The following is a 57671-nucleotide window of genomic DNA, read 5'->3' as shown; positions in this document are numbered from 1 at the left end:
TCCTGGATCCCAGTGGGCTTTGTTGCATCGCTACTTATGAAAGGCTAACTATAGTTAGGATTATAAGCAACCTATTGAAAATCTTGTTTTTTTGCAATCAATCTGATCAAATTTAAGAATAGTAATTTGTTATTTATATTAATAAATTTAATTCTATTGAAAATAGCTAAAGCATTGAAATTCTTGAATTTTAGCCAGATTAGTGAGTGGTAGTGAAATTTCTTTTACTCAAATTTAGGTATTCACTGACCGTTCTTGTTATAAATACCAGAATAATAAGCTACTGATATTCCCTATCTTTTTTATCTTTAATCCATCATAGCTAGCGATGCAACAAAGCCATCCCAGTGTCAAGCACTGGGATGACAAGGTATAAACCTTATCGTCATACCGCCACGAACCGTCATACCGCGATTCATTCGCGGTATCTCTAGATCCCGCTAACACGTAGCGGGATGACGATTGTCGTTTAGCCATAAACATTAAGAAATCTACCAAATAAAAAAAAAGGCAAAAGAAGCCCCGTGGTAGTTGGCTATTTACCATGTACTAAAATATCGGCGTTTTTTTTGACCTTACCCAGAAAAAGTGGAGAGAAAGTTTGGAATGTTTTTCACAAAGAGAATGATGAATCAAAATGCTCAGGAATGCAATAGTTAATAGTGACGTTGTTTGTTATAAAAAATTTCTATATATTCAAATATAGCAGTTTTGATATGCTGTTTAGAGTGCCGAGAGGTGTCTATTGGTAACTCCCTTTTTAGAGAACTGAAGAAGCTTTCCACAACAGAATTGTCGTAACAACGACCTTTATGACTCATCTATGTTTTTTATGGATAAGAGATATTGATAACCTTGCAAAGTATATTGTGAACCTTGATCACTATGTAATAGTAGATTTTTGGCAGGTTTACGCTTGTTAACGGCCATTAATAAAGGGTCCATAACCTATTGTTTATTTATTGAACTGCTCATTAACTACCATGCGTGAATATAGATCGATTATTGTTGCCAAATATAGCCATCCTTCTTTGGTTTTTATATAAATAATCCCATACTTTATTTGGTTGATCGACAATAAAGTTTTGGTCTAATATATTGGGAGCTACTGTCCGTTTGTTGTTTCTTAATTTTAAATTTTCTTCTCAATATAGCCTGAATACCATTTTTCTGCATAATACTTTGCACTGTTTTTAAGTTGCAACTTTTACCCAAAGCCTTTAATTCAGCATGAATTTTAGGAGCTCCATATCTACATTTAGAAGCTTGATATATTTTTTGAATATCTGCTAATAACTCTTTATTTGCTGATTCTCTACTGCTTATTTTCCTTGTAGTCCACTTATAGTAGCCACTAGCAGAAAACCCTACATAATTCCTGCACTTTATAGTGTTTACTATGCTCTTTTATGAAAAAATATTTTACTCTTTTTGACTGGCCAGGGCTTTTTTTAAAATGTCTCTTTCTCTTGTTACTTTTGCTAACTCTTTCTGTAAATCAAATCTCTCTTTGTCATAAGGTGCTACATCTGGAAATGCATTTGCCGCTGACTTTTTTTCGTTATATTTCTTCATCCATTTTCCTAATACACTATCCCTTATTCCTAGATCTCTTGCTACTTTTGCAACTGGTTGACCTACCTTTCTTTGTTCATTTGCCAGCTTAACAGCTTCCAATTTGAATTCTGCCGTATATTCTCTTGCCATTTCTAATCCTCCAAAATTTTATTTTACTCGAAAAAACTCCTTTCTTTCTCTCCACTTTTTCTGGGTAAGGTCAAGAAGCCTATTGTCTAATTATGTACCTAAATTTTATTACGGCACTTTCACTACTACTTTAACGAGTGAGCTACCTTTCTATAAAAGACCTATCGACTGTTGCAATTATAGGCGTAAACAAGAATGATAAAAGAGTACGAGATTGAGTAACTATGTACACTTCTGCTGGCATACCAGGGTATAGGTATACGTTTTTAAACTGAGCAAGCTCTGGTTTTGGTATCACTACACGTACTGAATAATAACGCCCTAGCCTTGGATCATCAAGGGCATCGGGAGAAATATTGCTTACTATACCATTAATTAAACTTAAACGACGTGCACTGTAAGCACTTAAACGAACTTTAACCTTTAGCCCTTCTAGCCCATCAATAGAGACTATATTGCTATCTTTCTTTTGTGCTGACAGTATCTCTTCTATGTTTCTGGTCTGAATTTTAGCATCTATTATTAGGTCATCATCCGATGGCACTACGCTCATGATCGGAACTCCAGATTGTATAACACCACCTTCAGTATGGTATCTTATATCTGTGACTATCCCATCTTGAGGCGATTTAATTATTGTACGTGCTAATGAATCTTCAGCAACCATCAGTCTCTCTTTCAAGTCTGCAATAGACGTACTAACTTCCTTAAGTTCAGCGTTTGCTCTTTCTTGAGAATCATTTCTCACGTTTATAATTTCTAATTCGTTCTCTCCAATTTTTTGCTGCACTTGAGATATTGCAGAACGGTAATGTCCAACTCTGCCTTCAATTTCAGCAAACTGCTTTTCTAAAGCTAAAATGTGTGGTTTGCTTATATGGCCACTATCAAGTAATTGTCTTTTTGTTTCCAACTCCTCAGTTATCAAGTCATATTGCTTATGAGCTGCATTTAGTTGAAAGTTTAGCCCCGCTAATTCATCATTTAACTGCTTTATACGTTGTTGCAGTATGTCTGTTTTTCCCAATATGCTCTTTCTCTGAGAGTTGAACAACTTTACTTGATTCTTTATCGCTTTATTTACAAGTTCATCGTGAGATAATTTTTTAACCTCATCAGGAAACTCGAGCGTGTCCAAATCTACTCTGATTGCAAGAAGCCTTGCTTCTGTTGCTAAAAATGATAAGAGCTTCTCTTTGATGATACTTAAATTCGCCTTCTCGTTAACATCACTCAACAAAACTAGAGGCTCATCTTTTTTAACTGCTTGACCCTCTTTTACTAAAATTTTGCTTATTATTCCTCCGCCCAAGTGTTGAACTATTTTTCTATTTGAAGATACAATAACTTCTCCACTTGCATGCACCGCACCGTCAATTGGAGCTATAGCCGACCAAATACCACCTATCCCAAAAAAGATGAGTATTACTACCAGACCAAAAAATAGTGGTCCCCATGTTACTTTCAGGACTTCATTTACGTTATTACTTTCGCGTTTTAAAATAAAATTTATCACTGCATCAATCAATGCAAACGTCTTATCCAAAAATTTTGGGTACTTCTTCTTTTTATTTTTTACTCCTTGCATATTTATATTATCACCATGGCCAATCAAGCCTGTCAAAGAAAATCCAGCGCTAAGCTTTTTTAACTTACTTATCATAATACTACTGTGAATTTGTGTTAACTCAAGATAACACACAAAAACAAAGAATCTATAATTTAAGCATTCCATTTAGACTGTAGAGCACCAGAATAAACTATTTAGTAACAATTCCTGCATCAACTATGTTTTTAAAATTTTTTGACGTTTAACTTTATTATAACTTTTTCTTTACTTTGTGAATATCTGAGTTACTTATATTATGTAAGAAATCTATTGCCAACTAGTCAATATTCTGTTAGGAATTAAGATAATATAAAGTTATTATGCTTAAATTGGAAAGCAGAAAGTTCCTGATTACTGGCGCATCAGGCGGAATAGGGCAAGCAATTGTAAAAATTATGCACAAAGCCGGAGCAACTTTATGTATTTCTGGCACAAAAAAAGAAGTGCTCGAAGAAGTTGCTAAACAATATGAAAAAAATATGCACGTACTCCCTTGTGATTTATCAAATGCTGAGGAAGTAAATCAACTAGTAAACAGAGCAAGTGAGTTGATGGAAGGCTTTGACGGGCTTGTATGCAACGCGGGCATTACGCAAGACAGTTTATTATTGAGAATGACAGATGAAGCATGGCAAAAAGTAATTGATATTAACTTGAGCTCTATATTTAAGCTGAGTAGAGAAGCATGCAGGAAACTAATTAAGAATAATTGGGGAAGAATTATAAATATTTCCTCAATAATAGGGCTAACAGGAAACGCCGGGCAAGCAAATTATGCAGCGTCTAAAGCTGGAATAATAGCCATGAGCAAATCTATAGCAAAAGAAGTTGCAAGTCGTAATATAACAGTAAATTGTATTGCTCCTGGGTTTATAGATACTAAAATGACTGAAGTTTTAAATGAAGGACAAAAGGGAAAAATATTAGATAATATTCCAATGAAAAGAATGGGAACAGGGGAAGAAATAGCAGCAGGGGTCTTGTTTTTAGCAAGTGATGAAGCAAAATATATAACAGGGCATGTGCTCAATATTAATGGTGGGTTATTTATGTAGCAACACTTATGTATGGACAAATTATAATTTTTACTTTAAAATAGAAAATGTGTAGGTTTAGGTTTACGTTAATTTATTACTTAGAGGCAAAAAAATGAGCTCTGTAATAGGATTTTTTGGTGTCTTGTGTGTAGTATTGCTTTCCTCTTTCTCAGGTTACGCAGCTATCACTGGTCCTGATATGGATGATACAACACAAGTAATATGTAATATTATTGGTTATGTTTGGGGGATAGGCGGTCCACTTATGACGGTAGTAATAATTGGTGCAGCTTTGCTTGCAATATTTGGCAGGATGCCGTGGCCAGCCCTCTTTGCTCTAGGCGTGTTTTGTGCTGTATTTTTTGGCGCTAAGACGATTATAATAAAAGTTATGCCCAATGTAAGCGATGAAGCAAAAGCTATGTTGGAAAAGTGTGGAAAGAAATAACCCATAAAAGTACAGAAATGCTGTATCCGTTCAGGAGAGTGGTTTAAGAAACAATAGATAGGAGATTTTGGAAAGGATTGAGACCCCTTTGTTTCCAAATTAAGTATAATGAAATTATCCGCTCAAGGAATGTATTTCCCCGCTTTGATTGTGTAAAATATGAGTTTTTGCGATAAACGACATAATGCCGAATTTGCCGTTCAGCGTGGTTATTTGTCAGCGGAATATTTTCTGGGTCATCTAAAAATTTCCACATCATTCTTTCAGATCTTAGAACATTTTTTGCAACTCGAGAGGCTCCAATTGCTTCAGGTAAACGAGATATCTCCTTCAAGTAATACTTTGTACGTTTTCTTAATTTTCTGGCACGTCTGACAAACCTCAAAACATCTATCTCACTTTTTAGTAAAGCTTTTTTTAGTGCAAATAATTCAGTGGCCACGTTTCTCAAGTAACAACCCAGAACTTTAACTTCAATATTCCAACTATGTGCTAATCTTTCAAAATCTCTTGATAAATGTGCCCAACAGATTTGCCTGTTTTTATCGGCAAAATAATTGTATGCTGCATACCTGTCAGTTATTACCAAGCTATTGCGATTGCAGAATTTACTATTTTGTAAAACTTTCATTCCTCTTGACTCTGTAAATTTTACAAAACTTGCCGTATTGCTTGCAAACATCCAACACCAAGCGAGTTTACCTTTGTTATAATGGCTCGTTTCATCAATATGTAGAACTTTACTCCTACTTATCTCTTGTTCGATCTGCTCATACATTTTTTTGCATTTTGAAGCAACTCTATGTTCACTACTTGATATGCTACCGACGCTTATGTTCAAATTGAAGATATCATTTACGACACTCGCTATTTCGCGTTTTGAATTTTTGTAGAATCCGCTGAACGCTGCAATTATTGACTTAACCCTTGGACCAAATGTATTTGGCGTAACACCTTCCGGTAACTTGCTACTTCTTCTCTTTCCGCATCTCCGACAACGGCCATGTTCTAACTGATATTCCACTACATAAGGCTTGATTTCTGGAAGATCAACTTTCTGATGAATATATGGTTTTTCACATATTGCAATTTCTCCTCCGCATTCGCAAGTATTAGGCAACTCTATCTTTACTACTTTATCTGCATCCATGTTGGCGCGAAAACTTCCTTTATGACCAACCTGACCGCCAATATTCCTTTCGCTTTTCGGCTTATTCTTTTTTATTTTATACAACTCTTTGGAACTTGGTATTGATGAATTTTTTGAGCTTAAACCGAGTCTTTCTCTTAACTCAGCATTTTCTATCTTTAAAGCCTTATTTTCTGCTTTTAAACTTTCATTCTCTTTTTCCAATCTTTCTATTTTTGCTTCTAACCTTTCTATTTTTTGCTGTAAATTTTTGCAAAGTTCTAAAAGGTTTACCATATTATTTCACTTTTGCTCTATGATTATCTTTTTAGATCACCTTGTCTACCTTATTCTGCCACTCCGCTTAACGGATACGAAATGCTTTTTTGTTATCCATTAAATCGCTTCATATCTTCAACTTGCAACAAATAAGGGCTATCTTTTGGTAAAGTTTTAACAGCTAGCTCAGCATATTTTGTAAATTGCTTTAAATCACCTTCAATACAAGCCTTTTTTGTCAAGGCAAAATAATGCATTGCCGTATCAGCTTCACATTTATATGCAATGCTTAAATACTTCCAGACAAAAGCGTTATTTGGTTCTATATTCAAAATCTGCCCCAGGTAAAAAATCGCCTTTTTTGCATCACCGTGTAATAATAAAGTATGAGATAATGCAAGTTTCACTAAATAACTGTTTTTCTCAGATAAATACCTAAGCGATTCCTCATACATTTTTATTGCTTCACTTAAATTTCCGGCCTTGTATAGCATTTCTGCTTTTAATTCATATAGGTATGGGTCATTGCGTGACTCTTGAATCAATGAATTAACTTTAGCAATAGCCTCTTCTATCTTTCCTTGCCTATAGCAAACTATAGCATTTACATACTCAGAATTATTTTCATATTTATTAGATAACACATGAATAGGAGCAAAGAAAGAGTCTAGCTTGGCAACCACACGCTCAAACTTTAGTAACTTATCCGCAAAAATTGGTTTTACGTTGTTTTTAACCTTATAATTTTGTACAGCAAATATACGTTTCTCACTAAGTGGGTGAGTGCGGAAATATTCCTCGGTGTTCTCATGCTCAATACTTTTAAAATAATCAAAAATCTCTTTCATACCTGAATTATCATAGCCAGATTCATCAAGATACCTTAAAGCATAGCTATCTGCTACACTTTCTTGCTCTTGAGAATAGTTAAAAAATAGCCTTGAACTAAACGCTACACCACTAAGCAAAATTGCACCAGCAACCTGAGGGTTAATGATAATACTAGAAACTAATCCTACCATATAACTAATCATTGCTATCGATTGAAAATAACCCATAGCACTACTCATTTGCAATATATGACCAGCAGATATGTGAGCAATCTCATGTGCTAATATACCAAGCAGGACATAAGGTTTAGCCGAATATTGTAAAAGTCCTAAATGAATGAAAATACTGTTATTGTTAATTACAAAAGCATTAATCGAATTGTCATTAATTATAAAAACTTTTATTTGCTCATGATCAATATCCGCAGCAGAAAATAAAGGTTGCGCTAGCTCTTTCACTATTGCTTCCACTTCACTATCTCTAATAATGTTAATAGAGTAAGCATTATTATAATATGCAAAAAAGAACAATAAGGTCAAAAACTTAGCAACTCTAAACATGAAAATTCTGTGCTTGTATAATTTATAGAAATTCTATATTTTAACACTTAAATTATACAAATTTATAAACGCTAGTTTAAATTTTTAACGTAACTGATAAGTTTGTCGATGGTAGTTAACTTAATTTTATGTTGTTCAGCAAATTTAAGTAACTGAGGTAAGCGCATCATAGAGCCATCATCATTCACTAATTCACAAATAACTGCTGAATGATCAAACCCTACTAACTTCGCCATTTCAACACTCGCTTCAGTATGACCAGCACGTTGTGCCACCCCACCTTTATGTGCAATTACAGGAAAAACATGACCTGGAGTTATGATGTCATCCTGAGTACCATCCTTGTTGATAGCAGCATGTATAGTTTTCGTTCTATCCTCTGCTGAAACACCGGTTGTAATGCCATAACGCGCATCAATTGATGTAGTAAATGCGGTATGATTTTCACCAATATTTTTCTTTTCCATGAAATTAAGGCCCAACCTTTTCATGTGAAATTTAGTCATTGCTAAGCAAACAACCCCTGTACCGTACCTAACCATAAAAGCCATATGTTCCGGCTTTATTTTCTCAGCTAAGACAATCAAATCGCCTTCATTTTCTCTATTTTCATCATCAACTAAAATGAATAATTTACCGGAACGAGCATCCTCTAATACATCTTCCACAGAAGAAATACCTGGTAGACTCATTGAAGCATAAGTGGCCTGTACCATAATAATTTACTTAAATTCAATCTTAACTATTTTATACAATTTCTCTCCATTTGGCACTGTCACTTCCACATATTCGCCGACTTTTTTGCCGATTAAGGCACTCCCAAGTGGTGAACTAGTAGATATTAACTGCTTTGAAACATCAGCTTCATATTCGCCTACAACCTTATAAACATATTCCACTTCACCGTTATTATCACTTAACATGCTTAATGTCACAGTTGCACCAAACATTACTGAATCACCAGACAAATTTTTTACTTCTATTACTTCCGCATGTGAGAGCTTACTTTCTATCTCCATTATACGGCCTTCAATAAAACCTAACCTTTCCCGTGCTGCATGATACTCTGCGTTTTCAGACAAATCACCTTGATCACGAGCATCAGAAATAGCCTGTATCACAGAAGGTTTTTCTTCCTTTAATTTTTCAAGTTCGGCTTGCATATTCTCAAAACCTTCACTCGTTATAGGAAATTTATTAATAATGGATGAAGCCATAATCACCACCTAAACGCAATTAAATTGAGTAACGAAATTACTCACAATGTTAAAAATATCACCTTTTATATCATCACTCATGTCATTTGACAACTTTTTTAAAACCCCAGGATGCACAGTATGAAAATAATTAATAAGATCATGTTCAAATTTATTAATGTAACTTATTTGTATTTTACTTAACTGATTATATAGGTTAGAAAAAATATACATCAGCACTACTTGTTCTTCTATTGACATAGGTAAATGTTGTTTTTGCTTTAATAACTCGACAAGATATTTACCCTTATTCAAGGATAATTGAACACTAGCATCAAGATCAGAACCAAATTTTGCGAAATCTTCTAATTCTCTATACTGAGCTAAGCTTAGCTTTATAGAACCAGCAACTTTCTTCACAGACTTTAGTTGTGCAGCAGAACCAACCCGTGAAACTGACAAACCTATATTTACTGCAGGTCGAAATCCTTTATAAAATAATTCAGACTCAAGAAAGATCTGCCCATCGGTAATTGAAATAACATTTGTTGGCACATATGCAGATACATCACCAGCTTGAGTTTCGACAATTGGCAAAGCAGTTAAAGAACCCTGCCCTTTTTTATCAGACATTTTAGCAGCTCTTTCAAGCAAGCGAGAATGTACATAGAATATATCTCCAGGGTAAGCTTCACGACCAGGAGGACGTCTGAGCAATAAAGACATCTGCCTATATGCCACAGCATGCTTAGATAAATCATCATATATAATCAAACAATGCATTCCATTGTCACGGAAAAATTCCCCAATAGTGCAACCAGCATAAGGTGCTAAAAATTGCATAGGCGCGCAGTCAGATGCACTAGCCACAACTACAGTTGTATACTCTAATGCTCCGCTTTCTTTCAGCTTATTTACCACTTTTGCTACTGTTGAAATTTTTTGCCCAATAGCAACATAAACACAGTAAACTTTTTGATTTTCGTTTACCTCATCGTTAATCTTCTTCTGATTGATAATAGTATCAAGCGCAATAGTAGTTTTACCAATTTGTCTATCACCAATAATTAATTCACGCTGCCCTCTACCTATTGGAATTAGCAAATCTATAATTTTAATTCCTGTTTGCAGTGGCTCATGCACAGACTTACGATCAATAATGCCTGGCGCTTTAGATTCTATATCCATTCTGTTTTTGGCTCTAATTTCCCCACCGTCGTCCATAGGATGGCCCAACGCATTTACAACTCTCCCTAACAATTCATGCCCTACAGGCACCTGCACAACATCACCACTACATTTTACAACGTCCCCTTCTTTCACATCACGGTCATTACCAAGCACAACTATTCCAGCCGTATCATGATCTAAATCGAGAACTATTCCTTCTACACCACTTGCAAAAAATACCTTTTCACCGAATTTTGCTTTTTCCAGCCCATAAACCAATGCGATACCATCTGTTACTGAAATTACTTCACCTATATTTTCCCGCTTTATAGGATTATCAAACGTCTCAACCTTTTCTCTTATTATACTTGCTATCTCAGAAACATTCATACTGTTCTTCATACAAAATTCCTTACTTTTAATATTTCCATTTTACTTAAGTCAACTAACCTATCCAAGTAACTTTTTAGCGAAGCATCGATCAAATTAAAACCATACCTAACTACGAAGCCACCTAGTATAGAAGGGTCAACCACATTGCTTACTTTTATTATTTTACCAAGAAAGCTCAAAGATTCAGTAATTATTTTTATATCAGATTCCTTTAAAGTTTCTGCTGACTTTATAGTAATTTCGAATTCATTTTCATTTTCTCTTGCAAGACTTAAGAATTTTTCTAATATAAGGATCAATAAACTAGAGCGTTTATTTGCAAATATAACCATAATAAATTTTACTAAATTCTCACTCAAGTGCTCATTTATAGAAAGCGTCACTTCTTTTTTGTGTGCAAAAGAAATCATAGGATGAGATAGGTACACAAAAACATCACGTTGATCCTTAAAAAAAGCCAACAAAAATTCTACTTCTTTCCTTATAATACCTAACCTGCTTCCTGAGACATGAAATAGCACTCTAGCGTAAGATGAAACTAAATTATTGTATTGGGTCTTTTTCATATTAAATCCAGTAAATCTAAATTAATTCAGCTACAAATCTTTCATTCTTCAATCCAAGCATTTTTTATATAAACAGGTCTTCTCTTTAAGGAAAGAAAATATAAATCATATCTGACTGAATAATCTAAAAAACTAAGGTTTTTACTTAAGAAATACTTAGAAGAATTTATAATAGACTGACATTGAAGATGAGATATCGGTATTTCTTTTCCAAGTAAACTTGTTTTAACTTCTATAAAAATCAGCTCCTTTTTTTTAGATACAATCAAGTCAATTTCACCGAACTTACAACGGTAACGGCGTTTTATAACATTATACCATTTCAGTTTTAAATATACTAAAACTAATAACTCGCCAAAGTAACCTACAAAGTAGCGTAACCTACTTACCACAAGAAGAACAATTATGATAACAATTAACTTTGTGTAACTACTTTGCCTCCTTCTTTATTTTTACTATAAACCTTACCTCTTGCTGCAATATCCCTATCAACCAGTTCTATCACTGCCATTGAAGCGCAATCACCCTTTCGAGTGCTAAATTTTATTATTCTAGAATACCCACCTTTACGATCTTGATAACGGCTGGCTAAGACGTTTAATAACTTATCAACTGCTAACTTACTATTATGAAGGCGTGAAAGCAAAAGTCTTCTACCATGTAAAGTATTCTTATTCTTAGCAATTGTAATAAACTTTTCGACATATGGACGAAGTTCCTTAGCTTTTGGTAAAGTAGTCACAATCTGCTCATGGTTAATTAATGAGATAGATAGATTCTTTAACGTCGATAATCTATGTTCAGTACAACGAGATAGTTTACGTTTTTTTATTCCATGTTTCATATATCACCTAATCTTCATCAGTATGTTGTTTAGCCAACTCATCTATATCCTTAGGTGGCCAGTTTAGCACATTCATACCCAAAGACAAGCCAAAATTAGTCAAAACTGCCTTAATCTCATTCAAAGACTTTCTGCCAAAATTAGCAGTTCTTAACATTTCACCTTCTGTCTTTTGCACAAGATCACCTATATAAGTGATGTTTTCGTTTTTCAGACAGTTATGAGACCTGACAGATAATTCCATTTCATCTACCTTACGCAATAAGACAGGGTCATAACCCAAATCTTTAGCACCACTAGACGAAGAAACCTGCGATTTTTTATAACTTACATCAGAACTAATAAAGGGCTGAAGTTGCTCCTGTAATATTCTTGCAGCAGAGTCAACAGCTTGACTCGGAGAAATTGTACCATCAGTTTCAATTGACAATATCAGCTTATCCTTATCAGTCACTTGGCCAACACGACTGTTCTCTACCCTGTACGAAACCCTGTTGACAGGGCTATACAAAGCATTAACTGGAATAAAACCAATTAAATCCTGTTCACTCATAAGCTTCAAAAGTTCGTTTTCTTTATACTTAATTACAGGAAGATAACCTTTTCCGCTAGCCACATATATGGTCATGTTAAGCTCTACATTTTGCCCCAGCGTACATATTAATAAATCCTTATTCACAATAGAGCATTGATCATCAGTTTCTATCATCCCAGCTAATACCTGGCAAGGCCCTTTAGCGTTTAAATTTAAGCATTTATTAGAAGCACCATTTAATTTACACCTCAACATACCCATATTTAATACTATATCAGTTACGTCTTCTCTCACCCCTTGAATTGAAGTGAACTCATGAGTTACACCTTCAATTTTTATTCCATAAACAGCACTACCTTTAAGAGAAGATAACATTACACGTCTTAATGCATTACCTAATGTTAAAGCAAAACCACTTTCCAACGGTTCTAGCACTATATCACTTTTTTCACTTGAATCATCTGATATTACCTTAACTGAACTAGGTTTAATCAATTTATCTAAATTGCTACAGAGAGAAACATCATTATTATAATACATAAAACAACCTTTTCAAATATCCTATACTCTTCTTTTTTTTCTTAACCTGCACCCATTATGAGGAATTGCGGTTTTATCTGCAATTGAAGTCACAGTCAACCCACAGCTCTGAAGTGCTTTAACCGCAGCTTCGGTACCAAAGCCAGGACCGCGAATTATTACAGAGACAACCTTCATACCAAATCTCTCCATTGCGTTCTTCGCAGCAGACTCCGCAGCCTTACCTGCAGCATAAGGTGTGGATTTTCTCGAACCTGAAAAACCACATGCACCCACAGAAGTTTGACATAGCGTATTACCATGAACATCAGTTACATTTACAAAAGTATTATTAAAAGTTGCACGAATATGGACAACACCAGTAATAAACTCCTTCTTACTCTTACTAACCGTTTTGACTTTTTTCATTAAAACTCACAATAATAATAAATTTTATTTTTTCCCAGCAATAGGCAACCGAGATCTACCTTTACGAGTCTTAGCATTAGTATGAGTCCTTTGCCCTCTCACAGGTAAACCTTTTCTATGTCTCACCCCTCTATAGCATCCCATTTCCACTAAAGATTTTATGTTCATAGCCACTTCTTTTCTGAGCTCACCTTCTATAACATAATTTTGTCTAATGAAACCGCTGATCTTTTCTATATCTTCATCTCGTAATTCTGAAACACGTTTGCGCTTATCAACTTCGCAAGCGTGACAAATTACATTCGCAGTAGCAATACCTATACCATATATATAAGTTAATGCAAAAGGAACACATTTCCTCACTGGAATATTTATGCCTGCAATACGTGCCACTGGTACCTCGATACTTTATTAATAACAACTCTTAATTTATACCATAAAACAACTCAGAGTCAAACCAAATTACAAGAAATTTTACTTTCAATCTCTTGCGTTACCTCATCAACACTCAAATTAGCGTCAATTGTTAATAATTTGCCTTTATAATACTCGCGTAAACCTTTCATTTGAAGGTGATATTCACTTATTCTCTTATTAATTGCAGACATATCAGCATCATCAATTCTTTTCTCTAACCTCGTACTTTTACATTTAGCACAAGTAGTACTCTTAAAAGAAGATACACTATATATGCTTTTACAGTCCAAACACGCGAGACGATTTTTTAACCTATCGATTGCAATATTATCGTCAAGCTGCAGCTCAACTACAATGTCAACATCCCTATTATATTTTTCTTGCAAAACTTGAGTCAAAAAATGAGCCTGGTTTAAATTTCTCGGAAAACCATCTAATAAGCAATTATCATCCACTAATGCAATCTGGTCACGTAATAATCCACATATAATTTCATCTTGAATTAAATTACCAGATTCCACGGTACCCTTTATTTTTTTACCTAACTCACTACTGCTAGATATAATATTCCTTAATAAATCCCCTACTGAAATTAATTTTAAATTATATTTTGCTATTAACAAGCTTGACTGAGTACCTTTACCAGAACCTGGAGGACCAAAAATCGTAATGATCATCTTACTTTCCTCGTTTTAGACTCATATTTCTTTATCCAGTTGTCGTACCTATTTGAAAAAATATAAGATTGTATTTGCATAACAGTATCAGTAATAACGTTCACTATAATCAGTAAGCTCGTCCCACCAAAAATAAATGGTATATCATAATAATATCTCATAACTTCAGGTACAGTACATATGACTACCAAATACGCAGAGCCAATGAATGTCAACTTAAAAACTATATCTTGAAGGTAATCAGAAGTATGTTTCCCAGGCCTTCTACCAGGTATAAAACCACCATTTTTTTTAAGAAAATCTGCGTTTTCCTCTGGATTAAATATAAAATTGGTATAGAAAAAATTAAAAAATACTATCAGCACCAAATAGGCTACAATATATACTACTTTATTTGCCATAAAGTAATTCAAAATAAAATCAGAAAAAGCGTGCCCCTTATAGAAATTTGCAATTGAAATAGGTGTCAATAAAATTGCATTAGCAAAAATGGTTGGTACTACACCAGATAAATTAATCTTCAATGGAATATAAGTAAAATCGTCATTATGTAATCTTTTAAATTGCTTTTTAGGATGTTGAACAATAACCTTTCTATAAGAAGACTCTACAAAAATGACTAAGAGTAGCAGCAAAAAAAACAATACCAAAACAAAAAGGATAATAAATAACGATACGCTACCGTTTTTATTTAACGTTAACAAAGATGACAAAGCGCTGTGTAACTCTGATATTATACCCGTGAAAATGATTAATGAGATACCATTGCCTATACCGCTAGCGCTGATTCGTTCACCAAGCCATATTAAAAGCATAGTTCCACCTAAAAGGCTGAAAACACCTATTGTACGAAACATAACACTAGGTTCGATTACAACCAATACCCCTTCCCTATTCATCCCTTCCAACCCAACCAAAATTGGAATTGATTGAAATACACAAATTACTATGGTCAGATAGCGTATATAAGAATTCATCTTTCTACGGCCTGACTCTCCATCATTCTTAACTTCCTTCATTCCTTTAATCGCAGAAGAAAGTAACTGAATAATGATAGAAGCCATTATATATGGCATAACGTTCAATGCTAGAATTGTCATTCTAGCCAATGCACCACCAGAAAATAAATTAAATACTCCAAAAACGCCTGAGCCATCTTTGGGAAATATATCATTAATTACATCAAGATTAATTCCAGGAATAGGCACATAAGTACCCAAGCGATAGCAAATTAAAGCTATTAGCGTAAAAAATATACGCTTTAATAAATCGCCTTTATATAACAACGTAGGATCCAAGCTATTAAATGCTGATTTATTGCCCATGACTTACGATAGTATTTCCACACTACCACCAACTGAAGCTACAGATTTTTTTGCAGCTTCTGACGCAAAATCAACATGAAACACAAATTTTTCGCTCAACTTACCTTTATTAAGAAGTTTAATTTTATCCTTAATAGACTTTATAAAACCTAATTTATACAGCCTCTCCTTATCTATAACAGAGTCTTTCACTATTTTTTTAGCTTCCATTAAGCGCTGTATATCGCCAACATTAATTATAGAGTATATGCTCCTACGTATAGGCTTAAAACCTCTTTTAGGCAAACGAGTATATATAGACTGTTGTCCACCCTCAAAACCATTTATAGAAACTCCACTTCTAGCCTTCTGCCCTTTATGCCCTCTACCGGATGTTTTACCTTTACCACAACCGATACCTCTACCCAGCAACTTAGGCTTCTTTTTCTTAGATAATTTAGTAAATATAGAGTTTAATTTTACAGCATTATTCATACTTTACCTGTTTCCAACTATCTCGCTAATCTTTTTGCCTCTTTTGCTTGCTACCTGACGAGGAGATAACATACTATCAAAAGCCTTAAACACCGCACATATAACGTTATGAGGATTATTTGATCTAGTGGATTTAGCTACCACATCCTTTATACCTAACACCTCAAAAACTGATCTAATCGCTCCACCAGCAATAATACCTGTTCCGGCTCTTGCGGTTCTTAAAACTATCTCACCAGAACAAAATTTAGCTTTAATATCATGATGCAAAGTTCTACCTTCACGCAAGTACACTCTAATCATTGATTTCTTTGCAGCATTTACAGCTTTGACTCTTGCTTCAGCAACTTCTGCGTGCTTACCTATTCCACACCCTACCCTACCCTTCTCATCGCCAACAACAACCAAAATTGAAAATGAAAATCTTCTACCACCTTTGGTAACCGTTGTCACTCTTCGTACCGAAACTAAAAGCTCTGATAAATCATTATTATTTTGTAAATTCTTTATAGCCATATTCAAAACCTTCTAAAATTCAAATCCAGAACTTCTTAAAGCCTCAGCAAATTGAGAAACTAATCCTGTGTATTTATACGCTCCACGATCAAACGTAAGCTGCTGCTCTAATTTCATGCCAGACAGACGCTCAACCATTAAAGAAGAAACCTGTTTTATAGTTTCAGCGTTGACTTTCCCTTTACATACATCCTTAATTTTAGCATCCAAAGTAGAAGCTGAAGTGAGAGTTATTCCTTTTACATCATTAATCAACTGGACATAAAAATGCCTATTAGATTTAAATATGGATATGCGTAAACGTTCAGCGCTCTTGTCAAGCTTCGCTCTATTACGTAACTTCCTTTTTTCAGAATTACTTAAAAAATTATACGATCTTTTCATTTTTATTACTTCTTTTTACTTACAACCTTACGCAGCATAAATTTGCCTTTTATTACAACACCCTTACCCTTATAAGGATCATATTTTCTAATTTTGCATATATCAGACGCCACCATATAGACCTTCTGCTTATCCATACCACTAACTACTAAGTGAGTTGGCTTTATGCACTTAATCTCAACATCTTTAGGCACTTTATATTTAACATTATGGCTATAACCAAGATATAAAGTCAAATACTTACCATCACACTCTGCCTTATATCCCACACCGTTAATCTCAAGATTAACAGAAAAACCATCAACCATGCCGTTAATGATATTATTAATATTACTCCTATAAGTGCCCCACATAGGCTTTATTTTATCATAATTATCTTTATCTCGATCAACAGAAAGCAATAGCTGATTATCAATAATCTGACACACAACATCCCTGATCAAGCTAACTTCCTTTTCAGCCTTAGCACTCTTTATTAACATACTACCATTATTGTATTCAACTGAAACACCAGCAGGAATATTGATAGGAGCAGCACCTATACGAGACATGAATTTCTCCTATTATTTAAAACACACGACACAAAACTTCTCCACCAACCTTTAACTTATGTGCATTATAATCAGTCATCACTCCTTTGGGTGTCGATATAATAAAAATACCAAGACCATTATATGCTTTAGAAATGTCCTTATACTTAGAATAACGACGACAACCAGGCTTTGACACCCTAACTATGTCACTAATTACAGGTGACTTCTCATAATACTTCAATTTTACAATGAAAGAAGGTAAATTATCTACAACTTGCTTTTCATAATCAAGGATATACCCTTCCTCTTTTAAAATCTCCAATATAGAAGAATTCATCTTAGAAAACAGTACCCTTGTTGCCCTATGCATTGCCAATTGAGCATTACGTATCCTTGTTAAAAAATCACCAATACTATCAGATAACGCCACAATATACTCCTTATATTATATTTACCAACTAGACTTTGTAACTCCTGGAATTTGCCCAAAAGAACATAAATCACGCAAAACAATTCTACATAAACCAAATTTTCTATATACTCCTCTTGGTCTCCCAGTTAAAGCACACCTATTTCTAATTTTGGTTTTAGAAGAATTTCTAGGCAATTTTTTAATTAATTTATTTTGAGCTGTAAACCTTTCTACAATAGACAAATTCTTATTATTTATTATAGATTTCAATTTTTCTCTTTTTTCTTTATATTGATCGCACAACTTTATTCTGCGAAGATTTCTTTCTATCATAGATTTTTTTGCCATATATTTCTCCTCTCAATTAATCAAAAAAAGGAAATTTAAGAGCCAGTAATAATTCCTTTGCTTCCTTATCACTAACTGCACTTGTTATAATATTAATATCCATACCTCTAATTTTACTTATTTTATCATAGTCTATTTCTAAAAACGAGATATGTTCCTTTATACCAAAGGAAAAATTACCATTACCGTCAAATTGCTTCACACTAAATCCTCTAAAATCTTTTTCCCTTGGCAAAGCAATATATATCAATCTTTCTAAAAACACATACATTTTATCTCTACGCAAAGTTACTTTGCAACCTACTGTAGCACCTTTTCTGATCTTGAAGCCAGAAATAGATTTTTTTGCAAAAGTTGATAAAGGCTTCTGCCCAGCAATCAAATATAGGCTATCAAGTGGTTCATTTATTGCTTTACTATCTGTAGCAGCATCTCCAACGCCCATATTGATACACACCTTGACAAGTTTAGGCACTTGCATTATATTGCCGTAATTAAACTTATCCTTCAAGGACTTTACTATGCTATCTTTATACAATTCTTTAAACATATCAACCTAATCTATCACTTCTCCAGAAACTTTTGCAAAACGCACTTTTCTACCGTCTATAACCTTAAACCCCACTCTAGTTGGAGTTTTATATTTAGGGTCCAATGTTGCAACGTTGGATATATCAATAGCTAACTCTTTATTTAATATACCACCACTACTACCAGCTTTTGGTTTAGTATGTCTCTTATGCACATTCACTCCAGAAACAATTACTTTCTTTTTAGCATCACGTGCTATAACTTTGATTACCTTACCAATTTTTCCCTTATCTTTACCAGTTAAAACTATAACGTCGTCACCACTTTTTATTTTAGCACTCATTATAAAACCTCAACAGCTAATGACATTATCTTCATAAAAGAACCAGATGATAACTTTTTTACCGGACCAAACACCCGAGTGCCAAGTGGTTCACCTTGATCGTTAATCAAAACTACAGCATTGCTAGAAAAACGAATTACAGAACCATCAGATTTTCTAATAGGGCTTTTCACCCTCACCACAACTGCTCTATATACTTTTCCCTTCTCAACTTTCCCTCTTGGAGTAATAGATTTAGTAGATACAATAACTGTGTCACCTATAGATGCAGACTTTCTACCACCCAATAAACCAATACAAAGCACTGCACGCGCGCCAGAATTATCAGCTACTTCCAACAATGTATTTTTTTGAATCATATAAATATCCTATTCAATGTGAGCTATTAACAATAACCCATTTTTTAGTAGTAGAAATAGGCTTGTGTTCTTGTATTAAAACCTTGTCCCCTTCTTTACAACTATTATTCTCATCATGTGCTGTATACTTCTTGTATTTTCTTATAACCTTTTTATACAGCTCATCCTTATACACTTGTAATACCGAAACCTTTACAGTCTTATCACACTTAGCCTTAGTTACAGTACCACAAAAAACCTTTTTAGGCATTCTTTTCCTCTCTTCTTCTTTTATTTAATGTAGTTAAAATACGAGCTATGCTCTTTCTTATTAAGCTAAAACGCGAAATATTGTTGCACTGGCCCAGCTTCTTTTGAAAAACCAAATTAACAAACTCTTTTCTCAAATTCACAAGAATTTCATGCAATTCTTGCGAGGACCTCGATTCAATGTCAGCTATATCCATTGCAACTCCATTTAATTATGATTAGATACAAATTTACACTTCATAGGAAGCTTAGCAGTTGCCTTTTCAAGCGCCAATCTTGCTAAATGCATGGGAACATCACTGCTAATTTCAAACAACATTCTACCGGGCTTAGCTTTAAATACCCAAAACTCAACACTACCTTTCCCTTTACCCATACGCACATCCGCCGGCTTTTTACTAACAGGGGTATCAGGAAAAATTCTTATCCACACTTTACCAGAGCGTTTTAATGTTCTAGATATTACACGCCTTGCAGTTTCAATATGCTTAGATTGAATCCTACCTGCCTCCATAGCCTTTAGACCATAATCTCCAAAAGATAATGTGCTACCACCTTTCGTGTTACCCTTAATTCGTCCTTTAAATACTTTTTTATATTTACTTTTTTTAGGAATAAACATTTCAATATACCTAATTAGTTACCAATATAAACCCAGACCTTAACTCCTATGATGCCATATATAGTTTTTGCTTCAGCAAAAGCATAATCTATATTAGCACGTAAAGTATGCAAAGGCAAACGGCCTTCTTTATACCACTCAGTACGAGCTATCTCAGCTCCGCCAAGGCGCCCAGAACAACTTACTTTAATACCTCTAGCACCCATCCTCAAACAACTTTGAATAGCTTTTTTCATCGCTCTTCTAAATGAACCCCTTTTTTCTAACTGCTGTGCAATGCTGTTTGATATTAAAACTGCATCTATTTCAGACCTTTTAACCCCTACTACATTCACTTCCACATTATTTTTTACTTTTTCAGCTATCTTTTGCTTTATCTTCTCAATATCCGAGCCTTTCTTACCTATTATCACTCCAGGTCTAGAAGAATGTATTATTACAGATACCAAATCGATCGTACGCTCTATAATTACTTTAGAAACACCAGCATGCTTAAAAGATTCATTTATATAACTGCGAATAGATAAATCTTGATGCAACCCTTGTTTATAACCCTTCTCAGCATACCAAATAGATGACCAAGTATTAATTATTTTTAACCTAAATCCTTTAGGATTAACGTTTCCCATATTTTTGCACTTTCCTTATTAATTTTCTATTTTTATGAATCATATAATTTCCCCCAATTTTACAGTTATATTACTATAACGTTTACTAACTCTATTAGCTCTACCCATAGCTTTTGGACATACCCTACGCAAAGTAAGAGACTTACCTATTAAAATTTCTTTTATATATAAATTATCGATGTCCAATCCATAATTTTGAGCATTAGCAATCGCAGAATTTAATACCTTCCTTATAAGACCTGCAGCTTTCTTTTCACAAAATCTTAATTGCACAGTGGCAAAAGAAACTTTTTTATTACGTACTAAACCAGCAACCAAATTCAATTTACGAGGAGTTGATTTTAAAACCCTAGAACCAGCTTTAACTATTACATCTCTGTTTTTCATATCAATTACCTTCTTGTCGCCTTTTTATCACCACTATGCCCAGTAAATTTACGAGTGGGTGAAAACTCACCAAACTTATGACCTATCATATTCTGATCATTAACATTCACAGGAATGTAATCCTTACCATTATAAACAGCAAACTTTAAACCTAAACAATTAGGAAGAATTACAGAAGCCCTGGAATGAACTTTTATAGCCATGTTAACAAACCCCTTGTTTAAAGCATTATTCACCGACTTTAATATAGAAGGATGACAAAAAGGAGGTTTCCATGCAGATCTACTCATAAACTAACCTTTCAATTGTTTTATATACTTATCACTAGATTTATTTCTCCTTCGAGTTTTCTTTCCTTTTGTTGCAACACCCCAAGGAGTAACAGGATGACGACCACCAGAGGTTTTTCCTTCCCCGCCTCCATGAGGATGGTCAACCGGATTCATTGCAACTCCACGTACAGTAGGTCTAATCCCAAGCCACCTACTTCTCCCAGCTTTACCCAACTTTCTATTCTTATGGTCAGGGTTAGATACTACACCAATAGTAGCCTTGCAAGAAGATAAAATCAACCTAATTTGACCAGACCTGAGTCGTAATAAAACATATTGGCCATCACGACCAACGATTTGTGCATAACAACCAGCAGCTCTAGCAATCGCAGCACCATTACCTGGCTTCAGCTCAACATTATGAACGAAAGAACCAACAGGTATATGCTTGAGTAGTAAACAATTCCCTGGCAAAATATCAGCATCATTCCCAGCTGTAACAACATCACCTGGCTTCATACCTTGAGGAGCTAATATATAAGACTTAATATCATCTTCCTTATATGATATTAACGCCAAAAACCCACTTCTATTTGGGTCATACTCTATTTTTTCAACTATACCTTGACCACTTCTATTACGCTTAAAATCTATCACTCTATACTTCTTTTTGTGACCACCACCCCTATGACGAGTTGTAATTCTACCATGATTATTTCTTCCACCACTGGACTTTTTACCGAATGTAAGAGACTTTTCTGGCTCATCTTTTGATAAACCAACTTTACTTACTAACACAGTCCCACGAGAAGACGGAGTAACAGGATTAAAAAATTTCATACCCATACTAAACGCTCATTATATCTAATTTTTGACCATCCATCAAAGAAAAATAAACTTTCTTTTTCTGTTTTTCACAACCAATCACACCCCTAAAACGCCTATATTTAGGCTTAATTCTAACAACATTTATAGAAGAAATTTTAACATCAAATAGAGACTCTATTGCCAACTTTATTTGACGCTTATTTACATTTACAAAAACATACAAAGAATATTTATTAAACTTCTCCCTCAAAAAAGAGGCCTTTTCTGTAATTATAGGAGATTTTATTATATTATTATATTTGATCATAACAATCTACCTTCAAGATGCTTTAAAGTATCCTTTGTCAACATCACGCATTCGTGATTCAATATATCAAAAACATTTAACCCAATAGGTTTGATTAAGTCTACATAGTGCAAGTTTTTAGCCGCACGCAACAAATCATCTCCATAATCACCAACTATCAAAAAGGAAGAAAATTTAAAATTTTTAATACATTTACACATTTCAGACGTTTTCTTCACATCAATATTTAAATTATCCAGAATAATTACTTGATTATTTAAATACTTTAGAGATAAAGCAATTTTTAAACCAAATTTGCGTACCTTCTTATTAAGAGAATAAGTATGACTCCTCACAACAGGGCCGAAAATAATCCCACCACCTCTAAATTGAGGAGATCGCAAGCTCCCTTGTCTTGCCCTACCGGTACGTTTTTGACCATAAGGTTTAGCTGTTGTACCAGAGACATCACTAATACCTTTTGTTTTATGAGTACCAGCTCTTCTCTTCGCTAATTGCCATCTCACTATATCATGCAAAATACTCAATTTTTGCTTAGCAGAAAATATCAAAGGATTGAGCTGAGCAGTACCTACATTATCATTAGATAGATTAACTAAATTACATTCCATAACTAACTTACCAAATTACTAGCATCATCATTTACATCTAACAGTAAACCTACCGGAAAAGGAACATCTTTATGTAAAGATTTTTTAACTGCATCTCTTACAAAAACATAGGAATTTTTAAACCCAGGAACATTATTACCCTTCACAGCAATTATACTATTTTCATGATCAATGGATAATATCTTCATATTTTGTGCAGTTATCCTGCTGTTACCTAAATGACCAGCCATTTTCTTTCCTTTGAATACTCTACCAGGATCCTGACATTGGCCAGTGGAACCTTGTGATCTGTGAGCAATAGAAACACCATGAGATGCCCTAAGCCCACTGAAATTATGCCGCTTCATCACACCAGCAAATCCTTTACCTATAGAATAACCCGTAATATCAAGATATTGACCAACCACAAAATGATTGATTCCCACTTTTTTACCACATTCTATTCCCGACAGGTCATTTAATCTACTTTCGTATAACTTACATTTATTATTTATACCCTTTTTCTTTAAATATTCCAACTGAGGTTTTGCTATATTTTTAAAATCTCCTGTGCCTAAAATGACTGAATTATAGCCACATTTATCTTGTCCTTTTATATCAATAATATAAGTTTCGCTGAGATGCAATAAAGTTACAGCCATGCGACTATTGTCAGAATACATAGCAGTATGACCAATATTCATCATTAGTAAACCAATTCTCCTCAGCGAATTTATTCTCTTCATTTCCTTCTCCTAAACCTTAACTTCCTTGACTTTTAAATCCACTTCTACGCCAGCAGAAAAAGATAAACCTGTAAGCATCTGCATCATAGTAGGAGTAAGATCATGTAAAACAATCAAACGCCTAGAAGTTCTCATTTCAAACTGTTCACGAGATTTTTTATCAACGTGAGGAGATCTATTAACAATAAATTTAGAATCTTTCCTTGGCAACGCAATCGGACCAGATAATTTTGCACCGGACCGCTTTAATTCATCAACAAATTTTCGAACACACTCCTCCAATAAAGAACAATCGAAAGCCTTAATGTTAATATATATATCTTGCTTCATCTTAGTTACTACACTCACTCCAAAATTTCAGAAACAACACCAGAACCAACAGTTCTACCACCTTCTCTTATCGCAAAACGCAATCCCTTATCCATCGCTATCGGTACTTGCAATTCTACTTCTATACTCACATTATCTCCTGGCATTACCATCTCCTTCCCATCTAGCAATTTTACGCTCCCAGTTACATCTGTTGTCCTTAAATAAAACTGTGGCTGGTAATTCGCAAAAAATGGTGTATGCCTTCCTCCTTCCTCTTTCTTTAATATATAAACCTCCGCCTTAAACTTTCTATGCGGTGTTATCGTCCCCGGTTTCGCTAATACTTGCCCTCTCTCCACTTCTTCTCTTTTTGTTCCTCTTAACAATATTCCTACATTGAGCCCTGCACTTCCCTTATCCAGCAACCTCTTAAACATCTCAACACCTGTGCATATCGTCTTTTGCGTCGCTTTCAGACCTATTATCTCTATCTCTTCTCCCGTCTTTATCTCTCCCTTCTCTATTCTTCCTGTTACCACTGTTCCTCGCCCCGATATCGAAAATACATCTTCGATTGGCAATAAAAATGGTAAATCCACAGGCCTTGGTGGAACCGCTACATATTCATCTAACTTTTCCATCAATTTGTCTATTGATTTCTTTCCATATTCGCTGCTGTCATCCTCCAGCGCCTTGAGTGCTGAACCAACCACCACAGGCACTTCATCCCCTGGAAATCCGTATCTACTCAGTAATTCCCTCACTTCCATTTCTACTAAATCTATCATATCAGCATCAGCAACATCAGCTTTATTTATATACACCACGATATATCCAACACCTACCTGCTTCGCCAGCAATATATGCTCTCTCGTTTGTGGCATTGGCCCATCAACCCCTGACACTACCAATATCGCCGCATCCATCTGTGCTGCACCTACTATCATGTTCTTTACATAGTCAGCATGTCCAGGACAATCAACGTGTGCATAATGCCTTTTTTCCGTCTGATATTCAACATGCGCTGTTGCTATCGTTATCCCCCTCTTCCTTTCTTCTGGCGCCTTATCTATCTGATCATACGCTACAAAATTTCCATAATGCTTTGTTATCGCCGCTGTTAACGTTGTCTTCCCATGATCCACATGTCCTATTGTTCCCACATTTACATGCGGCTTTCCAAATGCTTCCACTATTGCTGTCATAATTTAAACTTTTCTACCTAAAATACAAATACATCAATAAATAATATGTTGATTTTATAAAAATACAACAAAAAAAAGAGCGGATAGTGGGAATCGAACCCACGTCACTAGCTTGGAAGGCTAGAGCTCTACCATTGAGCTATACCCGCACAATGGAGGAGGTAGGATTCGAACCTACGTACGCTCACGCGGACAGATTTACAGTCTGTTACCTTTAACCACTCGGTCACTCCTCCGCAAAAATTTGTTAAGAGAATACTATTTTAGCATCTTAACTTAAGCTCTTATTGTATTTAATACTAAACGCCTAAAATTAAAAAATCAAGCAATAAAACCTACCCTGATTAAAATCACGCAGATTTCATTTTATACAACACAATATTGTCAATAAAACGTTTAAACAAATAATGCGAATCATGCGTACCTGGCGCTTCTTCTGGATGGTATTGCACAGAAAAGACTGGGTAATCCTTCATCATTATTCCCTCTACACTATTATCAAATAGAGAAATGTGAGTAATTTCAACATTACTTAGAAGAGAAGCTGAATCAACAACGAAACCATGATTTTGGCTAGTGATCTCAACTTTTCCACTAATTACATCATAAACTGGATGGTTACTCCCTCGGTGACCTATATCCATCTTGATGGTCTTTGCCCCCAAAGTAATCGCAAGTAATTGATGGCCCATGCATATGCCAAAAATTGGTATTTTAGATTTTATAATAATGTCTATTTCTGAAACTACACTTTCTCCTATTTCTTGCGGATCACCAGGACCATTTGAAAGCACTATACCATCTGGATTCATACTCAACACTTTTTGAGCAAAACCTGTGCTTGGTCTGATTAATTCAACTGTACAACCAAGTTCTATTAAGCGTGAAACTATACTGATTTTTACGCCAAAATCAACGATTACAACCCTATATTTTGCATTAAGGTCTCTTTTAAAATTACTATGCAAGCTAACTTTATTGGTTATTTCTATCCCATTTACAGGTTTGTATTTCTTCAATTCATCCAACACATGCGTCTCGCTTGACGGGTATATCATTCCATTTTGAGATCCATGTTCTCTCAAATGTCTCGTTAAAGCTCTAGTATCAACTCCTGATATCCCAATCACGTTATTTTTCTCTAACCAATCATTTAAACTGATATATGAAGAAGAGTGGGACATAGAAGAAAGTTCACGCATAACCACACCACTTGCAAAAATTTTCTTTCCTTCATTATCTTTATGGTTTACTCCAATGTTACCAATATGAGGAAAAGTGAACGTTATAATTTGATCGGCAAAAGAAGGATCAGTTATAGTATGCTGATACCCGGTCATACCAGTGGTAAAACAGATCTCACCTATGCACTTGCCTTTTTTACCTACTGATTTTCCCCAAAAGCATTTGCCATCTTGTAAAATTAAAACTGCGTCCTGCACTTCATTATCTATTTAACTGATTCAAAACAGTATACAAGAATTTCAAATAATACGTAACTCTTTCTAAAACTCCAAATTCAACCATAAGGCGGCGAAGAACAATATGAAAAAAATTTTTAACACGCCCTTCCATAAAATATGTTGACTATCTCCGTATTTTATATTAGATATATTTGGTAGTTAAAAAATAGAGAGGTTAGTTATTATGCTAAGTGGGTTTCAGTCTAAAAATAAGTTACTAATTGCAGGAGCTGGTTTACTATTCTTTACGATGGTGTTGCCATCATTTTTTCTCTTAGCAAAAATAGCCATAGGATTAGCTATGACCGCAATTGCAATAATCGCGGTAAAAATTGTCTCAAAAATAATATCAAACGTTCTTGAAAAGAAGGAAGCAGGTCAAAATCAGGAAGCACAACAAACAACACAAAGTAAAATTATAAACCTGGCTATTGGATTAACATCTATATTGGTAGGAGGATTATCAATGCTCATTATAGCAAAAACTGGCTTGATTGCAGCATGTGCAGCTATAACTGCTTTAGCTCTACACGAATATGTTAAAAATGAAGAAATAGGAAAAGATATAAACAATAAATTCGATAAGGTAGCTGACGGTATCACTGACTTTATTGTTAGCAGTGTTGAAAAACTTATTCCAACAAAGCCGCCAGGCATAACAGCCTAAACTGTCTCCGTTCAGCAGAGTGGTTTAAGAAACAATAGATAGAAGGTTTTGAAAAGGGTTCAGCCTCCTTTGTTGTATCCGTTAAGCGGAGTGGCAGAATAAGGTAGACAAGGTGATCTAAAAAGATAATCATAGAGCAAAAGTGAAATAATATGGTAAACCTTTTAGAACTTTGCAAAAATTTACAGCAAAAAATAGAAAGGTTAGAAGCAAAAATAGAAAGATTGGAAAAAGAGAATGAAAGTTTAAAAGCAGAAAATAAGGCTTTAAAGATAGAAAATGCTGAGTTAAGAGAAAGACTCGGTTTAAGCTCGAAAAATTCATCAATACCAAGTTCCAAAGAGTTGTATAAAATAAAAAAGAATAAGCCGAAAAGCGAAAGGAATATTGGCGGTCAGGTTGGTCATAAAGGAAGTTTTCGCGCCAACATGGATGCAGATAAAGTAGTAAAGATAGAGTTGCCTAATACTTGCGAATGCGGAGGAGAAATTGCAATATGTGAAAAACCATATATTCATCAGAAAGTTGATCTTCCAGAAATCAAGCCTTATGTAGTGGAATATCAGTTAGAACATGGCCGTTGTCGGAGATGCGGAAAGAGAAGAAGTAGCAAGTTACCGGAAGGTGTTACGCCAAATACATTTGGTCCAAGGGTTAACTCAACCACTATCGGCTGAGAGCCGAAAGGTTGGATATAGCGCTGGAAGCGCGATGAGAAGCTGAAGCTACTCCAATCTTATACTAGATATAGAATGAGGCTGATGTGCATCTGTATGTTTATTGATGTACTCATTAATGACTTCATCTGTGATATGTCCGCTGGTAGCACTAAAGTATCCTCTTCCCTAAAAACGCTTTCCCCAGTACATTTTATTTAGCTCTGGAAATTCTTGTTGAACTTTGCGTGAAGACCTGCCTTTGGCTCTTTGAACAAAATCACTCACAGCTATATGAGGAGGTATTACTACGAATAAATGTAAATGATCTGATGATATTACTCCGTTTTCTATCTTAATCCCCATTTCTTCAGATACTTCTGCTATGATTGTTCGTATTCTCTCCTTCATAGCCTTAGTTAATACTCTGTACCGATATTTTGTAATCCAGACTATATGGTACCTATGATAAAATACAGTGTGTTTTCCTTTGTCATATTCCGTCATAACTATACTTTATAAAGTACAGTTATGACATTGACAAACTAAAGTTTCTCCACCTAGAAGGTGGAGGCTTGTACCATCCTATGGAAAGTCAATAATTGCAGCGTTCAGCGGATTCTACAAAAATTCAAAACGCGAAATAGCGAGTGTCGTAAATGATATCTTCAATTTGAACATAAGCGTCGGTAGCATATCAAGTAGTGAACATAGAGTTGCTTCAAAATGCAAAAAAATGTATGAGCAGATCGAACAAGAGATAAGTAGGAGTAAAGTTCTACATATTGATGAAACGAGCCATTATAACAAAGGTAAACTCGCTTGGTGTTGGATGTTTGCAAGCAATACGGCAAGTTTTGTAAAATTTACAGAGTCAAGAGGAATGAAAGTTTTACAAAATAGTAAATTCTGCAATCGCAATAGCTTGGTAATAACTGACAGGTATGCAGCATACAATTATTTTGCCGATAAAAACAGGCAAATCTGTTGGGCACATTTATCAAGAGATTTTGAAAGATTAGCACATAGTTGGAATATTGAAGTTAAAGTTCTGGGTTGTTACTTGAGAAACGTGGCCACTGAATTATTTGCACTAAAAAAAGCTTTACTAAAAAGTGAGATAGATGTTTTGAGGTTTGTCAGACGTGCCAGAAAATTAAGAAAACGTACAAAGTATTACTTGAAGGAGATATCTCGTTTACCTGAAGCAATTGGAGCCTCTCGAGTTGCAAAAAATGTTCTAAGATCTGAAAGAATGATGTGGAAATTTTTAGATGACCCAGAAAATATTCCGCTGACAAATAACCACGCTGAACGGCAAATTCGGCATTATGTCGTTTATCGCAAAAACTCATATTTTACACAATCAAAGCGGGGAAATACATTCCTTGAGCGGATAATTTCATTATACTTAACTTGGAAACAAAGGGGTCTCAATCCTTTCCAAAATCTCCTATCTATTGTTTCTTAAACCACTCTCCTGAACGGATACCGTAAACCTGCCAAAAATCTACTATTACATAGTGATCAAGGTTCACAATATACTTCGCAAGGTTATCAATATCTCTTATCCATAAAAAACATAGATGAGTCATAAAGGTTGTTGTTACGACAATTCTGTTGTGGAAAGCTTCTTTAGCTCATTGAAAAGAGAAATACTTATTGATACTTCACAACACTCTGCTCAACAAACTAGAACTGCAATATTTGAATACATAGAAATTTTTTATAACAAACAACGTCACTATTAACTATTGCATTCCAGAACAATTTGATGCATCATTCTTTTTGTAAAAAACATTCCACACTTTCTCTCCACTTTTTCTGGGTAAGGTCACTTCTTTATTAACTGTACTTAATATTTCTTCCCATTGCTTATAGTTCATTGCAATAACTTTACCTCTAATTTTAAATAGTATTTTTAATTATCACCTATCACAGCAAGTAAAGTCAACTCCAAATGAATTCTTAATTTTGCTTAGTAAGCACACTAACTATGAAACAATCTATATTACCATCAAAAACAGAATTTATATTGCCCACTTCATGTCCGGTTCTTAAATCCTTCACCATTTGATATGGATGCATAACGTACGATCTGATCTGATTGCCCCAGCCTATATCGCATTTTTTACCATATTCTTCAGCCATCTTTTGTTCTTTCTTTTCCAGTTCAATTTGGTATAAACGTCCTTTAAGTAATTTCAATGCCTCATCTTTATTTCTGTGTTGAGAACGACCATTTTGGCATTGAACTACAACACCAGTTGGAATATGCGTAATGCGTACTGCACTTTCAGTTTTGTTCACATGCTGACCGCCTGCTCCGGAAGCACGATAGGTGTCGATCTTTAGATCCTTTTCATCCACAGCAATATCAATTGAATCTTCTATCACTGGAGTTACTCCTACACTTGCAAAACTGGTATGACGTTTACCATTTGCATCAAATGGCGATATTCTAACCAGCCTGTGAATTCCACTTTCACTTTTTGCCCACCCATAAGCTTTTTCTCCAACGATTTTTATCATTGCAGACTTTATACCAACTGACTCTCCTTCTAATTTTTCTACAACTTCAACTTTAAAGTTGTGATAAATTTCTGCCCACCTTATATACATGCGCATCAGCATTTCAGCCCAATCATTGCTCTCGGTTCCGCCAGCTCCTGAGTGGATTTCTAAAAAGCAGTTATTATTATCTGCTTCACCAGTAAATAAGGACTCTGTTTCTTTATACTTGATTAATTTCTCTAGCTTAGCTAATTCATTTTCAACTTCAGAGAAAAATTCTTCATCATTTTCATCAATAGCAGACTTCATCAAGCTGATGGCATCGTTGTAATCGCTTTCCAGCTTTAAAAACGACTCTACGTCATTCTTAATTTTAGAACGTTCTTTTAAAACTTCTTGTGCTTTTTGGTTATCTTGCCATAGGTCATCATTCGACGCTTGGGAGTCAAGCTCTTCAAGACGCAACTTTAATTTTTCTATGTCAAAGACACCTCCTGATAAGAGAAATACTTTTATTTAAGCTTTGAAAGTGTTCAAGAATTTCTGGATAAGTTTTCATTATACTTTAGATTTTAATATATTTACTATCAATAACAATAACAGTAAACAAAATAGAAATTTAACCATATGATAGTTAATTTAAATAATTCCATTATACTTTAATGTTTAAGGAAATCAAGCGCGTATATTTATTAAAAAACAAGGTAAAGTAATGAATATTGAAATAAGTTCCCATTATGGTTTAGACAAAAAGGCTATTGATGACTTAATAGAGTCACTTGATAACGAGGAGCTAGAGAATGTTCGTAATATTGTAAAAACGATAGACAGTGTTCAGTTAGCTTATTTTTTATCTACTTCGATCAGTGATCACAGGGAGAAATTAGTTAATATCCTCGATCAACATTTGTTAAGTGATGCCCTAGTGCATGTAGTGCCAGATTTACAAATAGAGATCATAGAAACATTGGGAATAGAAAATACAGCAAAGTTACTAATGCTCCTTGATGTAGAAGATATAGTAACCATAGTGAAAGATTTAGATAGAAAGTCTGTAGAAAATATACTTTACTATTTGCCCAGCAAAACTCAGAAATCGGTAGAGGAGTTGCTATCATATCCAGAAGAAAGTGCAGGAAGGTTAATACATAAAGATATGGTTATAGCTCCATATTATTGGACAATAAATCAACTGACAGAATTTGTGTGCAACTATAAAAAAATACCAGAAAAATTTCACCAGATATTCATTATCAACTCAAAATTAGAGCCTATAGGCAGTGTTAATTTAAATAAGGTAATATCTCACTCAGGAGACACAATAATAAAAGAGATAATGGATCATGACATAAAAATCATTAAAACTGGAATAGACCAAGAGGAAGTAGCAAGAATATTTAAAGATTACTCTCTATTATCGGCTCCGGTAGTAAATAAGAATGGTAAAATTATTGGTGTGATCTTAATTGAAGATGTGATAAAAGTTGTTCAACAAGAAACAGAAGAGGATGTACTCAAAATAAGCGGTGTATCTTCTAAAGCCGATATAAATGCCCCTATACATAAAACTATAATTAAAAGGCTACCTTGGTTACTGTTTAACCTCTTAGCTGCAACAATGTGTTCCATAGTAGTTGGCTTTTTCGATGATGTAATAAAAAGTTTTATAGTGCTGCCAATAATCATGCCGATAATTGCATCAATGAGCGGAAATGCAGGATCCCAAACAGTAACGCTAACCATCCGGGCAATCGCAACAAAATATCTAACTGAGCAAAATGCAAAAAGAATACTGATGAAAGAATTTTTAATAGGTCTTATAAACGGGGTGATCTTATCTACTATTTCATTAGTAGTGTTAGCAATAAGGTTTCACAACTTCAAAGTGGAGATGATTTTTGTGGTCTCCATGATTATGATGTCAATTATTGCAACGTTCATCGGAACTTTCATTCCTATAATGCTTCATCGCTTAAAGTCTGACCCTGCCGTTTCTTCTGCAATCCTAACATCGGCAACAACTGATATTCTCTCAGCTTTTATATTTCTTGGTTTAGCTACGATCTTTTTATTAAATAGCTAATACTATCTATAGCTATACCGCCGCGAACCGTCATGCCGCGATTCATTCGCGGTATCTCTTAGCATAGATCCCGCTAACAAGTAGCGGGATGACGAGAAAGGGGCTACTTGGATGACATTCTTCCTGGTGTGCCCAAATCACAATGTTCGTACATTTGTGGATTTATTCGCGGTATAGATATCGCTAACGAGTAGCGGAATGACGGTTTTTCAAATTGTCGTAAGTCAGTTTAGCTATAATATCAAATTTCACAACTTCACCAACTATTTCTTTCTATTAAATAAGAATAAATTACCTATACAAAAATAGATTGGCAATATTTCAAGTCTGCCAAGCAGCATTAAAAACGATAGAAATAATTTTACTTCATTACTGAAAGAGGAATAATTACCCGAAGGGCCTATTAAATTACTAAATCCCGGGCCAGAGTTTGTAAGCGTTGCAGAGACTGAACTGATGCTAGTTATAAAGTCTGCATTGCTTAAGTAAGACATCACTATTGATGAAATGGTAAACGTTAACATGAAAATTGCAAAAAATATAAAGACAGAGTGAACTTCATCATTCTCCAGAATTTTTCCATTGAATTTTACTCCATTGTCTGCATCAGGGTTTAATAAAAGGTAAAAGTAATTTCTTATAGACCTTAAAAGAACAATCAAGCGGAAGATTTTGACACCACCACTTGAAGAACCACTACATCCACCAACAAAGGTTAGAAAAAAAGCTAAGACTGAAATGAAACTCCAATCTATATGATTACAGATTGCATAACCAGTTGACGTAATTAAAGAGGTGATGGTAAATGTGCTGCATCTAAATGATAATGACACTCCTAAATCAACATTTTTATACAACCAAAAACAAGCAAATAAAGATGAAACAATAGCTATCTTAACAAAGTAAGAGACCTGTTCATCATAGCAAATGTCTAATCGTCTTATAATTTTTAAATAGCTAAGAAAAGGCAGAGAACCCAAAATCATAAAAATGATCGTTATGACTTCTAACATAGGGTTATTGTAGTGCCCTATAGAATCGTTATAGTTAGCAAATCCACCAGTTGATACAGAGGACATTCCGTGGCATATTGCATCAAATAGTGGCATACCAGCTAGATAATAGGAAAATATGCATAACAAAATTAAGCCATAATATATTGCCGTAACATGAATCACTACGCTTCGCGTGTTCGGCAACTTCCTTTTGGTAGCATCTGAATATTCAGAATAAAGTAAATTATTTAGGCTGAGAACCTTAAACATAGGAAAAACTGCAATTCCTAAAGTGATTACACCAAAACCCCCCATGCCATGTAGCATTGCTCTCCATAGCAGTATTCCTGGAGATTGTTTTTCAATATCATTAAATATAGTTGCTCCTGTGGTTGTGATGCCAGATATCGTTTCAAACAATGCATCAACATAGCTCAGATTATCAAAATAGAAAGGAATAGCTGCAAACAGAGACAAGGCAATCCAGGTGCAACTAGTAATCGCAAAAATTGCTGGCATTCCATGCAATCTACTTAATTTACCGAGTAAAATAAAAATTGCGCCAGATGTGCAGGTAATTATGAATCCAGCGAGGAAATTTTTCCATTCGTAGCTGAGATACTTATTGGTAATAGCAGGAATAAGCATTGCTAAGCTAAACAGCAATAGGAATATTCCCACAATAAATACAATTGAACGCAAATTTTGTAAACGTTGATGATTTTTCATAGAGTTACTTCCTCGCTATACAAAGCCATAAAAGCTACTCTAACGTCAAGCATTTTGTTGGCCTTTATTAACAGTTATTAACAACATACTTGATTTACTTGTAAATATGTGTGATAATTAAATTTTTATTAGAGGTAAGATATGGTTGAATTAACTGATGCACAAGAAAAAATTCTAGGTTCATTAAGACAGGCAGTCTGGGATGGCAATTTTCAAAAAGTCCAGGACATATTCAACAATGGTGAACATAATGATATACAAGCAGTTTTGAACCACGAGGGGACTTTGACTAGTAACAAAGGTACCATTTTAGATTTTGTTATTGACTCTTCTATCTCCTCAAGCAAATCTTCAATTCGATGAGACTCAGGTACAAAGTGTGCTCTCAGATTTTGAAAAATTGAATTTCAATTTTAAGGATAATAAATGTCAAGATTCTTCTGATTCTGTAAATTATAATAACGGCCGGCCAGCAGATCCATTTGACAAAATAGCAAACTATTATCGACGGGAGAAGGAGAGCATTTTCCTTTTTAACTATGTGGTATTAAGTAAGCAAAGAGAAATAATGGATATATTGGATAAGAAGCTTACTTCTAAAGATCAGGAGGAGTTAAAAGAAAATTTTAAAAAGAGGTTGGGTAGATATCTTCTTCGAATTGACGAAGGAATGAATGATGCAAAAGAATTTCTAAACAAAGATGATCTAATTGGTTTCTTTGATGGATGTTATTGGCCAGACAAAAAGGCAGGACATCTTGTTAATCATTATGATAATCTTAGTATCAACATTACTAAACCTGGACAGAGTTTAGAAACTAGTCGTCTTTTTAGCGAAAAGACTAAAAGGATGGAAACAATTAAAAATGAGGTACAAAGAGTAAAAATATACAGTAATGATAAAAGAATAGTAACAATTGAGAAGAATGAGAAACAACAGAGGAACTACTCCTTTACAGAATTTGCAATATGTGACATCGAAATTAGTTGGGGTGCAAAAGATGAATCTGGAAAAGACCTTAACTGCGCTGTTGTTCTAAATATAAATTTAGGTCAAGTTAGTATTAAAAAATCAACTATTGACGGTAAAGATGTTGAACCAAAGGAAATTTTAGAATTAGCTAAGCAAAACGAGGCTGTGCTTATAAAAGGTAAAGCTTTACATGAAGTTTTAGCAGCACATTTCATTAAGCAAATACCATATGAGGAAAAGAAGAGTACGCAATCGCACGAAAATATTGTTGTACCTGGTTCCGGTGCACCTCGCTCAGCTATTGATGAAAGAGTAACTGTAGAGTGTTCGTTCAAGAGAGAGTCCGTTCAAGAGAGTAGCAAATAAGGTAGACGAAACAGGATAATAAAGATAATCATAGAGAAAAAGTGAGGTAAGATATTTTAGAACTCTGCAAAGATTTGCAGCAAAAAATAGAAAAGAGAATGAAAGTTTAAAAGCAGAAAAGATAATTTCATTATACTTAACTTGGAAACAAAGGGTATCCGTTCAGGAGAGTGGTTTAAGAAACAATAGATAGGAGATTTTGGAAAGGATTGAGACCCCTTTGTTTCCAAGTTAAGTATAATGAAATTATCCGCTCAAGGAATGTATTTCCCCGCTTTGATTGTGTAAAATATGAGTTTTTGCGATAAACGACATAATGCCGAATTTGCCGTTCAGCGTGGTTATTTGTCAGCGGAATATTTTCTGGGTCATCTAAAAATTTCCACATCATTCTTTCAGATCTTAGAACATTTTTTGCAACTCGAGAGGCTCCAATTGCTTCAGGTAAACGAGATATCTCCTTCAAGTAATACTTTGTACGTTTTCTTAATTTTCTGGCACGTCTGACAAACCTCAAAACATCTATCTCACTTTTTAGTAAAGCTTTTTTTAGTGCAAATAATTCAGTGGCCACGTTTCTCAAGTAACAACCCAGAACTTTAACTTCAATATTCCAACTATGTGCTAATCTTTCAAAATCTCTTGATAAATGTGCCCAACAGATTTGCCTGTTTTTATCGGCAAAATAATTGTATGCTGCATACCTGTCAGTTATTACCAAGCTATTGCGATTGCAGAATTTACTATTTTGTAAAACTTTCATTCCTCTTGACTCTGTAAATTTTACAAAACTTGCCGTATTGCTTGCAAACATCCAACACCAAGCGAGTTTACCTTTGTTATAATGGCTCGTTTCATCAATATGTAGAACTTTACTCCTACTTATCTCTTGTTCGATCTGCTCATACATTTTTTTGCATTTTGAAGCAACTCTATGTTCACTACTTGATATGCTACCGACGCTTATGTTCAAATTGAAGATATCATTTACGACACTCGCTATTTCGCGTTTTGAATTTTTGTAGAATCCGCTGAACGCTGCAATTATTGACTTAACCCTTGGACCAAATGTATTTGGCGTAACACCTTCCGGTAACTTGCTACTTCTTCTCTTTCCGCATCTCCGACAACGGCCATGTTCTAACTGATATTCCACTACATAAGGCTTGATTTCTGGAAGATCAACTTTCTGATGAATATATGGTTTTTCACATATTGCAATTTCTCCTCCGCATTCGCAAGTATTAGGCAACTCTATCTTTACTACTTTATCTGCATCCATGTTGGCGCGAAAACTTCCTTTATGACCAACCTGACCGCCAATATTCCTTTCGCTTTTCGGCTTATTCTTTTTTATTTTATACAACTCTTTGGAACTTGGTATTGATGAATTTTTCGAGCTTAAACCGAGTCTTTCTCTTAACTCAGCATTTTCTATCTTTAAAGCCTTATTTTCTGCTTTTAAACTTTCATTCTCTTTTTCCAATCTTTCTATTTTTGCTTCTAACCTTTCTATTTTTTGCTGTAAATCTTTGCAAAGTTCTAAAAGGTTTACCATATTATTTCACTTTTGCTCTATGATTATCTTTTTAGATCACCTTGTCTACCTTATTCTGCCACTCCGCTTAACGGATACGGTTTACGCTTGTTAACAGCCATTAATAAAGAGTCCATAACCAATTGTTTATTTATGAACTGCTCATTGACCAGCCAACTACCATGCGTGAATATAGATCGATTATTGCTGCCAAATATAGCCATCCCTCCTTGGTTTTGATGTAAGAGGTTGTCCGGAAACAAGTAAATTCAAGCATATTCCCTCTTTAACATAACCCTACTCATAGCTAGGTATATGAAATTCTCAGTGGATGTTGTGAGTAAATCATACTCCTTCGATAGCCTTCTATTCCTATTAACCCAAGCAAAAGTCCTTTCTACAACCCATCTTCTTGGCTGTACTTTAAACCCTTGTTCTCTTGTTGGTAGTAGCTCAGGTGGCGTATCTTTGTGCACCCAAAATCTACATGGAGGCCTTGTAACAATTTCAATATCTATGTCATATTCTTCCTTTATGTGATTCTTTAAATTTCTTCCTTGGTATCCCATGTCAGCCCACATTTTTTTAACTTTAGTATATTTTGTTCTCATATTGTTTAATGCTATTTTAATACCATCTCTATCATTTTCGTTAGCAGCGCCTACGTAACAACCTAGTATAAAACCCTGAGTGTCTGTAATTATATGCCTTTTTCTACCCTTTACTTTTTTACTTCCATCATAGCCTTTGATCCCCCCTTTTCTGTAGTCTTTACAGATTGACTATCTACTATACAGGCACTTGGCTGCTCATTCCTTCCTATTTTTCTTCTACTATATTTTGTAATTTCATAATTCATTTTCTCAAAAATTCCCTGCTTCTTCCATTGCCTGAACTGCTCATACACAGTCTTCCATAGCGGAAAATCATTTGGTAAATACCGCCATTGACACCCTGTACGCAATACATAGAAAATTGCTTCTAATATTTCTCTTTTGCTATACTTTGGCGGCCTTCCTCCTTTCTTGTATGATACTCTGAAGTGTTTTTCTATTCTTGCCTATTCCCTTTCGCTTAGATCTGTTGGATACTTTTTTCTCATCTTTACCCCGTACTAAAATTTCAGATATTATAGCCTTTTACTTGTTTCCGGACAACCTCTAAATTGTATCTGTTCAGCAGAGTGGCAAAATAAGGTAGACGAGAAAAGACAACTATAGGAACAAATGGGTGTCATGCCAGTGCGTGACACTGGTTTCCATCCAAAAGGGTGTCATTCCAGTGTCAGCTACTTTCATGACATCGTTTACTATGTGCCATATTGTAATGTTCGTACAGTTGTGGAATGAATCGCGGTATGACGTGTTGCTTGGGTCAGCTATAGTATAAATATACTAGGGGTTATAGTTTTCTTATGCTGCCTTTTTGTTATTAGACAACCACAATATAAAGGAGTGAAACGGGTGCAAACAGTAGTGCATTTCTGCACCAAACGTATTACCTTTAACGAATAGTAAAATGTGAGATTTTTTGGAACTACCGTGGAGCAATTGCTCCACGGTTTCATTCTACTTAGAATCCACCCATGCCACTCATTTCTCCTGCACCCATAGGAGATGAAGCATTTTCTTTGCTTGGTACATCAACTATCATAGATTCAGTAGTTATCAGCACACTCGCAACAGATACCGCTGTTTCAAAAGCAATACGCACCACTTTTGCTGGATCAATCACACCAGCTGTAAACGCATTAGCATAATTCATAGCCTCAACGTTGTATATAAGCTCTTTATCATTCTGCTTAATCAAATAGTCAATTATAACAGCAGATTCAAGACCAGCATTTTTGACTAACCTTCTAATTGGAGCACTGAGAACTTTCTTGATAATGTTTATGCCTATTTGTTCCTCGTCACTTGCACCTTTTAATTTGTCGAGAACAGATGAAGCATAAAGAAGCGCAACCCCACCACCTGGAACTATACCTTCTTCAATTGCAGCTCTTGTTGCATGCAGCGCATCTTCGACTCTATCTCTACGTTCTTTAACTTCCACTTCAGTTGCTCCACCAACTTTGAGCACAGCAACGCCACCTGATAATTTCGCTAAACGTTCTCTTAGCTTTTCTTTATCATAATCAGAAGTTGAAGTTTCAATTTGAGATTTAATCTGCTCGATTCTAGCTTTCACACTGTCAGAATCGCTATTTTCGCTGACAACTGTGGTATTATCTTTAGTAATTTTAACATTTTTAGCCGTACCAAGATCATCAAGCGTGAGATCTTCCATCTTGATTCCAAGTTCATCTTTTATGACGTACTTAGCACCAGTTAAAGTTGCTATGTCTTCGAGCATCTCCTTTCTTCTGTCACCAAAACCTGGAGCTTTTACTGCAGCAACTTTTAAACCACCACGCAATTTATTGATAACTAAAGTGCTTAATGCTTCACCTTCGATATCCTCTGCAATAATAACCAAAGGTTTACCAGATTTAACAATAGCTTCAAGAATAGGAAGTAAAGGTTGAATAATATTTAATTTTTTCTCTGTAATTAATAGATAAGGATTATCAAGCTCCACGATCATTTTTTCATTATTTGTAATAAAATACGGAGAGAGATAACCGCGATCAAATTGCATGCCAGTAGTCAGCTCAACTTCTAACTCTTTTGAACCTTTACTCTCTTCAACAGTTATTACACCCTCTTTTCCAACTTTTTTCACGGAATCAGCGATACTGTTACCTATATCCTTATCACCATTTGCAGAGATTATTGCAACTTGTGCCACTTCGTCTATTTTCTCTAGAGAAACTGTACGAGACATTGACGCAATTTCCTTTAATATTACATCTTTTGCCTTCTGTATTCCGTTTTTAATACCAACACGATCGTTTCCAGCAGCAATTGACTTTGAAGCTTCCATTATCATGTTGCTAGTTAGTATTGAGCACGTTGTTGTACCATCACCAACTTTATCGTTACATTGAGAACAACTTTGTGCAAAGATGCTTGCTATCGCAGCGTTTAATGGTTTTTCAGGCTTGATACCCTTCATCACCTTATAACCATCTTTTGTAATTTCTGGTGCTCCATAGGGCTTATCAATCCCTACTGTTTTTCCTCTAGGTCCTGCAGTTATTGCTACCGTTGAATCCACTATTGCTGCAACTTCACGAAAGGCTTCTTGCAACTGCTCACCTGATACTACTACATTAGTCATTTTTATCACCTCTTGTTAATAAAAAATTTAGAAAACTATAATAAAATCATTTACAATGCGCTATGTTGCGCTTTGTTTCAGTTTAGTAAAATAAAGACTGCTACTTAATGACAGCAAGTATATCGGACTCTTTCATCACGATAAGCTTCTCATTATTATGTTCTATTTCTGTACCAGCCCATTGGCGATAGAACACTTTATCACCAGCTTTCACAGTTAAAGTTACGCGTTCGCCACTCGAATTGCGTGAACCTTCACCAATTGCTATAACTTCACCTTTAGTAGGTTTCTTTTCAGCACTTGATGGAAGCACAATTCCACCTTGCTTTTCTTCGCTAATAGGCTTGATCAGCACGCTATCATCTAATACATTTAAACTTATACTTGACATTTGTTTTTCCTCATCAACAAATTAACTTATAAGTTCATATGTATATACTCGTAAGTTAGATTTCAAGGGCTGGAGCTTGTAAAATATGCACGCCATTATAAAATATGCACGCTAAAAGCAGTTTCTAAAAGAGCCTAATGTTATATAATAAAATTTAGATTTATTTATAGAGATTTCATGAGTTATATACCATTTTTAAGTCGTGGTGTGATAGTGCTATATGGGCCTGACACTAGAGATTTTCTGCAGGGTATTATAACCAATGATATTAATAAGTTGGATAGCCAAAAAGCCATTTACTCTTTATTGCTTAGCCCTCAGGGAAAATATCTATATGATTTTTTTCTTATTGAATATGGTAAATACACCCTCTTAGAGTGCGAAAACATACACTTGCAGCAAATAATCGAGAAACTAGATTTACTTAAAACTTATTTGAGGGTAAAGATTAAAGACGTTAGTGCACTATATAAGGTTGGGGTTTTGTTTAATACTAAGTTGGCGGAGTGTAGTAGTAAGTCACAAGTTATTTTTCAAGATCCAAGGCACAAGCTGCTAGGAATGAGGATCATACATAAAGATGAAATAAAAGAGCCGGTTGGGGATTTTACTCAGTATGAAAAAGTCAGAATTCAAAATCTCGTTCCAGATGGAGCGAAAGATATGGTGCAGAATTCATCGTTTCCGCTGCAATTTTTAATCGATAAGGTAAACGGTATAAGCTTTAATAAGGGGTGTTATATAGGTCAGGAAGTTGTAAATCGAATGAGCAGACAAGAAATATTCAGAAGAAAACTTTACCTTGTTGAGGGGGATAACGCACTTCCAGATATTGGCACTAAAGTGACAAATGAAAACAATGAGGAAATAGGGGAACTGCGCTCTAGTGTAGACAACATTGGATTTGCATTGCTTAATACTGGAAAGAGCCATGCAAATTTATATGCAGATGGAGTTAGGTGCGTTAAGACGTTGAAGTCTTAAGGTAGCACATATAGAAACGAAAAACTTGCTTGACACCCTTCGCCAGCGCCCTTATCATAACAGTGAAGCTATTTCATTTAACTTCGCAATCTGTGCAGATTAAAACGACAAGGACTCCTGATATAATGTTGAACATTTTTTTTCTGCATTTCCGGGAATGTTCAAAAAAGCATACGCGTCAAGTTAAGGAAATAAAGGTATGAAAGAGATAGAATAATAAGGTATAAGTTCTCCCAGATATACTTTTAGTGAGAGAACCAATGAATAAAATAACTTGCTTATCAAAAAAGCTCAAAGAATTTTTTAATGAAAAAGCAGAGAAAATCTCAATTACAACAAGGTTTATAAAAAGAAAGAGAAAGCTAAAAGGTTCATCATTCGTAAAAGCCATGGTCTTGGGTAATATAGGAGTTGATAATTGTAGCGTAGAAACAATGTGTCAATTACTAAACGAGGACTCGATAGATATAACAAAACAAGGTTTGGATTTTAGATTTACTGAAGAAGCAGTGGAATTTATGAAAAGGATGTATAATGAATCTGTGGTTCTCTTTAAAAATATCTTGCAAGTTGATTGCAAAATCTTACAGCAATTTAATAGTGTTAAATTATTGGACAGTAGCTATATTACTCTACCTAACAGTATGGAAGAGATGTATAAAGGTTATGGTACTAGCTACAGTGGCTATGAAAGCAATACTAAGTCTGGAATAAAGTTACAATTAGTTTTCGACTACATGAATCAGATAATAGACCAACTTAATTTAACGGAGGGGGTAAGATCAGGCCAGGGATATAGGAAACATTTAAGTAATGTATTAAGCAATGATTTGCTAATATCTGATCTCGGTTATTTTGTGCCAAGTTCTTTTAAACAAATCAATGAAATAGGAGCTTATTTCATAAGTCGTCGATACCAACGTATATGATGTAGAAACAAATCAAAAAATGGAGTTATTAGAATGTTTAGAGGATAAGTTATTTTTAGAAAACGAGGTATTGTTAGGAAAAGAAGCAAAAATTAGAGTAAGAATTATATGTCAGAAACTAACTGAAGAACAGTCTATAGCCAGAAGAAGGAAAGCTCATAGATTAGCAAGATCGCAGGATCCTCTAAAAGAAATCAAAAATTGTTGAATTGGTATAACTAATGTTCCAGAAAATAAAATTAGTGCTGAGCAAGTATTAACGATTTACAGAGTAAGGTGGCAAATTATTTAAATTGTATAAAAGCCATATCAGACTTGATAAGCTAAAAGGAAAGCCATGCAGAGTATTATGTGAACTATATGCTAAATTGTGCGCAATTCTTATATTTCACGGCATAGTTGGTTGCACAGAAGTGAAAAAGAATACAGAACTTAGCTTAACAAAGGCATTTATTGAGCTAAAAAGACGGGTTAGAGAGTTATTTTTAGTATTAACCAAGATTAATAGTTTAAAAGCATTTCTTAAAAAACTCACTACAACTTGGTCGCGATTTTCATTAAAAGACAAACGTAGAAGGGCTAGAGTATCCACTTTAACCTCTCTAAATTTGCTCACAATCTCTTAACTTGACGCGTATGGTTCAAAAAAGTGTGTCAAACCGAAAAAAAAGTAATAAATTGATATAAAAAAATGGAGGTTTGACAATGAGTCAGAAAATAGTAAACAGAACTACCGGTTTGGTAGATTACAAAGAACTGGAAGCAAATATACTGTCATCAATAAGGGAAGGCAGACCATTAACAGGAAGGGATGGAGCATTTACACCATTTATAAAAAAGCTGCTGGAGGCAAGTTTGGAAGGTGAAATAGAAAATCACTTATTAGCTGAAAGTGAAGAGAATAATCGAAGAAATGGGAGAAATGGAAAGACTTTACGGACAAGTGCACACTCACTTCTTCTTGATTTTTTGGTTTATCTTGTCTACCTATTTTGCCACTCTGCTGAACAGATACACTCAACTAATGGTCAATACATCTTCTATTAAAAATTGTACAAATTCATTGCCATTCCAGTAATTCATAGAGATTTTACCCAAAATAGCTTTAACATTACCCTGCATGATAGCAGAGCCAAGATGAGTATTTGCAGAACGAAATGCAATAGCTCTTACCATAACATTATCATCAGCAATAAAACATTTTATATGGTCAACTCCTATAACTTCAGGCTTTCTTATCTTTGCTCCTTGGATAATAAACCTTGGTTCAGGATTTCCAACTCCAAATGGTCCCAAGCGTTGCAATTGATTCCATAAAGACAAATTTATTGCTTTAGCAGTTACTATACTATCAGCTTTTAAAGTTTTCTCATTTATAGAATTTGAAAATCTTTCAGTAAAAAAATCATGCAAATCATTTATTTTGTCCTCTTTAATTGAAAATCCTGCCGCCATACTATGGCCACCACCTTCAATAATCAAATTTATAAACTTTGCGGAAAGGACTGCAGCATCGATATCAACTCCCAAAATTGATCTACAGCTTGCTTTTCCTATTCCATTATTTAAAGATATCACTACTGTTGGCAAGTGAAACTGCTCCTTTAGCCTTGATGCAATTATACCAATTATTCCCTGGTGCCAATTGCCACTTATCATTATAAAATTCGCACCTGATTGGGCAGACTTTTCCGCTTGTGCTGTAGCTTCCAAGAGAGCCTCATTTTCTAACACTTTTCTTGCATTATTCAAATCTATTAATTTTAGCGCGATTGAATGTGCCTCTTCATCATCATCGGTGGAAAGCAACCTTGCACCAAGCGATGCTTCTCCAATTCTTCCTCCAGCATTTATGCATGGCCCAATACTAAACCCTAATCGAGAAACACTTGGTTTTTCAAGGATTCCCAAAGCATCAAATAAAACACGCAAGCCAACGTTTTTTCTTGTTGACATAACTTTTAATCCTTGTGAGACAAGTGCTCTATTGAGGCCTGTGATCTGCATAACATCACAGACAGTTCCCAGGGCAACCAAATCCAACAGATCAAATAAATCTGGTTCTTTTTTGTTGGTAAAAAATCCTTGCTCACGTAGGCTTTTATTAAGAGCAACAATTAGCAGAAATGACACTCCAACTGCTGCTAGGTTATTATAAGGAGAGCTCTCATCAAGGCGGTTTGGATTCACAACTGCTACGGCGCTTGGTAATTTTTCCGTACCAAGGTGATGGTCAACAACTATAATATCAAGACCAAAAGCCTTTGCATCTTCTATTGGTTGATATGCAAGCGTACCACAATCAACGGAAATACATAAATCAATTCCATTCTTTTTAAGTTGTAATAAAGCATCTGTGTTTAATCCATAACCCTCATCAACACGATCTGGAATGTAGATTATAGAGTGTATATCGATTGCTCTCAGGTACCTGTTAATCAATGCTGACGACGTTGCACCATCAACATCATAGTCACCAAATATTGCAAGGTTTTCATCATTTTTTATTGCCCATATTATACGAGAAACAGCTTTATCCATATCAAGAAGGTGAAAGGGATCTGGTAATAGCGATCTGATTAGTGGATATAAGAAGTCGCTTGCATTTTCTATGTTAACACCACGAGTAACCAATATTCTTGCTAATATTTCTGGTAACTCAAATCTCTGTGTAAGAGTTAAGATTTGCCTTTGATCTGCTTCTTGCAACTTCCACAATGCATTTGTTATGCTGCGCTTTTCAATTTCAAGTAGCATATTCTTTCCTTGTAAATAAAACTACTTTACCAGAATTTTTAAGCTTGTTCTATAATTGTATTAGACTTCTGCATAACCTAAACTAAGTAGAAAAAAGGTATCATCTAAGTAGCTGACACTGGTCTCCATCCAAGAGGGCAGTAGCCCCTTCGGTGTCATTCCAGCGCGTGACCAGGTCTTTTTAGCTATCATAGGATGACAGAAGCAGACACTCCACTTTGTCGTTCCAGTGCCTCCTTTTTTTGTCATTCCAGTGCCTTGACTATTTGGATCCAGGAAAAAGAATGGTGTCATCCCAGTGCCCCTATGATGTCATCCAAGTAGCCTCCCTCTCCTGTCATCCCAGTGCTCCTTTTTTTGTCATCCGAGTAGCTGACACTGGGATGGCTTTGTTGCATAGCAACTGAAAAATCTGGTGGCTACTGACAAAATTCATTATAAAATAGCCATTTAACCTTGAAAGAAAAAATATGCCACAAAAAATGAGGGTCAGTAACCATAGCGAATATAACAAATTTCTAGAAAAAAGAGGAAATATTTTTCATTATACCAACGAAGCCATAGAAAAGTGGTACGAGAATGGTCCAAAAATACCAGGTGGCAACAATATTTATAGCGATAAAGTTGTAATTTTGGTGCACATAATAACTTGTTTATTTAGAATAGGCCTGAGGCAAACAGTTGGGTTTATAGCAGGATACCTTGAGCAAATTGGGAAAAATTTGCAAGTTATCAGCTATTCACAATCATCAAGAAGGTTTAAGAAACTCAATATTAAGATCAATGATTGCAGAAAATAATATGGAAGATATCGAAATTGCTATAGACAGTACAGGAATTAGTATATACAACAACACTCCTGGTCATAGCAAAGAAAATAGCGAAGATAGAAAGTATCGCAGCTATGAACAGACAAGAAAATTGCATGTAATGTTGAATACAAACAGCAAAAAAGCCATAGCTGTAAAATACAGTAACGGTGTCTACTCTGATCACTATGGAGCTTGTGATTTGCTAAAAGAAGTCGATTTTCAGTATGTCATAAAAGTACTATATGCAGATAGGGCATATGACAGAGAAAAGCTCTATAAGCTGTGTAATCAATATGGTATAAAAACGAAAATTCCTCCGAAAAACAACGCAGCAGAGCATCCAAAATTGGATTATATGCTTGATAGAAATGCCGCTATTCAGTTAATGAAATTACATGGTGAGAATGGTATAAAAAGATGGAAAGAAGAAGTAAATTACGGAAAAAGATCGTATATTGAAGGATTTTTCTCAAGGTTGAAGCGAATATTTGGGTTTAGTTTTAGGAGCAAATCTGAAATTAATCGTGAGAAGGAACTGCTACTCAAGTGTTATTTGCTTAACAAATTTACTGAAATAGGCATGGCTAAGTTTGAGATAGCTTCATGAATTTATTGTACGTTACCTACTATCCGAAGAGCGATGCAACAAAGCCCACTGGGATCCAGGAATTTTATTAAGTTGGTAAGCATAAAAGTGTTATGTAAAATACAACGTTCTTGATGGGATTGCGTGAAATGCTGGATCCCAGTGTCTGGGCACTGGGATGACAAAGGAGGACAGTGTCAGCTACTCGGATGACAAAAAAAGGAGCACTGGGATGACATCATCCTTTTTTTGGGGTTCCAGCGTCACGCGCTACCTTCCGTATAAATATTAAAAAATTTACCAAATAAAAAAAAAGGCAAAAGAAGCCCCGTGGTTGGCTAATTACTTACATTATACTTTCAAGTATGGCGTTTTTTTATTCTAAACGCTTAATAACCGCGATTTAGTTGCTTTTAAGCCGCAACTAATCTAAATTATAAACATTAAGAAATTTACTAAACAGAAAAAAAGGCAAAAGAAACCCTAGGGTAGCTAGTTATTCACTACCCATTTTTTAAGTTGGCGTTTTTTTATGTTTTAAATGCTTTATAAGCGTATTTCAGCTTGTGTAGGTAAAAACCTAGAAATTTGATAAAGACATAAGGTGCACATAGTGCAAAAAATTAAACATGAGACGCCAAATACGTTGAGTTTTTTTGTCATTTAATCTGTACAGAGAAGATAAATAAATAGCTTCAGTTTCATGATAAGGGCGCTAGCGGAGTTTGTCAAGTAAGTTTTTTCGTTTCTATGGGTCAGTTGGTACGCGCTTTGCCTTTTAACAGATGTAAAAGCACAATTATTACGAACAACATTCCACCAACAACTGATATAGCGCCACCTATAATGAAGCACGTGCGTGCTAACATTGATGAAATACTTGGCAGATCTGCAACCTTCCTTAAAGCACCATACCCACCAAGCCAAACAAGGCCAGTAATATGGAGAAAATGCCCTACACTGTAGGCATAAATCTGTAATCTTACCATGGAGTTTTTTACCTCTTTAAAGTTTAATTTGGGTAACAGCCAATAAATGAAATTCATAAAAGCTATAGTGATCCCAACTACAGAACCGTGATAATGAGCGGGAATGGTGACATTCCCTTCAATAGTCAACACTCCGAGCACATCTCCATAAGTGAACAACAAAAATGAATGTAATAAATAGTTGCTTTTATCATTAATAAAAGTTCTGATGTTGTAGCACACTAATATTATCAAAAAGCACGGCAAAACTGCTCCAGCAATCCTCATATGCCAAGTAAAAAACTGTATTAACTTGGCACTATCAACTGGATAAACAAAATATACAAACGGTGCGCCTACAGCTAAAATCGTGTTTATAAATAGTGGTAAAATAGTAATTTTATTGTTTGAAGCTAAACTAATATCATTGGAACTTAGCATTATTAAATAGACTAAAAACATTCCTTGAGTAAAAGCAAACTGCAATAAATGTCCGCCTCCCCAAAAGAGATATTCGTAAAATAAATTATTATCTGAGTGATATAGACCTGGAGGCATATTATTATATGCTAAAACAAAGCAAAGAAATGACGATACAAGTATAATAACTAGCCCAATTTGTCCAACAGAGAGAAATGAAACCTCTTTTTTTGATGTGTATGCTAGCATTGTATTTACTAATATACTGGCAATAAATAAACTGAGTCCAAGTAAAAATAATTTGTTTTGTAATACGGGAATATAGTTACTTTTGATAACTTCAGTGTTTGGAACGAATGCAGATATAAACATGAGCAGCATCGAAAGGGTTGATAGAACCCATGAAAAGTTAAACCAACTATTGGTATTTTGTAGGTTTATGATAAAGAGCAGAGATATTATAGAGCACATCCACACTAAAATTGACAAGTTCACGTGTATTACCAGCGCATTATCAAAAATATATTGTGCAGAAGGAACAAGAGAGGAGATAAAAGGCAATCGTAGAAAAATAACAATTATTGACAGTAACCCAGAGCAAGCAAGAGCACATACTGCCAAGAACATCCATTTTCTACAGAGCGGAGCGTTGTCTTGTATATTAAGCACAATCTTTTTTCTCAATTTTGTTCAATACAATATATAACACTGCAATAATACCTAAAACATAGCAATAGTATACGTGTGGCACGACTGCCAAAGGTGAAACTCCAGCAATAGTGCTAGCCAAAAGCAATTGAGCGCCATACGGTATTAATCCTTGAAATACACAAGAAAATATGCCTAGCCATGCTGCACTATAGTGAGGCGGTATTTCATATTTCTTAGCAATATCTCTAGCAATTTCACCACTAAAAATTATAGCGATGGTGTTATTTGCAAGTAAAATATCAAATATGCTGACTATTTTTGCAATAAATAATTGCGCAGTTTTTTGTCCACCACGTTGTATCATAACCCGAGATGAAAGTTTATCTGCAAACTCCTTAGAATTTTTACCTACCAGTCCTGAAAGCCCGCCAACCATCAATGACAGTAGCATAATTTCATGCATACTCATAAACCCCTTAGTGATGTTTTGGCTTAAAAACAATAAACCATAATTGTTGTTATTTATAAATCCAATGATTCCAGCAAAAGTTATGCTTAAAACCAATGCCGTAAATACATTTATTCCAAAGTTTGCAAGCAATATAAGTATGATGTAAGGAGCCACAAGCAATAAAGAATACTCCTTAACTGAAATAGCAGCACTATTGCTTGAGCTATAAAATAATATAATTATTGTGAATATAGAAGCAATTAGTGCCACTTTTGCATTCAGTTTTAATTTTTTCTTTATATCAGCCTTTTGAGACATCACAGATGCAATTGTAGTATCAGAGATAATAGATAAATTGTCGCCAAACATTGCTCCTCCTACAACGGTTGCCACTCCTAAGGAAGGAGAAATCCCAGCTTGTGTCAGTTCAACTGCAACAGGAGCAATTGTTGCAATGGTGCCCATTGATGTACCAATAGCAGTGGAGATGAAAGCTGCTACAAAAAATAATCCTATGAGTAAAAATTGTGTTGGTATAAATGAAAGAGCCAAATTAACTGTGGCATCAGCACTACCGATTGCTTTAGTTACTTCACTGAATGCACCTGCAAGTAAGAAAATGATACACATAGTGATAATATTACGATCTCTTACCCCATCTAGAAAGGCATACATTTTTTCTTCAGTATTGCCCTTGTATAAAATCCAGCCCAGAGCTATGGCAGGAGCAATGGCTACCAGTGGAGATAACTGATAAAAAGCATTTGACACGCCAAGAACACTCAACCACTATCGGCTGAGAGCCGAAAGGTTGGATATAGCGCTGGAAGCGCGATGAGAAGCTAAAGCTACTCCAATCTTATACTAGATATAGAATGAGGCTGATGTGCATCTGTATGTTTATTGATGTACTCATTAATGACTTCATCTGTGATATGTCCGCTGGTAGCACTAAAGTATCCTCTTCCCCAAAAACGCTTTCCCCAGTACATTTTATTTAGCTCTGGAAATTCTTGTTGAACTTTGCGTGAAGACCTGCCTTTGGCTCTTTGAACAAAATCACTCACAGCTATATGAGGAGGTATTACTACGAATAAATGTAAATGATCTGATGATATTACTCCGTTTTCTATCTTAATCCCCATTTCTTCAGATACTTCTGCTATGATTGTTCGTATTCTCTCCTTCATAGCCTTAGTTAATACTCTGTACCGATATTTTGTAATCCAGACTATATGGTACCTATGATAAAATACAGTGTGTTTTCCTTTGTCATATTCCGTCATAACTATACTTTATAAAGTACAGTTATGACATTGACAAACTAAAGTTTCTCCACCTAGAAGGTGGAGGCTTGTACCATCTTATGGAAAGTAAAATATATACCACTTCCTACAAAAAGAAATAGGAACAGTAAAATAGGCAAAAAATTTGCAAGATAAAACATACCTCTACTCCAGCTCTGATAAACGCAAATCAACTATGATATGATTTATATTATTATAAACCACAGTTAGCACCTTGACCAAGGTTTTTCTAGAAAGCAATCTACCAGAAAAGGTTTCCATGAAAAGGACTATTATAATATATCATCTACTTGAATAAAACTGGGAGATAGAATAAGTAAAAAATATGAATGACATAACAACAAAGCAAGTCATATCCTTATGGGACACACAAGTTGGTGGGTTTTTGCCGGATAAAAGAGAAATGGAGATTGATAATATTTTTTTAATCTAATGCTTCAATGTTTCCGACATAGGAAAAGTATCATCTTTATTTTCTATAGAGGAAGGCACACTATTTTGATTATCATCACCATTAATTGGAGTAGTAGGGTGCATTAAAGCAACTTTCGTAACTTCATCAATATTCTTAGCAAAAACTACGTTGATCCCTTCTTTGATGCTTGCCGGAATTTCTTGCATATCTTTCTCATTTTCACTTGGTATAATCACAGTTTTGATTGATCCTCTGAGCGCTGCAAGCAATTTTTCTCTCAAGCCCCCGATAGCTAAAACTCTACCACGCAATGTCACTTCGCCTGTCATAGCAACATTTTTGTTAACTGGTATATTTGTCATAAGAGAAACAATAGACGTACATACCGCGCCGCCAGCAGAAGGGCCATCTTTTGGTACTGCACCCTCAGGTACATGTAAATGTATATCATTATTTTGGAATTTTTCGGGCTTTATACCAAAAAACAAACAATTTGATCGAATATAACTATACGCAGCTTTTATAGATTCTTGCATAACCTCTCCAAGCTTTCCTGTGTATTTTATTTCTCCCTTGCCCGGAATTAGGACTGATTCTATCATCAAAATATCACCACCTGTTTCAGTATAGGCGAGCCCAGTTACTATTCCTACTAAACTCTCATTTTCCGCAATGCCAAAGGTATATTTACGTACCCCTAAATAATCTTGTAAATTGTCAACCCCTACGGATATTTTCTTATTTTTATCAGTCAATATTTCTTTAACTGCCTTTCTCATGAGCTTTGCAAGCTCCCTTTCCATACTCCGCACACCACTTTCACGTGTATATAAACGTATCAACTCGTATAACGCCTCATTAGTTATGTCCCATTCCTTCTGATACAAACCATGCTCCTTCTTTAACTTCGGAATAAGGTGGTGTGTAGCAATACTGATTTTTTCATCTTCAGTATACCCGGACAATTGTATAATTTCCATCCTATCACGCAAAGGATGTGGTAAATTTAAGCTGTTTGCCGTAGCTACAAACATTACACTTGAAAGATCAAACTCAACTTCCAAGTAATGATCCGTAAAGTGTTTATTGTGCTCAGTATCTAAAACCTCAAGTAATGCAGATGCAGGATCGCCACGCGAATCAGAACCCATCTTATCTATTTCATCAAGCAGAAAAAGCGGGTTGCATGAATTAGCTTTTTTCATGTGTTGAATGATTTTACCAGGCATTGAGCCAATATAAGTTTTCCTATGCCCTCGTATCTCAGACTCATCACGCACACCACCAAGAGCTATGCGAACAAAATCTCTTCCTACTGCTCTTGCCATAGACTTAGCTAAAGAAGTTTTACCAACACCTGGCGGTCCAACTAAGCAAAATATAGGACCTTTTATCTCTTTTACTCTTTTTAATACCGCTAAAAATTCTATTATTCTATCTTTTACTTTCTCTATGCCATAATGATTTTCATCTAAGATTTTCTTAGCTGCATTTAAGTTAATTTTTGCATCTTTGTACTTTCCCCATGGCAACTCAAGCAACCAATGCAAGTAACTAGATATAACTGTAGCTTCAGGAGAAATGGGATTCATTTTCTTGTATCTCTTCAAATCAGTTATAGCTTTCTCTCTTGCTTCCTGAGAAAGCTTTGTTTCATTTATCTTTTTTTCAAATTCATTGAGTATATTCCCTTCATCACCATTCTCAAATTCGCCTAATTCTTTCTGTATAGCTTTCAATTGTTCGTTAAGGTAGTAAACTTTCTGAGTGCTTTCAACTTGCGATTTAATTGTCTTATATAAACGGTTTTGTGCGTTCAAAATACTCATTTCTCTCTCAATAAAAGCAAAAGCTTTTTTTAAACGCTCTTCTGGGTCATAAGCCTCAAGTATGCTTTGTTTATCTGATACTTTTATATTTAAATGTGAAGCTACCGTGTCTACAAGTTGATCAACTTCTTTGATTTGATCAATGGAGTTAATGGCAACCTCGGGCTGATTTTTCTTGTTTAGCTTACACCAGCTATCGAACGCGTCTACAACAGACCGCCTTAAAGCTTCTAAATCAATATTGTCTTCATCTTCTTTATAATGATTGTCTAACTCTACCCTGGCTTGTAATAAAGTATGAGAGCTAATATATTCTACAACTCTTCCCCTTCTTATCCCCCGGATTATAACTTTTACTGCATTGTCAGGTAATTTTATTAACGGTTGTACAATGCTTGCTAACACACCTACTTCATAAAGATCTTCAGGCTCTGGATTATCAACAGAGCCATCTTTCTGTGCTACAAGAAAAATCTCATTTTGGTGATTACTACTACTTATTGCATACTCTAGTGCATTAACAGATTTTTCTCTGCCTATGAATAAAGGCACCATTATATTTGGAAAAATTACTACATCTCTTAAAGGTAATACTGGCAATGCAGTAAAACTAGAGCTTACAGCACGTTCAATGTTCATAATATATGCCTCAAATTAATCATTAACCGTTATAACATTGCCATTGTTATTATGATTAACCGTTGCTTTTCCTAATTCTACCATTTTCTTAGTGATTACTATAGTGCTACCTTCAAAGCCTCCGTTTCCAGATGTATACATAATGTCAAGCAAAAGTGACTCCAAGATAGCACGTAACATTCTTGCACCTGTTTTGTAGCTTATAGCCTTTTTAGCAATAGCTGATATTGCTTCATCTGAAAACTCAAGGTTTACTTTGCTAAACGCAAGCAATGCTTTGTACTGTTTTATTAGTGCATTCCTTGGCTCTGTCAACACATGTATTAAATCTTCATGATCCAGCTCATCTAAAACAGCAGTTATTGGAACCCGCCCTACAAATTCGGGTATTAAACCGAATTTGATTAAATCTTCAGGTTGAACATCATGTAAAGCATTCTTTTTCTTTTGCTCTTTAGACTGACTTATATCTGCTCCAAAGCCAACTGACGTTCCCTTTTTTCTCGCTTCAATAATTTTATCGAGGCCTTCAAAAGCTCCTCCACAAATAAACAGTATGTTACTAGTATCCACTTGTATAAACTCTTGTTGTGGGTGTTTTCGCCCTCCTTGTGGCGGAACATAAGCAACTGTACCCTCCATAATCTTAAGCAGAGCTTGCTGGACCCCTTCACCTGAAACGTCACGGGTTATTGAAGTGCTTTCAGATTTTCTTGTAATCTTGTCTATTTCATCTATAAACACTATACCACGCTGTGCTTTTACAACGTCATAATTTGCAGCTTGTAATAAACGCGACAACACGCTTTCTACATCATCACCCACATAACCTGCCTCAGTTAAAGTTGTCGCATCAGCCATAGCAAATGGCACATCTGAAACTTTAGCAAGTGTTTTGGCTAGCAAAGTCTTACCAGAACCAGTGGGACCAATAAGCATTATATTTGACTTCTCGATTTCAATATCACTTATAGCATGAAATTGTACCATGGATTGACAATGGTTATACATAGCTACAGATAAAACGTGTTGCGCGTGTTCTTGACCTACAACATGCTTGCTGAGAAAGTTTTTTATATCCTCAGGTTTCTTTAGTAATAGCTTCATATCAGATATACGATCTGAATTAAAAGATCTATCTTTCTTTTGACTTATTGCTTTATGAGATAATTCTATGCACTCATTACAAATAAACACCTTTAAACCATCCGAAGAGTTAGTAATCAATTTATCTACTTCATCTTGCGCCTTGTTGCAAAAAGAACAGTAGTGTAAATCATTATTGTTATCCATTAACCCACCTTTTGTTTAACTTTAATATTTTCAATTTCAATATCTGTACGCTCAGCTATCACCCTGTCAATTAAGCCAATTTTCCTTGCTTCTTCAGGATCCATGAATTTATCTCTTTCCATCATTCCTTCAATTTTCTTCAGTGAATTTCCAGTATGTTTTTCATAAATTTGATTTAGTTTTTTCTTAACCCGCAAAATTTCATTAGCATGTATTTCTATATCAGTTGCTTGACCATGATAACCACCAGATGGCTGATGTATCATAATTCTTGAATGAGGTAGAGAGTAGCGCTTACCTTTTGTACCAGCTGCAAGCAATAAAGAACCCATAGACGCAGCTTGACCTATACATAAAGTTGAAACGTCTGGGTTTATATACTGCATTGTATCGTAGATCGACAAACCAGCAGTTACAACACCACCTGGTGAGTTGATGTACATACAAATGTCTTTATCGGGATTTTCCGATTCTAAAAATAAAAGCTGTGCTACTATTACACTGGCCATATTGTCTTCAATAGGACCTGTTACAAAAATTATTCTTTCTTTCACTAGTCTTGAATATATGTCATAAGCGCGCTCACCGCGACTAGTTTGTTCAACTACAATTGGTATAAGAGTCATACCTTTTCCTATTAAATATTATCAAATAATTCCTTTAATTCTTTCACAGAAACAATCTGCTCTTCTTTACTAACTTTTTCTATTATATAATCTGTCACTTTATACTCAAGCGCTTGCCCTCTAACTAATTCTTGAAATTGTTTATTTGATTCAAAATGCTTAAGTACTCTGTCAAATTGCACATCTTTACTGACATATTGATTTACAATAACACTCAAAACATCATTTTGAGTTAATGATATTTTATGTTCTGCACTAAATTTCATAAATAACATAGCAAGCTTTACACGTTTTTCAGCTTCTTTACGAGAATCATTTTGAGCACCCAATTCTCCTTCCATTCTTTGTTGCTCCTGTTTTACTATGTCTGTGGGTAAATCAAAACTATAATTAGCATTCAAATAATCAAACAGCTCCTTTTTAATTAAGAGATTTCTCATTTCGGTGCACTGATCACCAATCATTTTTTTTGCATGATTTATTAGCAAAGAATAATCTTTAAACCCAATACTCTTAGCTATTTCATCATCATTTTCAAAATCTTTGGCAATTTGAATCTCATTAACTCGCACAGAAAAATCAGCTTCCTGTCCTGCAAGGGAAATGGCTTGGTAATTTTCAGGAAATTTCAACTTAAAGTTCTTTGTTTCTCCCTTTTTCATACCAGTTAATTGATCCTCAAAACCATTAATAAATGTGCCAGACCCTAAATTAACGGCAAAATTTTTGCTACTTCCACCTTGAAAGAGCTTATTCCTAATCCGCCCTTCAAAATCAATTATCAATTTATCCCCATCTTTCGCTTGATAAGAAGCATCATCAACAGAGGCGAAATTGGGGAACTTTGTTTTAATAGAATCAATAAATTCTTTTATATCTTCCTCTTCAATCTTTGCTTCAATTTTCTTTAAGTTTATTTTGTCAAGATCTATCACTGGTACTTCAGGCATCGACTCAAAAGATAGCTTGTATACAAAATTGCCCTCCTCATTTTCTTTGCCCAGATCTGGTAATGATATAACATCAACCTTAGGATAAATGTGAGACTTGACTTCAATTTTTTTCATCAAATCACTTGAGCAATAATCAATTGTATTATTTATCACATATTCCAAAGCCTCGTTTTTATAATTTGCAACAACAAGGTCATAGGGCATCTTTCCAGCCCTAAACCCAGGTGATTTTGCATTTTCTGCTATCTCTTGCAACCTGGAATTTACCTTTTGTTTTACATAATCACTACCAACTGTGATTTCATACTCATACTTTAGTTTATCTATACTAAGCTCTTTGTAGGTATATACGCTACTTACTTCGACTGTATTTTGAGGTATATTATTAGACATCATAATTCATTTATTAACATTTTAATTCATATCTTAATAGAGTCATTTTACCAGAATTTAAGTTAAACACAATCCTTAAGAACAGGTTTTTACACAAACAAAAGTGTATTTAGTGATTATAAATTTTCCCTTAAAACCTAAGTTACATGACTTTAAAGTGCGGATAGAGGGACTTGAACCCCCACGAGCAAGCTCACCAGGACCTAAACCTGGCACGTCTACCAATTCCGCCATATCCGCAAGAAATTTTCAGTACCCTATTATAGGTATTCCATTAAAAATATTCAAGGTTTAAAGTCTTACCTAATTTATGGTATTTACACAATCAAAAAAGCTTATTAACA

62 protein-coding genes, 3 tRNA genes and 9 pseudogenes are annotated in these 57671 nt (G+C 34.9%); 14 read left to right on the top strand and 60 right to left on the bottom strand.

The features are described 5' to 3' along the window. Positions 1–258: 258 nt before the first annotated feature. The 3 genes and pseudogenes from LA754_RS01520 to LA754_RS01510 form a co-directional block, all read right to left on the bottom strand. The gene (locus tag LA754_RS01520) at positions 259–447 is read right to left on the bottom strand and encodes a hypothetical protein (RefSeq protein WP_236514835.1); all 189 of its coding nucleotides are present in this window, start codon (positions 445–447) and stop codon (positions 259–261) included. 166 nt (positions 448–613) lie between these two features. After that, positions 614–1707 (bottom strand): annotated as a pseudogene (locus LA754_RS01515) (IS3 family transposase). A gap of 142 nt (positions 1708–1849) precedes the next feature. Next, the gene (locus LA754_RS01510; protein WP_186809115.1) at positions 1850–3370 is read right to left on the bottom strand and encodes an HlyD family type I secretion periplasmic adaptor subunit; all 1521 of its coding nucleotides are present in this window, start codon (positions 3368–3370) and stop codon (positions 1850–1852) included. Between the two features lie 266 nt (positions 3371–3636). Here LA754_RS01510 and fabG point away from each other — a divergent pair, with 266 nt between their 5' ends. Together fabG and LA754_RS01500 are read left to right on the top strand one after the other, a co-directional pair. Then, entirely contained in the window at positions 3637–4371 is a 735-nt protein-coding gene (fabG, locus tag LA754_RS01505) for a 3-oxoacyl-[acyl-carrier-protein] reductase (protein WP_077188170.1), read from the top strand. A 94-nt stretch (positions 4372–4465) separates the two neighbouring features. Further along, the gene (locus tag LA754_RS01500) at positions 4466–4801 is read left to right on the top strand and encodes a TrbC/VirB2 family protein (protein WP_077190288.1); all 336 of its coding nucleotides are present in this window, start codon (positions 4466–4468) and stop codon (positions 4799–4801) included. 43 nt (positions 4802–4844) lie between these two features. Here the strand turns inward: LA754_RS01500 and LA754_RS01495 are convergent, their stop codons facing one another. The 37 genes from LA754_RS01495 to carA all read right to left on the bottom strand — a co-directional run bounded on the left by LA754_RS01495 (position 4845) and on the right by carA (position 27160). Then, complete coding sequence (locus LA754_RS01495) at positions 4845–6227, bottom strand: IS66-like element ISWen3 family transposase (RefSeq protein WP_457923662.1); 1383 nt, start codon at positions 6225–6227, stop codon at positions 4845–4847. Between the two features lie 92 nt (positions 6228–6319). Beyond that, entirely contained in the window at positions 6320–7600 is a 1281-nt protein-coding gene (locus LA754_RS01490; RefSeq protein ID WP_077188173.1) for a M48 family metalloprotease, read from the bottom strand. A gap of 71 nt (positions 7601–7671) precedes the next feature. Then, the gene (gene ribB, locus LA754_RS01485) at positions 7672–8316 is read right to left on the bottom strand and encodes a 3,4-dihydroxy-2-butanone-4-phosphate synthase (RefSeq protein WP_007549343.1); all 645 of its coding nucleotides are present in this window, start codon (positions 8314–8316) and stop codon (positions 7672–7674) included. A 6-nt stretch (positions 8317–8322) separates the two neighbouring features. Beyond that, positions 8323–8817 carry a transcription elongation factor GreA gene (gene greA / locus LA754_RS01480; RefSeq protein WP_077190318.1) on the bottom strand — a complete coding sequence of 165 codons (495 nt, stop codon included), beginning with the start codon at positions 8815–8817 and terminating at the stop codon, positions 8323–8325. Positions 8818–8826: 9 nt separating this feature from the next. Next, positions 8827–10368 carry a F0F1 ATP synthase subunit alpha gene (gene atpA, locus LA754_RS01475; protein ID WP_012673176.1) on the bottom strand — a complete coding sequence of 514 codons (1542 nt, stop codon included), beginning with the start codon at positions 10366–10368 and terminating at the stop codon, positions 8827–8829. Further along, on the bottom strand, positions 10365–10925 hold the full coding sequence (gene atpH / locus LA754_RS01470) for an ATP synthase F1 subunit delta (RefSeq protein ID WP_077188175.1): 561 nt from the start codon (positions 10923–10925) through the stop codon (positions 10365–10367). The genes atpA and atpH overlap by 4 nt, the downstream gene beginning before the upstream one ends. 41 nt (positions 10926–10966) lie before the next feature. Further along, positions 10967–11317 (bottom strand): YraN family protein, encoded by a 351-nt coding sequence (locus LA754_RS01465; protein WP_012673177.1) that lies wholly within the window; start codon positions 11315–11317, stop codon positions 10967–10969. Positions 11318–11340: 23 nt separating this feature from the next. Continuing rightward, on the bottom strand, positions 11341–11769 hold the full coding sequence (rplQ, locus tag LA754_RS01460) for a 50S ribosomal protein L17 (protein WP_007550873.1): 429 nt from the start codon (positions 11767–11769) through the stop codon (positions 11341–11343). A 7-nt stretch (positions 11770–11776) separates the two neighbouring features. Further along, positions 11777–12844 (bottom strand): DNA-directed RNA polymerase subunit alpha, encoded by a 1068-nt coding sequence (locus LA754_RS01455; protein ID WP_077188176.1) that lies wholly within the window; start codon positions 12842–12844, stop codon positions 11777–11779. A gap of 21 nt (positions 12845–12865) precedes the next feature. After that, positions 12866–13252, bottom strand: a complete 387-nt coding sequence (gene rpsK, locus LA754_RS01450; RefSeq protein WP_015589137.1) for a 30S ribosomal protein S11 — start codon at positions 13250–13252, stop codon at positions 12866–12868. 24 nt (positions 13253–13276) lie between these two features. Beyond that, positions 13277–13645, bottom strand: coding sequence for a 30S ribosomal protein S13 (gene rpsM / locus LA754_RS01445; RefSeq protein ID WP_010962745.1), 369 nt, complete (start codon positions 13643–13645; stop codon positions 13277–13279). A gap of 59 nt (positions 13646–13704) precedes the next feature. Continuing rightward, positions 13705–14346, bottom strand: a complete 642-nt coding sequence (locus tag LA754_RS01440) for an adenylate kinase family protein (RefSeq protein WP_077188177.1) — start codon at positions 14344–14346, stop codon at positions 13705–13707. Then, the gene (secY, locus tag LA754_RS01435) at positions 14343–15671 is read right to left on the bottom strand and encodes a preprotein translocase subunit SecY (RefSeq protein ID WP_077188178.1); all 1329 of its coding nucleotides are present in this window, start codon (positions 15669–15671) and stop codon (positions 14343–14345) included. Before secY ends, LA754_RS01440 begins: the two co-directional genes overlap by 4 nt. A gap of 3 nt (positions 15672–15674) precedes the next feature. Continuing rightward, the gene (gene rplO, locus LA754_RS01430) at positions 15675–16145 is read right to left on the bottom strand and encodes a 50S ribosomal protein L15 (RefSeq protein ID WP_006279863.1); all 471 of its coding nucleotides are present in this window, start codon (positions 16143–16145) and stop codon (positions 15675–15677) included. 3 nt (positions 16146–16148) lie between these two features. After that, positions 16149–16661, bottom strand: coding sequence for a 30S ribosomal protein S5 (rpsE, locus tag LA754_RS01425; protein WP_010962748.1), 513 nt, complete (start codon positions 16659–16661; stop codon positions 16149–16151). Positions 16662–16673: 12 nt separating this feature from the next. Beyond that, positions 16674–17045 carry a 50S ribosomal protein L18 gene (rplR, locus tag LA754_RS01420; RefSeq protein WP_006279867.1) on the bottom strand — a complete coding sequence of 124 codons (372 nt, stop codon included), beginning with the start codon at positions 17043–17045 and terminating at the stop codon, positions 16674–16676. Positions 17046–17050: 5 nt separating this feature from the next. Next, positions 17051–17596: a 50S ribosomal protein L6 gene (rplF, locus tag LA754_RS01415; protein ID WP_077190326.1), complete on the bottom strand. Its 546-nt coding sequence runs from the start codon at positions 17594–17596 to the stop codon at positions 17051–17053. A gap of 16 nt (positions 17597–17612) precedes the next feature. Then, positions 17613–18008, bottom strand: coding sequence for a 30S ribosomal protein S8 (rpsH, locus tag LA754_RS01410; RefSeq protein ID WP_007551150.1), 396 nt, complete (start codon positions 18006–18008; stop codon positions 17613–17615). Between the two features lie 21 nt (positions 18009–18029). Next, positions 18030–18338, bottom strand: a complete 309-nt coding sequence (gene rpsN, locus LA754_RS01405) for a 30S ribosomal protein S14 (RefSeq protein WP_006279345.1) — start codon at positions 18336–18338, stop codon at positions 18030–18032. 16 nt (positions 18339–18354) lie between these two features. After that, positions 18355–18888: a 50S ribosomal protein L5 gene (gene rplE, locus LA754_RS01400; protein WP_006279346.1), complete on the bottom strand. Its 534-nt coding sequence runs from the start codon at positions 18886–18888 to the stop codon at positions 18355–18357. Positions 18889–18894: 6 nt separating this feature from the next. Next, positions 18895–19212, bottom strand: a complete 318-nt coding sequence (gene rplX, locus LA754_RS01395; protein ID WP_006279347.1) for a 50S ribosomal protein L24 — start codon at positions 19210–19212, stop codon at positions 18895–18897. Next, on the bottom strand, positions 19212–19571 hold the full coding sequence (gene rplN / locus LA754_RS01390) for a 50S ribosomal protein L14 (RefSeq protein WP_006279348.1): 360 nt from the start codon (positions 19569–19571) through the stop codon (positions 19212–19214). Before rplN ends, rplX begins: the two co-directional genes overlap by 1 nt. Before the next feature lie 13 nt (positions 19572–19584). Further along, positions 19585–19821: a 30S ribosomal protein S17 gene (rpsQ, locus tag LA754_RS01385; protein ID WP_006279349.1), complete on the bottom strand. Its 237-nt coding sequence runs from the start codon at positions 19819–19821 to the stop codon at positions 19585–19587. Beyond that, complete coding sequence (gene rpmC / locus LA754_RS01380; RefSeq protein ID WP_006279350.1) at positions 19814–20017, bottom strand: 50S ribosomal protein L29; 204 nt, start codon at positions 20015–20017, stop codon at positions 19814–19816. Before rpmC ends, rpsQ begins: the two co-directional genes overlap by 8 nt. An 11-nt stretch (positions 20018–20028) precedes the next feature. Further along, positions 20029–20442 carry a 50S ribosomal protein L16 gene (rplP, locus tag LA754_RS01375; RefSeq protein WP_010962752.1) on the bottom strand — a complete coding sequence of 138 codons (414 nt, stop codon included), beginning with the start codon at positions 20440–20442 and terminating at the stop codon, positions 20029–20031. 14 nt (positions 20443–20456) lie between these two features. Beyond that, positions 20457–21071, bottom strand: a complete 615-nt coding sequence (gene rpsC / locus LA754_RS01370) for a 30S ribosomal protein S3 (protein WP_264329534.1) — start codon at positions 21069–21071, stop codon at positions 20457–20459. A 39-nt stretch (positions 21072–21110) separates the two neighbouring features. Then, entirely contained in the window at positions 21111–21458 is a 348-nt protein-coding gene (rplV, locus tag LA754_RS01365; protein WP_007549821.1) for a 50S ribosomal protein L22, read from the bottom strand. Between the two features lie 5 nt (positions 21459–21463). Next, positions 21464–21748 (bottom strand): 30S ribosomal protein S19, encoded by a 285-nt coding sequence (rpsS, locus tag LA754_RS01360; protein ID WP_006279181.1) that lies wholly within the window; start codon positions 21746–21748, stop codon positions 21464–21466. Between the two features lie 3 nt (positions 21749–21751). Next, positions 21752–22576: a 50S ribosomal protein L2 gene (gene rplB, locus LA754_RS01355; protein WP_077190362.1), complete on the bottom strand. Its 825-nt coding sequence runs from the start codon at positions 22574–22576 to the stop codon at positions 21752–21754. A gap of 1 nt (position 22577) precedes the next feature. Next, entirely contained in the window at positions 22578–22865 is a 288-nt protein-coding gene (locus tag LA754_RS01350; protein WP_015589144.1) for a 50S ribosomal protein L23, read from the bottom strand. Then, positions 22862–23476, bottom strand: a complete 615-nt coding sequence (rplD, locus tag LA754_RS01345) for a 50S ribosomal protein L4 (RefSeq protein ID WP_012673183.1) — start codon at positions 23474–23476, stop codon at positions 22862–22864. Before rplD ends, LA754_RS01350 begins: the two co-directional genes overlap by 4 nt. A 2-nt stretch (positions 23477–23478) precedes the next feature. Further along, positions 23479–24201, bottom strand: coding sequence for a 50S ribosomal protein L3 (gene rplC, locus LA754_RS01340; RefSeq protein ID WP_006279218.1), 723 nt, complete (start codon positions 24199–24201; stop codon positions 23479–23481). A gap of 9 nt (positions 24202–24210) precedes the next feature. Continuing rightward, the gene (gene rpsJ, locus LA754_RS01335) at positions 24211–24531 is read right to left on the bottom strand and encodes a 30S ribosomal protein S10 (protein ID WP_077188181.1); all 321 of its coding nucleotides are present in this window, start codon (positions 24529–24531) and stop codon (positions 24211–24213) included. A 14-nt stretch (positions 24532–24545) separates the two neighbouring features. Next, positions 24546–25718, bottom strand: coding sequence for an elongation factor Tu (tuf, locus tag LA754_RS01330; protein WP_457923661.1), 1173 nt, complete (start codon positions 25716–25718; stop codon positions 24546–24548). A gap of 78 nt (positions 25719–25796) precedes the next feature. Then, positions 25797–25867 (bottom strand) — tRNA-Gly (locus LA754_RS01325). 4 nt (positions 25868–25871) lie between these two features. Beyond that, positions 25872–25954 (bottom strand) — tRNA-Tyr (locus LA754_RS01320). A gap of 114 nt (positions 25955–26068) precedes the next feature. Next, positions 26069–27160: a glutamine-hydrolyzing carbamoyl-phosphate synthase small subunit gene (gene carA / locus LA754_RS01315; protein WP_236514842.1), complete on the bottom strand. Its 1092-nt coding sequence runs from the start codon at positions 27158–27160 to the stop codon at positions 26069–26071. Positions 27161–27365: 205 nt separating this feature from the next. On the opposite strand from carA, the gene LA754_RS01310 reads away from it, so the two are divergent. Then, on the top strand, positions 27366–27848 hold the full coding sequence (locus tag LA754_RS01310) for a hypothetical protein (RefSeq protein WP_457923660.1): 483 nt from the start codon (positions 27366–27368) through the stop codon (positions 27846–27848). A gap of 152 nt (positions 27849–28000) precedes the next feature. Continuing rightward, positions 28001–28510: pseudogene (locus LA754_RS01305) on the top strand (DUF6444 domain-containing protein); the annotation flags it as partial. A 63-nt stretch (positions 28511–28573) separates the two neighbouring features. Here LA754_RS01305 and tnpA (LA754_RS01300) read toward each other — a convergent pair. Next, positions 28574–29011, bottom strand: a pseudogene (gene tnpA, locus LA754_RS01300) (IS200/IS605 family transposase). Positions 29012–29096: 85 nt separating this feature from the next. On the opposite strand from tnpA (LA754_RS01300), the pseudogene LA754_RS01295 reads away from it, so the two are divergent. Both LA754_RS01295 and LA754_RS01290 read left to right on the top strand, forming a co-directional pair. Further along, positions 29097–29975 (top strand): annotated as a pseudogene (locus tag LA754_RS01295) (IS66-like element ISWen3 family transposase); the annotation flags it as partial. A gap of 15 nt (positions 29976–29990) precedes the next feature. Beyond that, a pseudogene (locus tag LA754_RS01290) lies at positions 29991–30298 on the top strand (transposase); the annotation flags it as partial. Here LA754_RS01290 and LA754_RS01285 read toward each other — a convergent pair. Then, entirely contained in the window at positions 30256–30390 is a 135-nt protein-coding gene (locus tag LA754_RS01285) for a hypothetical protein (RefSeq protein WP_255703194.1), read from the bottom strand. The pseudogene LA754_RS01290 and the gene LA754_RS01285 sit on opposite strands and share 43 nt — an antisense overlap. Positions 30391–30472: 82 nt before the next feature. Beyond that, positions 30473–31577 (bottom strand): peptide chain release factor 2 gene (gene prfB / locus LA754_RS01280; protein ID WP_141456981.1). Its coding sequence is split into 2 segments (ribosomal slippage): positions 30473–31501 and positions 31503–31577, totalling 1104 coding nucleotides; the frame shifts between segments, so codons are not numbered across the junction. A 153-nt stretch (positions 31578–31730) separates the two neighbouring features. Here prfB and mgtE point away from each other — a divergent pair. Beyond that, complete coding sequence (gene mgtE, locus LA754_RS01275; RefSeq protein WP_457923659.1) at positions 31731–33101, top strand: magnesium transporter; 1371 nt, start codon at positions 31731–31733, stop codon at positions 33099–33101. Positions 33102–33364: 263 nt separating this feature from the next. Here mgtE and LA754_RS01270 read toward each other — a convergent pair whose 3' ends face one another. Continuing rightward, positions 33365–34825 (bottom strand): TrkH family potassium uptake protein, encoded by a 1461-nt coding sequence (locus tag LA754_RS01270; RefSeq protein ID WP_236514849.1) that lies wholly within the window; start codon positions 34823–34825, stop codon positions 33365–33367. 141 nt (positions 34826–34966) lie between these two features. Between LA754_RS01270 and LA754_RS01265 the strand changes: the two genes are divergently transcribed. Both LA754_RS01265 and LA754_RS01260 read left to right on the top strand, forming a co-directional pair. After that, positions 34967–35188 carry a hypothetical protein gene (locus LA754_RS01265; protein WP_457923658.1) on the top strand — a complete coding sequence of 74 codons (222 nt, stop codon included), beginning with the start codon at positions 34967–34969 and terminating at the stop codon, positions 35186–35188. After that, on the top strand, positions 35142–36164 hold the full coding sequence (locus tag LA754_RS01260; RefSeq protein ID WP_457923657.1) for a hypothetical protein: 1023 nt from the start codon (positions 35142–35144) through the stop codon (positions 36162–36164). The genes LA754_RS01265 and LA754_RS01260 overlap by 47 nt, the downstream gene beginning before the upstream one ends. Before the next feature lie 175 nt (positions 36165–36339). Here the strand turns inward: LA754_RS01260 and LA754_RS01255 are convergent, their stop codons facing one another. The 3 genes and pseudogenes from LA754_RS01255 to LA754_RS01245 all read right to left on the bottom strand — a co-directional run bounded on the left by LA754_RS01255 (position 36340) and on the right by LA754_RS01245 (position 38755). Then, a complete protein-coding gene (locus LA754_RS01255) occupies positions 36340–37722 on the bottom strand; it encodes an IS66-like element ISWen3 family transposase (RefSeq protein ID WP_457923656.1) in 1383 nt (460 codons plus the stop codon). An 80-nt stretch (positions 37723–37802) separates the two neighbouring features. After that, positions 37803–37948 (bottom strand): annotated as a pseudogene (locus LA754_RS01250) (DDE-type integrase/transposase/recombinase); the annotation flags it as partial. A 22-nt stretch (positions 37949–37970) separates the two neighbouring features. Then, positions 37971–38755 (bottom strand): IS5 family transposase gene (locus LA754_RS01245; protein ID WP_238513981.1). Its coding sequence is split into 2 segments (ribosomal slippage): positions 37971–38434 and positions 38434–38755, totalling 786 coding nucleotides; the frame shifts between segments, so codons are not numbered across the junction. Between the two features lie 172 nt (positions 38756–38927). Here LA754_RS01245 and LA754_RS01240 point away from each other — a divergent pair. Further along, positions 38928–39050 (top strand): hypothetical protein, encoded by a 123-nt coding sequence (locus LA754_RS01240; RefSeq protein ID WP_255703183.1) that lies wholly within the window; start codon positions 38928–38930, stop codon positions 39048–39050. A gap of 223 nt (positions 39051–39273) precedes the next feature. Here the strand turns inward: LA754_RS01240 and groL are convergent, their stop codons facing one another. Both groL and LA754_RS01230 read right to left on the bottom strand, forming a co-directional pair. Continuing rightward, positions 39274–40923: a chaperonin GroEL gene (groL, locus tag LA754_RS01235; RefSeq protein WP_077190269.1), complete on the bottom strand. Its 1650-nt coding sequence runs from the start codon at positions 40921–40923 to the stop codon at positions 39274–39276. A 100-nt stretch (positions 40924–41023) separates the two neighbouring features. Next, positions 41024–41305: a co-chaperone GroES gene (locus LA754_RS01230; RefSeq protein ID WP_173862895.1), complete on the bottom strand. Its 282-nt coding sequence runs from the start codon at positions 41303–41305 to the stop codon at positions 41024–41026. Between the two features lie 186 nt (positions 41306–41491). On the opposite strand from LA754_RS01230, the gene ygfZ reads away from it, so the two are divergent. The 3 genes and pseudogenes from ygfZ to LA754_RS01215 form a co-directional block, all read left to right on the top strand. After that, entirely contained in the window at positions 41492–42298 is an 807-nt protein-coding gene (gene ygfZ, locus LA754_RS01225) for a CAF17-like 4Fe-4S cluster assembly/insertion protein YgfZ (RefSeq protein ID WP_077188580.1), read from the top strand. Positions 42299–42558: 260 nt separating this feature from the next. Beyond that, a pseudogene (locus LA754_RS01220) lies at positions 42559–43853 on the top strand (IS4 family transposase). Between the two features lie 79 nt (positions 43854–43932). Next, positions 43933–44190 (top strand): annotated as a pseudogene (locus LA754_RS01215) (IS256 family transposase); the annotation flags it as partial. 54 nt (positions 44191–44244) lie between these two features. On the opposite strand, the gene recJ reads toward LA754_RS01215, so the two are convergent. Together recJ and LA754_RS01205 are read right to left on the bottom strand one after the other, a co-directional pair. After that, entirely contained in the window at positions 44245–45984 is a 1740-nt protein-coding gene (gene recJ, locus LA754_RS01210; protein ID WP_457923655.1) for a single-stranded-DNA-specific exonuclease RecJ, read from the bottom strand. A 60-nt stretch (positions 45985–46044) separates the two neighbouring features. Then, positions 46045–46278: a hypothetical protein gene (locus LA754_RS01205; protein ID WP_010962507.1), complete on the bottom strand. Its 234-nt coding sequence runs from the start codon at positions 46276–46278 to the stop codon at positions 46045–46047. A 176-nt stretch (positions 46279–46454) separates the two neighbouring features. Between LA754_RS01205 and LA754_RS01200 the strand changes: the two are divergent. Beyond that, positions 46455–47403 (top strand): annotated as a pseudogene (locus LA754_RS01200) (IS5 family transposase). A 2-nt stretch (positions 47404–47405) separates the two neighbouring features. Here the strand turns inward: LA754_RS01200 and LA754_RS01195 are convergent. The 9 genes from LA754_RS01195 to LA754_RS01155 all read right to left on the bottom strand — a co-directional run bounded on the left by LA754_RS01195 (position 47406) and on the right by LA754_RS01155 (position 57567). After that, positions 47406–47567: a hypothetical protein gene (locus tag LA754_RS01195; protein WP_353285570.1), complete on the bottom strand. Its 162-nt coding sequence runs from the start codon at positions 47565–47567 to the stop codon at positions 47406–47408. 570 nt (positions 47568–48137) lie between these two features. Further along, the gene (locus LA754_RS01190) at positions 48138–49397 is read right to left on the bottom strand and encodes a cbb3-type cytochrome c oxidase subunit I (protein WP_006279990.1); all 1260 of its coding nucleotides are present in this window, start codon (positions 49395–49397) and stop codon (positions 48138–48140) included. A 34-nt stretch (positions 49398–49431) separates the two neighbouring features. Next, positions 49432–50547 carry a Na+/H+ antiporter NhaC family protein gene (locus tag LA754_RS01185; protein ID WP_457923654.1) on the bottom strand — a complete coding sequence of 372 codons (1116 nt, stop codon included), beginning with the start codon at positions 50545–50547 and terminating at the stop codon, positions 49432–49434. A 173-nt stretch (positions 50548–50720) separates the two neighbouring features. Continuing rightward, positions 50721–51158: an IS200/IS605 family transposase gene (tnpA, locus tag LA754_RS01180; RefSeq protein ID WP_006279552.1), complete on the bottom strand. Its 438-nt coding sequence runs from the start codon at positions 51156–51158 to the stop codon at positions 50721–50723. Between the two features lie 450 nt (positions 51159–51608). Next, entirely contained in the window at positions 51609–54062 is a 2454-nt protein-coding gene (gene lon / locus LA754_RS01175; protein ID WP_006279987.1) for an endopeptidase La, read from the bottom strand. Positions 54063–54077: 15 nt separating this feature from the next. Next, entirely contained in the window at positions 54078–55355 is a 1278-nt protein-coding gene (gene clpX, locus LA754_RS01170) for an ATP-dependent Clp protease ATP-binding subunit ClpX (protein WP_006279985.1), read from the bottom strand. Continuing rightward, positions 55355–55981 (bottom strand): ATP-dependent Clp endopeptidase proteolytic subunit ClpP, encoded by a 627-nt coding sequence (gene clpP / locus LA754_RS01165; protein ID WP_006280254.1) that lies wholly within the window; start codon positions 55979–55981, stop codon positions 55355–55357. Before clpP ends, clpX begins: the two co-directional genes overlap by 1 nt. 11 nt (positions 55982–55992) lie before the next feature. Further along, positions 55993–57327 (bottom strand): trigger factor, encoded by a 1335-nt coding sequence (tig, locus tag LA754_RS01160; RefSeq protein WP_077190069.1) that lies wholly within the window; start codon positions 57325–57327, stop codon positions 55993–55995. Between the two features lie 158 nt (positions 57328–57485). After that, positions 57486–57567, bottom strand: a tRNA-Leu gene (locus LA754_RS01155). Positions 57568–57671: the final 104 nt, after the last annotated feature.

The organism is Wolbachia endosymbiont of Muscidifurax uniraptor (assembly GCF_054149795.1).
Note: the sequence above shows the minus strand (reverse complement) of the source record. Positions and strands in the feature narration are given on the sequence as shown.

What these genes read in the sequence shown, in the direction of transcription:
- LA754_RS01510 (WP_186809115.1), bottom strand. Translation starts at nt 3,370, where the DNA reads ATGATAAGTAAGTTAAAAAAGCTTAGCGCTGGATTTTCTTTGACAGGC.
- fabG (WP_077188170.1), top strand. Translation starts at nt 3,637, where the DNA reads ATGCTTAAATTGGAAAGCAGAAAGTTCCTGATTACTGGCGCATCAGGC.
- LA754_RS01500 (WP_077190288.1), top strand. Translation starts at nt 4,466, where the DNA reads ATGAGCTCTGTAATAGGATTTTTTGGTGTCTTGTGTGTAGTATTGCTT.
- LA754_RS01495 (WP_457923662.1), bottom strand. Translation starts at nt 6,227, where the DNA reads ATGGTAAACCTTTTAGAACTTTGCAAAAATTTACAGCAAAAAATAGAA.
- LA754_RS01490 (WP_077188173.1), bottom strand. Translation starts at nt 7,600, where the DNA reads ATGTTTAGAGTTGCTAAGTTTTTGACCTTATTGTTCTTTTTTGCATAT.
- ribB (WP_007549343.1), bottom strand. Translation starts at nt 8,316, where the DNA reads ATGGTACAGGCCACTTATGCTTCAATGAGTCTACCAGGTATTTCTTCT.
- greA (WP_077190318.1), bottom strand. Translation starts at nt 8,817, where the DNA reads ATGGCTTCATCCATTATTAATAAATTTCCTATAACGAGTGAAGGTTTT.
- atpA (WP_012673176.1), bottom strand. Translation starts at nt 10,368, where the DNA reads ATGAAGAACAGTATGAATGTTTCTGAGATAGCAAGTATAATAAGAGAA.
- atpH (WP_077188175.1), bottom strand. Translation starts at nt 10,925, where the DNA reads ATGAAAAAGACCCAATACAATAATTTAGTTTCATCTTACGCTAGAGTG.
- rplQ (WP_007550873.1), bottom strand. Translation starts at nt 11,769, where the DNA reads ATGAAACATGGAATAAAAAAACGTAAACTATCTCGTTGTACTGAACAT.
- LA754_RS01455 (WP_077188176.1), bottom strand. Translation starts at nt 12,844, where the DNA reads ATGTATTATAATAATGATGTTTCTCTCTGTAGCAATTTAGATAAATTG.
- rpsK (WP_015589137.1), bottom strand. Translation starts at nt 13,252, where the DNA reads ATGAAAAAAGTCAAAACGGTTAGTAAGAGTAAGAAGGAGTTTATTACT.
- LA754_RS01440 (WP_077188177.1), bottom strand. Translation starts at nt 14,346, where the DNA reads ATGATCATTACGATTTTTGGTCCTCCAGGTTCTGGTAAAGGTACTCAG.
- secY (WP_077188178.1), bottom strand. Translation starts at nt 15,671, where the DNA reads ATGGGCAATAAATCAGCATTTAATAGCTTGGATCCTACGTTGTTATAT.
- rplO (WP_006279863.1), bottom strand. Translation starts at nt 16,145, where the DNA reads ATGAATAATGCTGTAAAATTAAACTCTATATTTACTAAATTATCTAAG.
- rpsE (WP_010962748.1), bottom strand. Translation starts at nt 16,661, where the DNA reads ATGGCTATAAAGAATTTACAAAATAATAATGATTTATCAGAGCTTTTA.
- rplR (WP_006279867.1), bottom strand. Translation starts at nt 17,045, where the DNA reads ATGAAAAGATCGTATAATTTTTTAAGTAATTCTGAAAAAAGGAAGTTA.
- rplF (WP_077190326.1), bottom strand. Translation starts at nt 17,596, where the DNA reads ATGTCTCGTATAGGTGCTGCTCCTATCAATATTCCTGCTGGTGTTTCA.
- rpsN (WP_006279345.1), bottom strand. Translation starts at nt 18,338, where the DNA reads ATGGCAAAAAAATCTATGATAGAAAGAAATCTTCGCAGAATAAAGTTG.
- rplE (WP_006279346.1), bottom strand. Translation starts at nt 18,888, where the DNA reads ATGTTTAAAGAATTGTATAAAGATAGCATAGTAAAGTCCTTGAAGGAT.
- rplX (WP_006279347.1), bottom strand. Translation starts at nt 19,212, where the DNA reads ATGAGTGCTAAAATAAAAAGTGGTGACGACGTTATAGTTTTAACTGGT.
- rplN (WP_006279348.1), bottom strand. Translation starts at nt 19,571, where the DNA reads ATGATTCAAAAAAATACATTGTTGGAAGTAGCTGATAATTCTGGCGCG.
- rpsQ (WP_006279349.1), bottom strand. Translation starts at nt 19,821, where the DNA reads ATGCCTAAAAAGGTTTTTTGTGGTACTGTAACTAAGGCTAAGTGTGAT.
- rpmC (WP_006279350.1), bottom strand. Translation starts at nt 20,017, where the DNA reads ATGGATATAGCTGACATTGAATCGAGGTCCTCGCAAGAATTGCATGAA.
- rplP (WP_010962752.1), bottom strand. Translation starts at nt 20,442, where the DNA reads ATGTTTATTCCTAAAAAAAGTAAATATAAAAAAGTATTTAAAGGACGA.
- rpsC (WP_264329534.1), bottom strand. Translation starts at nt 21,071, where the DNA reads ATGGGAAACGTTAATCCTAAAGGATTTAGGTTAAAAATAATTAATACT.
- rplV (WP_007549821.1), bottom strand. Translation starts at nt 21,458, where the DNA reads ATGAAAAACAGAGATGTAATAGTTAAAGCTGGTTCTAGGGTTTTAAAA.
- rpsS (WP_006279181.1), bottom strand. Translation starts at nt 21,748, where the DNA reads ATGAGTAGATCTGCATGGAAACCTCCTTTTTGTCATCCTTCTATATTA.
- rplB (WP_077190362.1), bottom strand. Translation starts at nt 22,576, where the DNA reads ATGGGTATGAAATTTTTTAATCCTGTTACTCCGTCTTCTCGTGGGACT.
- LA754_RS01350 (WP_015589144.1), bottom strand. Translation starts at nt 22,865, where the DNA reads ATGATCAAATATAATAATATAATAAAATCTCCTATAATTACAGAAAAG.
- rplD (WP_012673183.1), bottom strand. Translation starts at nt 23,476, where the DNA reads ATGGAATGTAATTTAGTTAATCTATCTAATGATAATGTAGGTACTGCT.
- rplC (WP_006279218.1), bottom strand. Translation starts at nt 24,201, where the DNA reads ATGAAGAGAATAAATTCGCTGAGGAGAATTGGTTTACTAATGATGAAT.
- rpsJ (WP_077188181.1), bottom strand. Translation starts at nt 24,531, where the DNA reads ATGAAGCAAGATATATATATTAACATTAAGGCTTTCGATTGTTCTTTA.
- tuf (WP_457923661.1), bottom strand. Translation starts at nt 25,718, where the DNA reads ATGACAGCAATAGTGGAAGCATTTGGAAAGCCGCATGTAAATGTGGGA.
- LA754_RS01310 (WP_457923660.1), top strand. Translation starts at nt 27,366, where the DNA reads ATGCTAAGTGGGTTTCAGTCTAAAAATAAGTTACTAATTGCAGGAGCT.
- LA754_RS01285 (WP_255703194.1), bottom strand. Translation starts at nt 30,390, where the DNA reads ATGAACTATAAGCAATGGGAAGAAATATTAAGTACAGTTAATAAAGAA.
- mgtE (WP_457923659.1), top strand. Translation starts at nt 31,731, where the DNA reads ATGAATATTGAAATAAGTTCCCATTATGGTTTAGACAAAAAGGCTATT.
- LA754_RS01270 (WP_236514849.1), bottom strand. Translation starts at nt 34,825, where the DNA reads ATGAAAAATCATCAACGTTTACAAAATTTGCGTTCAATTGTATTTATT.
- LA754_RS01265 (WP_457923658.1), top strand. Translation starts at nt 34,967, where the DNA reads ATGGTTGAATTAACTGATGCACAAGAAAAAATTCTAGGTTCATTAAGA.
- LA754_RS01255 (WP_457923656.1), bottom strand. Translation starts at nt 37,722, where the DNA reads ATGGTAAACCTTTTAGAACTTTGCAAAGATTTACAGCAAAAAATAGAA.
- LA754_RS01240 (WP_255703183.1), top strand. Translation starts at nt 38,928, where the DNA reads ATGGGTGTCATGCCAGTGCGTGACACTGGTTTCCATCCAAAAGGGTGT.
- groL (WP_077190269.1), bottom strand. Translation starts at nt 40,923, where the DNA reads ATGACTAATGTAGTAGTATCAGGTGAGCAGTTGCAAGAAGCCTTTCGT.
- ygfZ (WP_077188580.1), top strand. Translation starts at nt 41,492, where the DNA reads ATGAGTTATATACCATTTTTAAGTCGTGGTGTGATAGTGCTATATGGG.
- recJ (WP_457923655.1), bottom strand. Translation starts at nt 45,984, where the DNA reads ATGCTACTTGAAATTGAAAAGCGCAGCATAACAAATGCATTGTGGAAG.
- LA754_RS01205 (WP_010962507.1), bottom strand. Translation starts at nt 46,278, where the DNA reads ATGACACCATTCTTTTTCCTGGATCCAAATAGTCAAGGCACTGGAATG.
- LA754_RS01190 (WP_006279990.1), bottom strand. Translation starts at nt 49,397, where the DNA reads ATGTTCTTGGCAGTATGTGCTCTTGCTTGCTCTGGGTTACTGTCAATA.
- LA754_RS01185 (WP_457923654.1), bottom strand. Translation starts at nt 50,547, where the DNA reads ATGTATGCCTTTCTAGATGGGGTAAGAGATCGTAATATTATCACTATG.
- tnpA (WP_006279552.1), bottom strand. Translation starts at nt 51,158, where the DNA reads ATGACGGAATATGACAAAGGAAAACACACTGTATTTTATCATAGGTAC.
- lon (WP_006279987.1), bottom strand. Translation starts at nt 54,062, where the DNA reads ATGAACATTGAACGTGCTGTAAGCTCTAGTTTTACTGCATTGCCAGTA.
- clpX (WP_006279985.1), bottom strand. Translation starts at nt 55,355, where the DNA reads ATGGATAACAATAATGATTTACACTACTGTTCTTTTTGCAACAAGGCG.
- clpP (WP_006280254.1), bottom strand. Translation starts at nt 55,981, where the DNA reads ATGACTCTTATACCAATTGTAGTTGAACAAACTAGTCGCGGTGAGCGC.
- tig (WP_077190069.1), bottom strand. Translation starts at nt 57,327, where the DNA reads ATGTCTAATAATATACCTCAAAATACAGTCGAAGTAAGTAGCGTATAT.